General features: G+C 71.9%; 44 protein-coding genes (2 of these 44 cut by a window edge). 22 read left to right on the plus strand and 22 right to left on the minus strand.

The window, feature by feature from the left end:
- Together typA and ABZ842_RS01485 are read right to left on the minus strand one after the other, a co-directional pair.
- Window positions 1–1,194, minus strand: the 5' portion of a protein-coding gene (gene typA / locus ABZ842_RS01480) for a translational GTPase TypA (RefSeq protein WP_361529703.1). Its footprint begins 708 nt before the window's first position; the window shows 1,194 of its 1,902 coding nt (coding positions 1–1,194); it begins with the start codon at window positions 1,192–1,194; its stop codon lies beyond the left edge, outside the window.
- Between the two features lie 786 nt (window positions 1,195–1,980).
- Complete coding sequence (locus tag ABZ842_RS01485) at window positions 1,981–4,365, minus strand: ABC transporter family substrate-binding protein (protein ID WP_361529706.1); 2,385 nt, start codon at window positions 4,363–4,365, stop codon at window positions 1,981–1,983.
- A gap of 307 nt (window positions 4,366–4,672) precedes the next feature.
- Between ABZ842_RS01485 and ABZ842_RS01490 the strand changes: the two genes are divergently transcribed.
- The 4 genes from ABZ842_RS01490 to ABZ842_RS01505 all read left to right on the plus strand — a co-directional run bounded on the left by ABZ842_RS01490 (window position 4,673) and on the right by ABZ842_RS01505 (window position 8,504).
- Window positions 4,673–4,924 (plus strand): hypothetical protein, encoded by a 252-nt coding sequence (locus ABZ842_RS01490; RefSeq protein ID WP_361529709.1) that lies wholly within the window; start codon window positions 4,673–4,675, stop codon window positions 4,922–4,924.
- 85 nt (window positions 4,925–5,009) lie between these two features.
- Window positions 5,010–5,792, plus strand: a complete 783-nt coding sequence (locus ABZ842_RS01495) for a hypothetical protein (protein WP_361529712.1) — start codon at window positions 5,010–5,012, stop codon at window positions 5,790–5,792.
- Window position 5,793: 1 nt separating this feature from the next.
- Window positions 5,794–7,737, plus strand: coding sequence for a fumarate reductase/succinate dehydrogenase flavoprotein subunit (locus ABZ842_RS01500; RefSeq protein ID WP_361529715.1), 1,944 nt, complete (start codon window positions 5,794–5,796; stop codon window positions 7,735–7,737).
- Window positions 7,734–8,504 carry a succinate dehydrogenase/fumarate reductase iron-sulfur subunit gene (locus tag ABZ842_RS01505; protein ID WP_361529718.1) on the plus strand — a complete coding sequence of 257 codons (771 nt, stop codon included), beginning with the start codon at window positions 7,734–7,736 and terminating at the stop codon, window positions 8,502–8,504. The genes ABZ842_RS01500 and ABZ842_RS01505 overlap by 4 nt, the downstream gene beginning before the upstream one ends.
- 843 nt (window positions 8,505–9,347) lie before the next feature.
- Here ABZ842_RS01505 and ABZ842_RS01510 read toward each other — a convergent pair.
- The 7 genes from ABZ842_RS01510 to ABZ842_RS01540 form a co-directional block, all read right to left on the minus strand.
- Window positions 9,348–10,061, minus strand: a complete 714-nt coding sequence (locus ABZ842_RS01510) for a PspA/IM30 family protein (protein ID WP_361529721.1) — start codon at window positions 10,059–10,061, stop codon at window positions 9,348–9,350.
- A gap of 43 nt (window positions 10,062–10,104) precedes the next feature.
- Window positions 10,105–12,171: a TPM domain-containing protein gene (locus tag ABZ842_RS01515; protein ID WP_361529996.1), complete on the minus strand. Its 2,067-nt coding sequence runs from the start codon at window positions 12,169–12,171 to the stop codon at window positions 10,105–10,107.
- 971 nt (window positions 12,172–13,142) lie between these two features.
- Window positions 13,143–15,767, minus strand: a complete 2,625-nt coding sequence (locus ABZ842_RS01520; protein WP_361529724.1) for a SpoIIE family protein phosphatase — start codon at window positions 15,765–15,767, stop codon at window positions 13,143–13,145.
- Between the two features lie 147 nt (window positions 15,768–15,914).
- The gene (locus ABZ842_RS01525) at window positions 15,915–16,331 is read right to left on the minus strand and encodes an ATP-binding protein (protein WP_361529727.1); all 417 of its coding nucleotides are present in this window, start codon (window positions 16,329–16,331) and stop codon (window positions 15,915–15,917) included.
- A gap of 142 nt (window positions 16,332–16,473) precedes the next feature.
- On the minus strand, window positions 16,474–16,944 hold the full coding sequence (locus tag ABZ842_RS01530; RefSeq protein ID WP_361529730.1) for a (deoxy)nucleoside triphosphate pyrophosphohydrolase: 471 nt from the start codon (window positions 16,942–16,944) through the stop codon (window positions 16,474–16,476).
- A gap of 62 nt (window positions 16,945–17,006) precedes the next feature.
- Window positions 17,007–17,183 carry an SPOR domain-containing protein gene (locus ABZ842_RS01535; RefSeq protein ID WP_361529733.1) on the minus strand — a complete coding sequence of 59 codons (177 nt, stop codon included), beginning with the start codon at window positions 17,181–17,183 and terminating at the stop codon, window positions 17,007–17,009.
- Window positions 17,184–17,570: 387 nt separating this feature from the next.
- A complete protein-coding gene (locus ABZ842_RS01540; protein WP_361529736.1) occupies window positions 17,571–18,323 on the minus strand; it encodes a GntR family transcriptional regulator in 753 nt (250 codons plus the stop codon).
- A gap of 289 nt (window positions 18,324–18,612) precedes the next feature.
- Between ABZ842_RS01540 and ABZ842_RS01545 the strand changes: the two genes are divergently transcribed.
- Entirely contained in the window at window positions 18,613–19,965 is a 1,353-nt protein-coding gene (locus ABZ842_RS01545) for a glycoside hydrolase family 18 protein (protein WP_361529739.1), read from the plus strand.
- Between the two features lie 255 nt (window positions 19,966–20,220).
- Here the strand turns inward: ABZ842_RS01545 and ABZ842_RS01550 are convergent, their stop codons facing one another.
- A complete protein-coding gene (locus ABZ842_RS01550; protein ID WP_361529742.1) occupies window positions 20,221–21,444 on the minus strand; it encodes a DUF4190 domain-containing protein in 1,224 nt (407 codons plus the stop codon).
- Window positions 21,445–21,664: 220 nt separating this feature from the next.
- Here ABZ842_RS01550 and ABZ842_RS01555 point away from each other — a divergent pair, with 220 nt between their 5' ends.
- From ABZ842_RS01555 to ABZ842_RS01565, 3 genes are all read left to right on the plus strand, one after another.
- Window positions 21,665–21,994: a DUF4326 domain-containing protein gene (locus ABZ842_RS01555; RefSeq protein WP_361529745.1), complete on the plus strand. Its 330-nt coding sequence runs from the start codon at window positions 21,665–21,667 to the stop codon at window positions 21,992–21,994.
- Window positions 21,995–22,103: 109 nt separating this feature from the next.
- Entirely contained in the window at window positions 22,104–23,012 is a 909-nt protein-coding gene (locus ABZ842_RS01560) for a putative RNA methyltransferase (RefSeq protein ID WP_361529748.1), read from the plus strand.
- A 705-nt stretch (window positions 23,013–23,717) separates the two neighbouring features.
- Window positions 23,718–25,601 (plus strand): DUF2075 domain-containing protein, encoded by a 1,884-nt coding sequence (locus ABZ842_RS01565; protein ID WP_361529751.1) that lies wholly within the window; start codon window positions 23,718–23,720, stop codon window positions 25,599–25,601.
- 111 nt (window positions 25,602–25,712) lie between these two features.
- Here ABZ842_RS01565 and ychF read toward each other — a convergent pair whose 3' ends face one another.
- Window positions 25,713–26,801 carry a redox-regulated ATPase YchF gene (ychF, locus tag ABZ842_RS01570; RefSeq protein WP_361529754.1) on the minus strand — a complete coding sequence of 363 codons (1,089 nt, stop codon included), beginning with the start codon at window positions 26,799–26,801 and terminating at the stop codon, window positions 25,713–25,715.
- A 255-nt stretch (window positions 26,802–27,056) separates the two neighbouring features.
- Here ychF and ABZ842_RS01575 point away from each other — a divergent pair, with 255 nt between their 5' ends.
- The gene (locus ABZ842_RS01575) at window positions 27,057–27,641 is read left to right on the plus strand and encodes a DUF6542 domain-containing protein (protein WP_361529757.1); all 585 of its coding nucleotides are present in this window, start codon (window positions 27,057–27,059) and stop codon (window positions 27,639–27,641) included.
- 13 nt (window positions 27,642–27,654) lie between these two features.
- Here ABZ842_RS01575 and ppgK read toward each other — a convergent pair whose 3' ends face one another.
- A complete protein-coding gene (gene ppgK / locus ABZ842_RS01580; protein ID WP_361529760.1) occupies window positions 27,655–28,404 on the minus strand; it encodes a polyphosphate--glucose phosphotransferase in 750 nt (249 codons plus the stop codon).
- A gap of 54 nt (window positions 28,405–28,458) precedes the next feature.
- Complete coding sequence (locus tag ABZ842_RS01585; RefSeq protein WP_361529763.1) at window positions 28,459–29,463, minus strand: 4-hydroxy-3-methylbut-2-enyl diphosphate reductase; 1,005 nt, start codon at window positions 29,461–29,463, stop codon at window positions 28,459–28,461.
- A gap of 151 nt (window positions 29,464–29,614) precedes the next feature.
- On the opposite strand from ABZ842_RS01585, the gene ABZ842_RS01590 reads away from it, so the two are divergent.
- The 4 genes from ABZ842_RS01590 (at window position 29,615) to ABZ842_RS01605 (ending at window position 33,668) form a co-directional block, all read left to right on the plus strand.
- Window positions 29,615–31,030, plus strand: a complete 1,416-nt coding sequence (locus tag ABZ842_RS01590) for an APC family permease (RefSeq protein WP_361529766.1) — start codon at window positions 29,615–29,617, stop codon at window positions 31,028–31,030.
- 207 nt (window positions 31,031–31,237) lie between these two features.
- Entirely contained in the window at window positions 31,238–32,470 is a 1,233-nt protein-coding gene (gene xseA, locus ABZ842_RS01595; RefSeq protein WP_361529769.1) for an exodeoxyribonuclease VII large subunit, read from the plus strand.
- A gap of 116 nt (window positions 32,471–32,586) precedes the next feature.
- On the plus strand, window positions 32,587–32,883 hold the full coding sequence (locus ABZ842_RS01600) for an exodeoxyribonuclease VII small subunit (RefSeq protein ID WP_361529772.1): 297 nt from the start codon (window positions 32,587–32,589) through the stop codon (window positions 32,881–32,883).
- Window positions 32,884–33,080: 197 nt separating this feature from the next.
- Window positions 33,081–33,668 carry a malonic semialdehyde reductase gene (locus ABZ842_RS01605; protein ID WP_361529775.1) on the plus strand — a complete coding sequence of 196 codons (588 nt, stop codon included), beginning with the start codon at window positions 33,081–33,083 and terminating at the stop codon, window positions 33,666–33,668.
- Between the two features lie 101 nt (window positions 33,669–33,769).
- On the opposite strand, the gene ABZ842_RS01610 is transcribed toward ABZ842_RS01605, so the two are convergent.
- Entirely contained in the window at window positions 33,770–34,345 is a 576-nt protein-coding gene (locus ABZ842_RS01610) for a DUF4245 domain-containing protein (RefSeq protein WP_361529999.1), read from the minus strand.
- A 133-nt stretch (window positions 34,346–34,478) separates the two neighbouring features.
- Between ABZ842_RS01610 and glpX the strand changes: the two genes are divergently transcribed.
- Window positions 34,479–35,510, plus strand: a complete 1,032-nt coding sequence (gene glpX, locus ABZ842_RS01615; RefSeq protein WP_361529778.1) for a class II fructose-bisphosphatase — start codon at window positions 34,479–34,481, stop codon at window positions 35,508–35,510.
- Window positions 35,511–35,911: 401 nt separating this feature from the next.
- On the opposite strand, the gene ABZ842_RS01620 is transcribed toward glpX, so the two are convergent.
- Together ABZ842_RS01620 and ABZ842_RS01625 are read right to left on the minus strand one after the other, a co-directional pair.
- Window positions 35,912–36,256, minus strand: coding sequence for a WhiB family transcriptional regulator (locus ABZ842_RS01620; protein WP_361529781.1), 345 nt, complete (start codon window positions 36,254–36,256; stop codon window positions 35,912–35,914).
- Between the two features lie 165 nt (window positions 36,257–36,421).
- The gene (locus ABZ842_RS01625) at window positions 36,422–37,120 is read right to left on the minus strand and encodes a DUF1707 domain-containing protein (protein WP_361529784.1); all 699 of its coding nucleotides are present in this window, start codon (window positions 37,118–37,120) and stop codon (window positions 36,422–36,424) included.
- A 271-nt stretch (window positions 37,121–37,391) separates the two neighbouring features.
- Here ABZ842_RS01625 and ABZ842_RS01630 point away from each other — a divergent pair, with 271 nt between their 5' ends.
- Window positions 37,392–39,056, plus strand: a complete 1,665-nt coding sequence (locus ABZ842_RS01630; protein ID WP_361529787.1) for a fumarate hydratase — start codon at window positions 37,392–37,394, stop codon at window positions 39,054–39,056.
- Window positions 39,057–39,500: 444 nt separating this feature from the next.
- On the opposite strand, the gene ABZ842_RS01635 is transcribed toward ABZ842_RS01630, so the two are convergent.
- Window positions 39,501–41,069 carry a ricin-type beta-trefoil lectin domain protein gene (locus ABZ842_RS01635; RefSeq protein WP_361529790.1) on the minus strand — a complete coding sequence of 523 codons (1,569 nt, stop codon included), beginning with the start codon at window positions 41,067–41,069 and terminating at the stop codon, window positions 39,501–39,503.
- A 129-nt stretch (window positions 41,070–41,198) separates the two neighbouring features.
- Here ABZ842_RS01635 and ABZ842_RS01640 point away from each other — a divergent pair, with 129 nt between their 5' ends.
- From ABZ842_RS01640 to ABZ842_RS01655, 4 genes are all read left to right on the plus strand, one after another.
- Complete coding sequence (locus tag ABZ842_RS01640; RefSeq protein ID WP_361529793.1) at window positions 41,199–42,614, plus strand: class II fumarate hydratase; 1,416 nt, start codon at window positions 41,199–41,201, stop codon at window positions 42,612–42,614.
- Window positions 42,615–42,720: 106 nt separating this feature from the next.
- Entirely contained in the window at window positions 42,721–43,416 is a 696-nt protein-coding gene (locus ABZ842_RS01645) for a DUF402 domain-containing protein (RefSeq protein ID WP_361529796.1), read from the plus strand.
- Between the two features lie 508 nt (window positions 43,417–43,924).
- Window positions 43,925–45,874, plus strand: a complete 1,950-nt coding sequence (locus ABZ842_RS01650) for an ATP-binding SpoIIE family protein phosphatase (protein ID WP_361529799.1) — start codon at window positions 43,925–43,927, stop codon at window positions 45,872–45,874.
- 183 nt (window positions 45,875–46,057) lie between these two features.
- Window positions 46,058–47,509 (plus strand): catalase, encoded by a 1,452-nt coding sequence (locus ABZ842_RS01655; protein ID WP_361529802.1) that lies wholly within the window; start codon window positions 46,058–46,060, stop codon window positions 47,507–47,509.
- A gap of 62 nt (window positions 47,510–47,571) precedes the next feature.
- On the opposite strand, the gene ABZ842_RS01660 is transcribed toward ABZ842_RS01655, so the two are convergent.
- Window positions 47,572–49,776 (minus strand): transglycosylase domain-containing protein, encoded by a 2,205-nt coding sequence (locus ABZ842_RS01660; protein WP_361529805.1) that lies wholly within the window; start codon window positions 49,774–49,776, stop codon window positions 47,572–47,574.
- 292 nt (window positions 49,777–50,068) lie between these two features.
- Between ABZ842_RS01660 and ABZ842_RS01665 the strand changes: the two genes are divergently transcribed.
- The gene (locus tag ABZ842_RS01665) at window positions 50,069–50,809 is read left to right on the plus strand and encodes a 3-oxoacyl-ACP reductase family protein (RefSeq protein ID WP_361529808.1); all 741 of its coding nucleotides are present in this window, start codon (window positions 50,069–50,071) and stop codon (window positions 50,807–50,809) included.
- Between the two features lie 293 nt (window positions 50,810–51,102).
- On the opposite strand, the gene ABZ842_RS01670 is transcribed toward ABZ842_RS01665, so the two are convergent.
- On the minus strand, window positions 51,103–52,449 hold the full coding sequence (locus ABZ842_RS01670; RefSeq protein ID WP_361529811.1) for an alpha/beta hydrolase: 1,347 nt from the start codon (window positions 52,447–52,449) through the stop codon (window positions 51,103–51,105).
- Between the two features lie 137 nt (window positions 52,450–52,586).
- Here ABZ842_RS01670 and ABZ842_RS01675 point away from each other — a divergent pair, with 137 nt between their 5' ends.
- On the plus strand, window positions 52,587–53,477 hold the full coding sequence (locus tag ABZ842_RS01675) for a helix-turn-helix domain-containing protein (protein WP_361529814.1): 891 nt from the start codon (window positions 52,587–52,589) through the stop codon (window positions 53,475–53,477).
- Between the two features lie 85 nt (window positions 53,478–53,562).
- Here ABZ842_RS01675 and ABZ842_RS01680 read toward each other — a convergent pair whose 3' ends face one another.
- Window positions 53,563–54,063 carry a hypothetical protein gene (locus ABZ842_RS01680; RefSeq protein ID WP_361529817.1) on the minus strand — a complete coding sequence of 167 codons (501 nt, stop codon included), beginning with the start codon at window positions 54,061–54,063 and terminating at the stop codon, window positions 53,563–53,565.
- A 114-nt stretch (window positions 54,064–54,177) separates the two neighbouring features.
- Complete coding sequence (locus tag ABZ842_RS01685) at window positions 54,178–55,212, minus strand: RNA polymerase subunit sigma-70 (RefSeq protein WP_361529820.1); 1,035 nt, start codon at window positions 55,210–55,212, stop codon at window positions 54,178–54,180.
- A gap of 591 nt (window positions 55,213–55,803) precedes the next feature.
- Here ABZ842_RS01685 and ABZ842_RS01690 point away from each other — a divergent pair.
- The gene (locus tag ABZ842_RS01690) at window positions 55,804–56,883 is read left to right on the plus strand and encodes a LysR substrate-binding domain-containing protein (protein WP_361529823.1); all 1,080 of its coding nucleotides are present in this window, start codon (window positions 55,804–55,806) and stop codon (window positions 56,881–56,883) included.
- On the opposite strand, the gene ABZ842_RS01695 is transcribed toward ABZ842_RS01690, so the two are convergent.
- A protein-coding gene (locus tag ABZ842_RS01695) for an FtsX-like permease family protein (RefSeq protein WP_361529826.1) crosses the window boundary here: on the minus strand, window positions 56,828–57,671 show its 3' end. Its footprint extends 1,550 nt past the window's final position; 844 of the gene's 2,394 nt are visible here — the last part of the coding sequence; its start codon lies beyond the right edge, outside the window; the stop codon is at window positions 56,828–56,830. The two genes, ABZ842_RS01690 and ABZ842_RS01695, sit on opposite strands and share 56 nt — an antisense overlap.

Below are 57,671 nucleotides of genomic sequence, written 5' to 3' on the forward strand. Positions count from 1 at the left end.
CTCGACCAGGATGGCGAGTGCGAGCTCGCCGCGACCCTGCACCTCCCAGGCGTCCGGGCGCTCGGTCTCCAGCACGCGCAGCGACACGTTGCCGACCAGCTCGCGGTCCAGGCGGTCCTTGACCTGGCGGGCGGTGACCTTGCGGTCCTTGACCGCGGCCTTGTTGTCGGCGCCCTTGCCGGTGCCGCCCCGACCGACCAGCGGCGAGGTGTTGGTGCCGACGGTCATGGAGATCGCGGGCTCGTCGACCGTGATCAGCGGCAGCGCGACCGGGTTCTCCGGGTCGGCCAGGGTCTCGCCGATCATGATGTCCGGGATGCCGGCGACGGCGCAGATGTCACCGGGGCCGGCGACCTCGGCGGGCTTGCGGGTGAGCGCCTCGGTCATCATCAGCTCGCTGATGCGGACGTTGGAGACGGAGCCGTCGCGCTTGATCCAGGCGACGTTCTGGCCCTTGCGCAGCTCGCCCTGCTCGACGCGGAGGAGCGCGATGCGGCCGAGGAAGTTGTCCGCGTCCAGGTTGGTGACGTGGGCCTGGAGCGGGGCGGACTCGTCGAACTCGGGAGCCGGCACGTACTCCAGGAGCGTGGAGAAGAAGGGCTCCAGGCTGTCGCTGTCGGCGGGGACCGTGCCGTCGGCGGGCTTGGTGAGCGAGGCGACGCCGTCACGGGCGCACGCGTAGACGATCGGGAACTCGATCTGGTCCTCGTCGGCGTCCAGGTCGAGGAAGAGGTCGTACGTCTCGTTGACGACCTCGTCGATGCGGGAGTCCGGGCGGTCCGTCTTGTTGATGCACAGGATCACCGGCATCCGGGCCTGGAGGGCCTTGCGCAGGACGAACCGGGTCTGCGGGAGGGGGCCCTCGGAGGCGTCGACGAGCAGCACGACGGCGTCGACCATGGACAGGCCGCGCTCGACCTCGCCGCCGAAGTCGGCGTGGCCGGGGGTGTCGATGATGTTGATCGTGACGGGGGCGCCGCCGGCCTTCGGGTGGTACTTCACCGCCGTGTTCTTGGCGAGGATCGTGATGCCCTTCTCACGCTCCAGGTCGTTCGAGTCCATGACCCGGTCGTCGACCTGCTGGTGCGCGGCGAAGGCGCCGGCCTGCTTCAGCATGGCGTCGACGAGCGTGGTCTTGCCGTGGTCGACGTGGGCGACGATGGCGACGTTACGAATATCGGAGCGGGTGGGCATGCTGGCTGGCGCTTCTCTCGATCGTGGGATGCGGCGTTCGTGAAGGGCTGCGCTTCTTCTCTCTGACGCCCACCGGGGCGAACGCCCACGGCTCGTCCCATGGTACGGGCCCGCGGGATCCGGGGCCTCCCGGTCCGGAACGGGAGGGTTCGGGAGGGGTTCGGGAGGGTTGCGGGGCGGGGTTTGGGTGGGCTGTGGGGAGGCCGGATCCGATCCTGCCGCGCGGTGTCACGGCGAGCAAGCACTTTTGAGCGACATCTGAGCTTCTCCGAGGTCACACCCCGTTACCCCCGGTATCCCCAGGGTTCACCCAGCCCGCCTACGGGAGCATTGGTGCGCGCGGTTCCTCGCCCCCTGGACATCCCCGCCGTAACCCTGCGGGTCCGCTGACCTCTGCGGCCCGGTGGGTGGCTTGTCGCGCAGTTCCCCGCGCCCCTAAAGACCTCTGCCCCAGCCCGCAGACATACGGCGGGGGCAGCGAAGCAGGGGCGCGGGGAACTGCGCGACAAGCCCACCACCGGGCCGCGGTGAACAACGCTCCCGCAGGGGTACGGCGAGGACCTGTAGGGGTGCTGGGGGTCCCCCCATGCCCTCCGGGCATAGGGGGCGGAACTGCGCGAGAACCACCCACCGGGCCGCAGAGGTCAGCGGACCCGCAGGGGAACGGCGGGGGTCTCCAAGGTCGCGAGGAACCGGGCGACCAGCCCACCACCGGGGCCGCAGGGGGCAGCGCTCCGGGGAGCCACGGAGAGAGGTCCGGGCCGGGCCGCCCGGGCGGGCGGGGGGCTACTCGTCCGAGGAGGCGTCTTCGGCGTCCTCGGACTCCGCGCCCGCCTCCCCGCTCGGCGACGGCTTCGGCAGCACCGGCGGCGGCCCCGCCTTCTTCGCCGCCGCCGGCGTGAACCCGATGTCCTGGAACCTCGGCGTCGCGAAGCCGAACGCCCCCGCGTTCAGGACCGCCGGCCGCGTCGCCACCAGCTCCGGCCGCTGGTACAGGGGGATCGAGCCCGCCGCGGCCCAGATCCGCGAGTCCGTCCGGCGCACCAGGTCGCGCGCCTCCTCCTCGTCCAGTTCCCCCGCCGCCTGGTCGAAGAGCTGGTCGATGTAGTCCGTACCGACGCGGGTGTAGTTCTGCTCCACCAGCAGCGAGCCGTCGCTCGCCGGCTCGGGCTTGGCGTAGATCGGGCGGGCGTCCGTCGCGGGGTACGCGGTGGCCGGCCAGGAGTACAGCGCGAGGTCGTACTGGCCCGAGGCGATGTGGTCCCGGAAGTAGCTCTCGTCGGAGACCTTGGTGATCTGCGTCTGGACGCCGATCCGCTTCAGCATCTGGGCGATCCGCTCGCCCACCGCGCGCAGCGACTCCGACCCGGGCCCCGACGGCAGTACGAAGCGCAGCGAGAGCGCCTTGCCGTCCTTGCCGACGCGTCCGCCCGCAGCCACGGGCGCGGCGGTGCCGGCGGGGGCGTACGCACCGGCGGCGCCCTTGCCGCCCTTCTTCTCTTCCTGCCCGTCCTTCTCGTCCGCCGCGTCCTTCGCGTCGACCGCCATGACGCGGTGCTGCACGGACAGGTCCTCGTACGAGACGGGCGCGGGCGCCAGGACGCGCGTGCCGTCGCCGGTCCCCTCGTCGCCGACGATGTACAGGCCCTCGTGGGAGGGGCCGTCCTGGCGCTTCTTCACGGCGCCGGTGGCCGCCTCCCGTCCGGGGTTCTTCCCGTCGGAGGACTCCTCCGCGCCCTCGGAGGGGGACGCCGACGCGGATCCGCTGGGGCCCGCCTTCGCCGGTACGGGCTTCTTGACCGCGCCGCCGGGCGTCCAGCCGGCGTCCGCGAGCAGCGCCTGCGCCTCCTGCGTGTTCTGCTCGCCGAGCGCACCGCTGTTGTCGGTGTAGTCGCGCTGGCCCTCCAGCGCGAGGTGGCTGCCGGGCGGCTTCGCCGGCAGCCCCAGCGGGCGGAGAACGATCTCGGCCAATTCCTTGCGGTCCAGCGCCCGGGCCACCGCCCGTCGCACCCGGTCGTCGGCGAGCGGCCCGGACTCGCCGTTCAGGGCGAGCTGGGTGTACGCGGGCTCCAGGGTCTTGCGGACGGCGAAGCCGCGCAGCCCGGCCTGCTCGACCGCGTACCGCTCGATGGCCTCCGCGTTCTCCTCCCGCGCGGCCTGGGCGATCTCCGCGACCTCCTCGTCGGAGCCGTTGGCGAGCGCCCAGGACTTGAGCGCCTTGGAGGGGGTCTGGGCCGCGGCGGGGCCGTGCCCGGGCTGCTGACCGCCGGTGGACTTGTTCCGTACGGCCAGCGCGATGCGGTCCGCGGTGGCCCGGTCGACCTCGGCCACGTCGACCTTTCCGCTGGCCAGCGCGCCGGCCCGCTTGTCGCGCGGCACGGCGCTGAGCACCAGCGCGTCCAGCTTGGGCTGGTCGCCCCACCAGCGGGGGTTGCGGACCAGGGTGACGTCCTTCTTCTTGCGGTCCACCGCGCCCAGGATGAAGGGGCCGGCGGTGGCCTTGATGGTGTTGCGCGCCCCGTCGTTGAAGGCGTTCGGCGCGCCGGTGACGTCCTTGGGGTAGAGCGGGGTGAAGAGGGAGCGCCAGTCGGCGTACGGCTTCTTGAAGGTGACCCTGACCTCCAGGTCGTTGGCGCCCTTCTGGATCTCCTCGATCCGGTCGTACCCGGCGTTGCGCGCGGTCCAGAACGCGGTGTTCTGGCCGCTGAGCGCCCGCCACTGGGAGACGAAGTCGGGTGCGCCGATCTCCCGGCCGTCGCTCCACACGGCCTTCTGGTTGAGCTTGTAGAGCACCACCTGCTTGGGCTCGCGCTCGATGACCTCGGCGGACTCCAGGAAGTCGGGGTTGCGCTGGGGGCGGCCCTTGGGGTCCAGGGTGAACAGCGCGGGGAGCACGGCCTGGGCGACCCGGGCGGTGGCGGCGTCGGCGTCGGCCTGGAAGGCGTTCAGCGTGGTCGGCATGGAGTCGACGGCCCAGCGCAGGGTGCCGCCTTCGCCCACCTTCTGGCGCACGGTCTGCGCGATGTCCTGGGCCGCGGCCCGTCCCGTCAGCTCCTCCTCGTCGGCGCCGCACCCGGCGAGCGCCGGCACCGCGAGGACCGAGCCGGTCAGCAGGGCCACGGAGCGCAGCGTCCGGGACCGGAAGGTCTGGGAGGTCCGGGCCTGGGCCATGGGTCCACCTTTCACGATCATCACACCGATCACACCGACTCCGATCCACTGAAGTGGACGAAGCGCACACGGTGGCGTCGACACGGCGCTACCGGCGCACAAGGTCACCCAGCCGGCCCACCGATATACGTAACGAATCGCTCACCAAGGGACAAAATGGAGGGAGTGAGAACCAGACAACCAGGGGCGCACTCGTAGCCCGTACGCCAGCAATCCCCGCACGTCCCTTCACAAGCAGGGATGTGACGCGCAACACTCGCAGGCGCATGAGCGACGCCACCGCACCCTGCGGAAGTGAGGACACGTCATGTCCCAGCAGGAAGACCTGATCGCGATTTCGCGCCGTCTCGACGACCTCGTCCAGCGCGTCGGAGAGCTGGAACGCACCGTCGACCGACTGAGCGGCGTGGCCGGGCGGCCCCGCGGCACCCGCCTCACCACCGACCGGGCCGGGGACCGCCAGGAGCTGGTGACCATCCCGGACGCGCCGTACGACTCCGCGCTGTGGACGGACTCCGACGACGAGGGGCTGGGCGTCCGAGACCGCCGCGCTCCCTAGGAGACCTTCGTTGGCCACTGGTACCGAACCATCACAAGTCCATACGGACGGGCCCTCGGGCCCGAAGGCGGGCGCGCGGACGGGTGTGCACGACCCGTCGCGCGCCGCCATCGCCCCGCGCCACCTGCGGACCGACCGCTGGTGGCTGTCCCCCGCGGCGACCGCGGCGGGGCTGCTCGCCTTCGTCGTCTACTCGACCTGGCGGGCGTTCTCCGGCGCCGACTACTACTCCGCGCCGTACGTGTCGCCCTTCTACTCCCCCTGCCTGGCCGAGGACTGCGTCCCGATGAAGGCCGGCACGGACTGGGGGATCGTCGGCAGCTGGTGGGGCCTGTCGCCCGCGCTGCTGATCCTGATCTTCCCGCTGGGCTTCCGGCTGACCTGCTACTACTACCGCAAGGCGTACTACCGGGGCTTCTGGGCCTCGCCGCCCGCCTGCGCGGTGGCGGAGCCGCACCGCGCGTACTCCGGTGAGACCCGTTTCCCGCTGATCCTGCAGAACATCCACCGGTACTTCTTCTACGCGGCGCTGCTGGTCGCCGTGGTGCTCACCTACGACACCGTGCTGACCTTCCGCGACGAGGACTACGACTGGGGCCACATGGGCCTCGGCACCCTGATCTTCCTCGTCAACATCGGGCTGATCTGGGCGTACACCCTGTCCTGCCACTCCTGTCGGCACATCGTCGGCGGACGGCTCAAGCACTTCTCGAAGCATCCGGTCCGCTACCGCATGTGGGGCTGGGTCAGCCGGCTCAACGGCCGGCACATGCAGCTGGCGTGGGCCTCGCTGATCAGCGTCGCCGTCGCCGACTTCTACGTGTACCTACTCGCGTCCGGCGCCATCGACGATCCGAGGTTCTTCTGACATGACGCAACTCGAACGCCAGCAGTGGGACGTCGTGGTGGTCGGCGCGGGGGGCGCCGGCCTGCGCGCCGCCATCGAGGCGCGTCAGCAGGGCGCCCGTACCGCCGTGATCTGCAAGTCCCTCTTCGGCAAGGCCCACACCGTGATGGCGGAGGGCGGCATCGCCGCCTCCATGGGCAACGTGAACTCCGGCGACAACTGGCAGGTCCACTTCCGCGACACCATGCGCGGCGGGAAGTTCCTCAACCAGTGGCGGATGGCCGAACTGCACGCGCAGGAGGCCCCCGACCGGGTGTGGGAGCTGGAGACCTGGGGCGCGCTCTTCGACCGCACCGCCGACGGCAAGATCTCCCAACGCAACTTCGGCGGCCACGAGTACCCCCGCCTCGCGCACGTCGGCGACCGCACCGGCCTCGAACTGATCCGCACCCTCCAGCAGAAGGTCGTCTCCCTCCAGCAGGAGGACGCGGCCGAGACCGGTGACTACGAGTCCCGGCTGAAGGTCTTCCAGGAGTGCACCGTCACCCGCGTCCTCAAGGACGGCGACCGGGTCACCGGCGTCTTCTGCTACGAGCGGGAGTCCGGTCGCTTCTTCGTCCTGGAGGCGCCCGCGGTGGTGCTGGCCACCGGCGGCATCGGCAAGTCCTTCAAGGTCACCTCGAACTCCTGGGAGTACACCGGCGACGGCCACGCACTCGCCCTGCTCGCCGGCGCACCCCTGCTGAACATGGAGTTCGTGCAGTTCCACCCCACCGGGATGGTCTGGCCGCCGTCGGTGAAGGGCATCCTCGTCACCGAGTCGGTGCGCGGCGACGGCGGGGTGCTGCGCAACTCCGATGGCAAGCGGTTCATGTTCGACTACGTCCCCGACGTCTTCAAGGAGAAGTACGCGCAGACGGAGGAGGAGGGCGACCGCTGGTACGAGGACCCGGACCACAACCGGCGCCCGCCCGAACTGCTCCCCCGCGACGAGGTGGCCCGCGCCATCAACTCCGAGGTGAAGGCGGGCCGCGGCTCGCCGGCGGGCGGAGTCTTCCTCGACGTGTCCACGCGGATGCCGGCCGAGGTGATCCGGCGGCGACTGCCGTCGATGTACCACCAGTTCAAGGAGCTGGCGGACGTGGACATCACCGCGGAGGCGATGGAGGTCGGGCCGACCTGCCACTACGTGATGGGCGGCGTGGCCGTCGACTCCGACACCGCGTCGGCGGTGGGAGTGCCCGGGCTGTACGCGGCGGGTGAGGTCGCGGGCGGCATGCACGGCTCCAACCGGCTCGGCGGCAACTCCCTCTCCGACCTGCTCGTCTTCGGACGGCGGGCGGGGCTGCACGCCGCGCAGTACGCCCGGGAGGCGGGCGAACGGCGCGCCGTGGTGGACGAGGCGCAGATCGACACGGCGGCGCAGGAGGCGCTGCGGCCGTTCGGCGCCGGTGCCGACGCGGGCGAGGAGCCCTCCGGCGGCGGCGTGGAGAATCCGTACGCCGTCCACCAGGAACTCCAGCAGACGATGAACGACCTGGTAGGCATCATCCGCCGGGACGGCGAGATGCGGCAGGCGCTGGAGCGGCTGGCCGAGTTGCGGGTGCGCGCCCGCCGGGCCGTCGTCGAGGGCCACCGCCAGTTCAACCCCGGCTGGCACCTCGCCCTGGACCTGCGGAACATGCTGCTGGTCAGCGAGTGCGTGGCGCGCGCTGCCCTGGAACGCACCGAGAGCCGCGGCGGCCACACCCGCGAGGACCACCCCGAGATGGACCGCTCCTGGCGACGGGCGAACCTGCTGTGCCGACTGGTCGACCCGACCGGCGCCCGTACGGCCAGCGACCCCGGCGCCCCGCAGATCACCCTGGAACGCAGGACCACCGACCCCATCCGACCCGACCTGCTCGCCCTCTTCGAGAAGGAGGAGCTGGTCAAGTACCTCGCCGAAGAGGAGCTCTACGAGTGAGTGCGTACCAGGCCAGCTTCAGGGTGTGGCGGGGTGACCAGGACGGCGGCGAACTGCGGGACTTCTCCGTCGAGGTCCACGACGGCGAGGTCGTCCTGGACATCATCCACCGCCTCCAGGCGACCCAGGCGCCCGACCTCGCGGTGCGCTGGAACTGCAAGGCGGGCAAGTGCGGTTCGTGCAGCGCGGAGGTCAACGGCCGGCCGCGGCTGATGTGCATGACGCGGATGTCCGTCTTCTCCCGCGAGGAGACGATCACGGTGACCCCGCTACGGGCCTTCCCCGTCACCCGCGACCTGGTCACGGACGTGGGCTTCAACTACACCAAGGCGCGCGAGGTGCCCTCGTTCGTCCCCCCGCAGGGGGTTGCGGCGGGCGAGTACCGGATGCAGCAGGTCGACGTGGACCGGGCGCAGGAGTTCCGCAAGTGCATCGAGTGCTTCCTGTGCCAGGACACCTGCCACGTGGTGCGCGACCACGAGGAGAACAAGCCAGCGTTCGCCGGCCCGCGCTTCCTGATGCGGGTGGCGGAGCTGGACATGCATCCGCTGGACGCGGCGGCGGAGACCGGCCTCGACCGCAAGCGGACGGCGCAGGAGGAGCACGGCCTCGGCTACTGCAACATCACCAAGTGCTGTACGGAGGTCTGCCCCGAGGGCATCAAGATCACGGACAATGCGCTGATCCCGCTGAAGGAGCGGGCGGTGGACAGGAAGTACGACCCGCTGGTGTGGCTCGGCAACAAGATCCGTCGCCGCGGTGAGTAAAGGGGCCGTGGCCTCGGGCGCGGGGCGTGCCCCCGACTGCGCCCGGGGCCACGCCCCGTCTGCGCCGCCGAGCCGCGGGGCGGTTCCTCTGCCCCCGTGCCCCAACGGCCACTCGGGTTGTTCGCGGCCCGCGGCCCGGTGGGGCTTGTTCGCACAGTTCCGCCCCCTGTGCCCTGAGGGCGTGGGGGGAGCCCAGCACCCCCTGAAACCCTCGTTCGTCCGCCGCCCGGTGATGGGCTTGTCGCGCAGTTCCCCGCGCCCCTGGACAGCCCCGTCGTTTCCCCGTGGATACGTCGGTCTCCGCGGCCCGGTGGTGGGCTGCTCGCGCAGTTCCGCCCCCTGTGCCCTGCGGCACGGGGGCCCCAGCACCCCTGGAACCCTCGTTCGCCTGCGGCCCGGTGGTGGGCTGTTCGCGCAGTTCCCCGCGCCCCTGTTTCGCTCCTCCCGTCGGTCACCTGCGGATCGCGCCCCCGGGCAGTGGGTCTCGCCAACGCCCGAAGGGCGTGGCAATCAGGGGCGCGGGGAACTGCGCGAGCAACTACAGACGGGGCGCGGTCGGCGAGCAACGCATGGGCCTACGGCGAGTGGCCGTCAGGGGCGCTGGGCCCCCAGACGTAGGTGGGGGTCCCCCATGCCCGCAGGGCACAGGGGGAGGAACTGCACGAGCAACCAGACTCAGCCCGCAGACGAACGAGGGTTTCACGGGCGCTGGGGTCCCCCCGTGTCCGCAGGGCACAGGGGGAGGAACTGCGCGACAAGCCCACCACCGGGCCGCAGAGACCAGCGCGCCCGCAGGGGTACGGCGCAGGCGGGCGGGGCGTCAGCAAGCGCGGCCCGCATGCATCAGCCCGCAGACTTCAGCGCGGCGAAGCGTGATTCCACCTCCGCCGCGTCCCCCAACCCCTCCAGCCCCTCGAACTGCGCGTCCAAGGACGACGCCGCGAGCTCCTGGCGGCCCACCGCCCTCGCCTCCTCCCTGCGGACCTTGTCCTCGAAGCGGCCGAGTTCGCTCGTCGGGTCGAGCACGTCGATGCTCTTGACCGCGTCCACCATGCGGTTCTGCGCCTCCGCGGTCCGGGAACGGGCCACCAGTTCGTCCCGTTTGGCCTGGAGTTCGGAGAGCTTGCCCTTCATCCGGTCGAGCCCGCTCCGCAGCTGCGCCACCACCTCCGTCTGGGCGGCGATCACCGGCTGCGCCGTCTTCGCCTCCTTCTCCGACTGGAGTTGGCGTTGCAGCGCGACCTTGGTCAGCCCGTCGAAGCGGTCCGCCTCCGCGGCCTGCCCCGCCCCGCGCAGCTCGTCCGCCTTCTTGCTGGCCGCCAGCGCCTTCTCGCCCCACTCGCCCGCCGCCGCCACGTCCTCCGCGTGGTCCTGCTCCATCAGCCGCAGGTTGCCGATGGTGTCCGCGACGGCGCGTTCCGCCTCGCTGATGTTGTTCGCGTAGTCCCGGATCAGCTGGTCGATCATCTTCTGAGGGTCCTCGGCCTGGTCCAGCAGGGCGTTGATGTTGGCCTTCGCCAGTTGGGCGACCCGCCCGAGGATGGTCTGCTTGCTCATCGTGCTCCTCCTTGTGACGCCGTGCCGATCAGCGGCGTGACGGTCAGAAACGCCCCCCGCCCATCCGGCCGCGGGTGCCGCTGCCGCCGAAGCGGCCGGGCCGGCCGTCGTAACCCCCGCCGCCGAAGCCGCCTCCGCGCCCGCCTCCGCCTCCGCCGAACAGCCCGCCGAGGATGATCCCGCCGAGGACCGCGCCGCCCAGGCCGCCGCCCGCGCTGCCGGTGCCCAGGCCCGTACCGGCTGCGCCGCCGGGGCCGAAGCGGTTTCCGTACGCGCGTACGTCCTGCTCGGCGATCCGCTGCGCCTCCCGGGCGAGCGCGTCGGCACGCTGGGCTTCCGCCAGGGCTTGCCGCGCGTCCGTGCTGCCCGCGGCCGGCCGCTCGGCCAGCTCCAGGCGGCGCTGCGCCTCCGCCAGCCGGGTGCGCGCCTCGCTGCCGACGGCGCCGCGGTGCGTTGCGACGTAGTCCGCCGCCGCACCCACCGCGGCGCGCGCCCCCAGCGTGGCCTGTCCGAGCAGTCCCCGCGCCCGCCGCGCCTCCTCGTCGGCCGCCCGGGCGCCGGCGAGCGCTTCGTCCAGCGCGGCGTCGGCCTCGTCCAGCCGGCGCAGCGCGTCGATGGGGTCGTACCGCTCGGCCGCCATCTCGCGGCGCACCTCCGCGGCCACGGCCTCCGCGCGGGCGATGCGGCCCTGGAGCGACGCGGTGGACTCCTCGGGCGCGGTGCCCTTCAGTACGCCGCGGGCCTCGGCGAGGTCGCTGTCCGTCTCGGTGAGCGCGCCGGGGAGCGCGCCCACCGCTTCGGCGATCTCCTGCGCCCGCCGGTCCACGGCCTCCACCAGCCGGGTCGCCTGGGCCAGTGCGCCTTCGGCCGCGCGGATCTGTACGGCGGCGGTCGCGCTGTCGGCGCCGCCGAGCGCCGTACGGGCCCGGTCGACGGCGGTCTTCGCGAAGACGAGCCGGTCCCGGGCCTGGCCGGGGTCGGCCGCGACCGGCGCGGACGCGGAGGGCGCGTACCGCTGCTGCATCACCGCGAACGCGGCCTCCGTGCTGATCGCCCGCCCGTCCAGCTCCGCCCACGCGGCGCGCACCGCCTCCCACGCCTCGGGGGCGGTGCGCTCCAGGTCCCGCAGCCGGTCGAAGTCCTCCGCCTCCGCGTCGAGGCGGCGGTCGGCATCCGAGCAGCGCTCGACGATCTCGGTGAGCATGCGGCGGCGCGTGGCGTCGTCCTCCGGGAACGCGTCGTCGAGCTGTTGGCGCAGCCGGAACGCGGCGTTCAGCTGCTCGCGGGCGTGGGCGACGGCCTCGACGAAAGGTTTCGCCGCGGCTTCCCCGAACTGCGCCGTCGCAAAGCCCAGCTCCTCCTGGCTGGTGCGCAGCGCGTCGTCGGTGTCGACGAGCGCCTGCCGGGCGGTGGCGTCCAGCTCCTTGAGGGGCGGGCCTTCGGTGGCGTCGGCGCCGCTGCCCCAACCCGCCCGGCCGCCCTGCGGGGTGGTGCGGGTCGCGCTGCGCTGGCGGCGGCGCAGCGCGGCGTACGCGGCGGTGCCGGCGACCGCGATCGCCACGCCGACCGGCAGCACCAGGTCCCCCGCGCCCGTTCCCTCGGGCTCGGCGCCGGGGTCCGGGTCGCCGGGGGTGACGGCGGGCGCGGGCACCGGCTGCCCGGCGAGCGCCGCGGCGTAGCCGTCGGCTGCGCCGATCGCGGCGCCGGCCCAGTCGTGCTGCCGCAGCGGCGGCACGATCGCGGTCCGTGCGACGTCGGCGAGCTGGGCGTCGGTGAGCCGGGACGCGGCGGCCACCCAGTACGCGTACTGCCGCTCGTGCGTGGCGACGGCCAGCAGCACGTCGTCGGTGCCGAGCCCGTTGCGGCGCGCGGTGGCGTCGGCCCAGTCCTGGGCGGTGCGGTCGGAGAAGTCCCGTACGTAGACGACGAAGAGCTGGAGCCGCTGGGCGTCGTACAGCCGGTCGAGCGCGCGCGTGACGTCGCCCGTACGGGTGCCGAGGGCGCCGACGCGGTCGGTGATCTGCCCATCGCGGGCGAGGGTGACGGGGTCGTCGAGCGGCGCGAGGGTGGGGGCGGCCGTGGCGGTGGCGGGCGGGCCGGGACTGCCCAGCGCCCAGGCCGCCACCAGCGCGGTGGCGAGTAGCCGGGGGGCGATTCGCGTCACACGGGGAGGCTATGTCCGCGTTTCCCCTCCCGCGACTCGACCCCACCCTGCCTCCCGCGCCGCCGCGGCCCGTGACCCTGCCGCCCCTGCCGCACCGCTGCGGTCGCGCTGGCCTGCGCGGCCCGGTGACGGCCGGCTCGCGCGGTTCCTCCCCCTACGTGCGTGGGGGGACCCCCACCCGTGCCCCAGACACTCTCGCCGTGACCCTGCAGGCGCATTGGTCTCCGCGGCCCGGTGGGACTTGTTCGCGCAGTTCCGCCCCCTACGCCCCGGGGGCGTGGGGGGACCCCCACCTACGCCCCGGGGGGTGGGGGACCCCCACCTACGCCCCGGGGGGTGGGGGACCCCCACCTACGCCCTGGGAGGGGTGGGGGACCTCAAGCGCCCCTGACGGCCACTCGCCATGGGCGCACGCGTTGTTCGCCGACTGCGACCCGCTGGTGGGCTTGTCGCGCAGTTCCCCGCGCCCCTCACGGCCACTCGCCGTAGGCCCATGCGTTGCTCGCCGACCGCGCCCCGTCTCTAGTTGCTCGCGCAGTTCCCCGCGCCCCTGATTGCCACGCCCTTCGGGCGTTGGCGAGGCGCACCAGCGACGGGCGCAGACACGCCAGGGACCACCACCTGCAGGTGACCGACAAGGGAAGCCAAACAGGGGCGCGAGGAACTGCGCGAGCAACCAGACTCAGCCCGCAGACGAACCAAGGTTTCAGGGGCGCTGGCCGTACGCCGCAGGGGGCCGACCTGCGCGAGCAGCACACCGCCGGGCCGCACGCGGCCGACACGCCCGCAGGGCTGCGGCGAGCGGCCGTCAGGGGCGCCGAAGGTCCCCACCACTGGGCGAGGAACTGCGCGGCAAGCACACCACCGGGGCGCGGAGGCCAACGCGCCCCGCAAGGAGCGGCGCGGGGCGGCGCCGGTCAGAACATGCTGAGGAGTTGGTCCACCGTGGGCTCCGCCGGCGGGCCCCCGCCCGGGAGGGCGAGTTCGAACCAGACCGACTTGCCGCGCGGCGTACGGCGCGAGCCCCACGCCGCGCTCAGGAGGCCGACGAGTTGCAGACCGCGACCGCCCTCGTCGGTGTCCCGCGCCCGCCGCCTCCGCGGTTGGACCAGGCCCGAGTCCCAGACCTCGCACACGAGCGTGCGATCCCGCAGCAGTCGCAACCGGATCTCGCCCTCCCCGTACCGCAGCGCGTTCGTGACCAGCTCGCTGACCAGCAGTTCGACCGTGTCGACCAGCGGCTCCAGGTCCCAGGAGACCAGGAGGCCGCGGGACAGCTCGCGGGCCCGGCCCACCGAGCGGGGCTCCCGCGGCAGGGTCCAGTCCCCCACCGCGTCCGGCGGCAGGCCCCCCACCTGGGCCATCAGCAGCGCGATGTCGTCCTCGCCGTGCCGGGTGTCCAGGGTGGCGAGCACGTGGTCGCAGACGTCCTCCAAGGAACGCGACGCCGTCGGCGGCGACGACGAAGCCGACGCCGACTGCGACGGCAACTGAACCCGCGACTTCCACGGCGCGGCGATCGCGGCCCGCAACGCCCGCAGCCCCTCGTCCAGCGGATGGTCGCGGGACTCCACGAGCCCGTCCGTGTACAGCGCGAGGAGCGCGCCTTCCGGCAGTTCGACCTCGACCTCCTCGAACGGCTCCCCGCCCACGCCCAGCGGCATCCCCGGCGGCACGTCCAACAGCAGCGCCTCTTCGCCCGGCTCGACCAGGACGGGCGGCAGGTGGCCGGCGTTGGCGAAGGTGCAACGCCGGGTGACCGGGTCGTAGACGGCGTAGACGCAGGTCGCGAGGTACACCTCGGAGAGGTCGGCCTCGCGGGACTTGTGGGCGGCCCGGGCGCCCTGCTGGGCCCCGCTGGGGCCGCCCAGACCGCGGGCTATCTCGTCCAGCGCGGACAGCACCTCGGCCGGCTCCAGGTCGAGCAGCGCGAGGGTCCGCACCGCGGTGCGCAGCTCGCCCATGGCCACCGCGGACCGCAGCCCGCGGCCCATGACGTCGCCGACGACCAGCGCCGTGCGGTGCCCGGGCAGTTCGATGACGTCGAACCAGTCGCCGCCGACCTCGGTGGTGGTGTTGCCCGGCAGGTAGCGGCAGGCGATGTCGAGGCCCGCGGCCTCCGGGTCGCCCGGCGGGAGCAGGCTGCGCTGGAGGATGAGGGCGCGCTCGTGCTCCCTGCGGTACAGGCGGGCGTTGTCGATGCAGACCGCGGCGCGCGCGGCGAGTTCGACCGCGAGCGCCCGGTCCCGTTCGCCGAAGGGCTCGCTGCCCTTCGTACGGGAGAACTGCACCAGTCCCACCACGACCTCGTGCGCCACCAGGGGCACGGCGAGGGTGGACTGCACGAGCCCGCCGTCCTCGGCGGGGATGGCGTGCACCCGCGCGGTGCGCAGGGCCTGCGCGCAGGGCGAGTCGGCGCCGTAGCGGTGGACCTCGCCGACGGCGGTGGGGGTACGGCCACGGGAGCCGCAACCCGGGGTGGTGATCAGCGGCGCGTCGGACACGGCGCTGGCGAAGGCGACCCGGCGCAGGGCGGCGCTGCCCCGGCCCCCGCCGTCGGCGGTCGGGGCGGCCTGTCGCTCGGGCGGCGCCGCGTCGCCCGTGAGCAGCGCCTGGTACAGGTCGACGGAGGCGAGGTCGCAGAAGCCGGGGACGGCGACGTCGAGCAGCTCGCGGGCGGTGGCCTCCAGGTCGAGGGAGTTGCCGATGCGGGCGCTGGCCTCGTTCAGGAGGGCGAGGTTGCGCCGGGCGCTGGCGGCCTCGCGGGCGGCCACGTGGCGGCGCGTCACATCGGTGCCGATCCCGGCCACTCCGATGGTCCGGCCGGTGCCGCTGTGGACGCGGTAGAGGTTGACGGACCAGTGCCTGCGCTCGGCGGTGTCGGGACACGCACCGATGAGCTGGAGGTCGATCGCGGACTCGCCGGTCTCCAGGACGCGGCGCAGCGCGGCCGTCATCCGGTCGGCCTCGCCGCGGGTGAGGTAGTCGTGGACGGTGCGCCCGCGGTGGTCGTCCGCACTGCCGCCGAAGACGGTGGCGAAGCGTTCGTTGGCCCGCTTCACCTTCAGGTCGGTGCCGAACAGCACGAACCCGAAGGGCGATTGGCCGAAAATTGCTTGCGAGGCGGCGAGGTCGGTTTCGATCCTCCGCAGCGCCCGTACGTCCACGACGATGCAGAGCGCGGCCCGCTCGCCGCTCTCCGTCTCGGTCGGCATCACGTACACCTCGGCGAGGCCGTGGCTGCGGTCGGCGTCAGGGAGCCGGAAGGGCACGAGGCCCGTCCACTCCTTGCCGTCGAGGATCTCGCGCACCCGGTGCCGGCCGCGCGGGCGCAACTCCTCGGGCAGCAGCACCTCGATCGGGTCCCGGCCCCTGACCTCGGACGCCGTGATGCCGAAGAGGTCGACGGCCCGCCCGCTCCACTGGTCGACCAGCCCGTCGGGGCCTATCGAGAACGAGGCGACCTTGATGTAGTCGTAGATCGAGCCAGGTGGGCTGCTCTGCCACACGGCACCGCCCGTCGTCCCAGGTATCTCGCTCACGCGACCGTCCCCTCCAGCTCACCGCACCGGACCGGCCATGACCGCAGTATTCAGCACTACGGCCGCGCCGGACACGGCGTTCACGATCACAGCACGGTCTCGTTCATTTTGCGCCGTGTCAGCCGTGATCGTTGTCCCTTCACACTTTTAACCGGCGAGAGCCAGCTCGAACCACACTGTCTTGCCGGTTCGTCCACGTCGGGTACCCCAACGGCGGGCGGATCCTGCAACCAGTTGCAGTCCGCGTCCGTGCTCGTCGTCGGGGGCCGCGGTCCGCTCGACGGGCGGGTCGGGCAGCGGATCGGACACCTCGACGAGCAGGGAGGGGGTGGCGTCGACCTGTTCGCGGCGGACCAGGCGGACGCCGATGGGGCCGGAGGCGTACCGCAGGGAGTTGGTGACCAACTCGCTGACCAGCAGCACCGTCACGTCACCCACGCCGTGGTCCAGTCCCCAGGCGCTGAGGGTGTCCCTGACGGCGTGCCGGGCGGAGCGCACGGCGCCGGGCTCGGCGGGGAAGGTCCATTCGGCGCTCGTGCTGTCGGTGTCGATCACACCGCTCACTTCACTTCCCGGACCAGCAACAGATCTACGTCCCATTTCGGGCGGCTAATCACCACATACCCGAAATGCCCGTTGAGGTATCCCCCCATCCGGGCCCCGTTCGACGGGCCGCGACGACCGCGCAGAGATCACCGCGCAGAGATCACGGCGTGACGGACGGACCGTCCGATCCGTAGTCGACGGGCCGGGCAGCGTCCCCAGCGCCCTCGATGGTGCCATCGCGCAGCATCCGGGCGGCTTCGGCAACGGCGGGACGGTCCTGGTCGAGCCAGTCGACGGCGTCGATCTCGGCCGGCCCGAGCCAGCGCAGCGCGTCGTGGTCCTCCAGCGGTCGGGGTTCGCCGGAGAGCAGCCGTACCGTCCACACCCGCAGTACGTAGCCCGGCTTCAGCGGCCACTCGCCGGGGATCCGGGCGACGGGCTCCGCCTCCACGCCCAGCTCTTCGCGCAACTCCCGGACCAGCGCCTCTTCCGGCTGCTCGCCCGGCTCCTGCTTGCCGCCGGGCAGCTCCCAGCGGCCCGCGACCTCCGCGGGGGCGCTGCGGCGCGCTGCCAGCAGTCGTCCGCGGTCGTACACGGCTCCCGCCACCACCACGCGATCGTGATCACTCATGCGCCGGAGCGTACCCGCGCCCTGACGTCGACCCCCGGCCGCCGTCGGGCCCGGGCCCGGCCTCAGTGGCGGGACTGCCCCATGCGCTCCACGTGATAGAGCTGTCCGCGCCCCTTGACATGCAGGTCGGCCGCGATGCGTCGCGCCTCGTCCTCCGTGGCGTACTGGCCGACGCGATAGCGGTTGCCGTTGTCGTCCTGGCGTATGACGAGCCAGGTCAGGGCCGTACTGTCGCTCATCGCTCCCCTCCCCCGATGGGTCCGAGCAGGTATGAAGATCGCCGGGAAACCGCACTACGCATATGCCGGAGCCTACGCCTGACCTTCACTCAGCGGATACGGGTTTTCACAAAGAGATAGGAAACTGGGGGCGCGCACCTTCAAGTGCGCCCCCTGCGCCCCGCATGCCTCTCCCGTTACACCGCGTACGCCGCGATCGGCGCGGGCCGGCACGTCGCCGCGAGGGCGTGCCTTCACGAAGTCCGTACGACCCTCACGAGCCCCACGATAAGGGTCGGCACCGACAGTGCGGGCCGGCATCGGCGGTCCGGGCCCGCGTCGTCAATTCGGGCCTCCGCACAGCGGTCCGGGCCCGCGCCGAAGAACTCCCCGCCGGGCCCGAACGGCTCACTTCACCGGCAGGCGGTACGCGATCCGGAAACGATCCGCCAGCGCGACGATGTCCGCCGTCTCGACCGCCCGGTCGGACGCGAAGTACGTCCGGGAGACGACCATCACCACGTGCCCCGGCACCCCGCCGAGCGCCAGCAGCTCCTCGGCGAGCCCCGGCCGGGCGCCGACCTCCTCGGAGACGTTGTCCACGACGACGTCGATAGCCGCCATCCGCTCCACCACGCCGCAGCCGCCGAGGGGCCCCTCCTCCGGCAGCATGACCGGGGTCCGTCCGGTGAGCTCCAGCGGCTCCCAGGAGGTGGAGAGCATGATCGGTTCGGCGTTCTCCCGGAAGACGTAGCGGGTGCGCATCACCCGGTCGCCGACCGGGACGCCGAGCCGTCCCGCGATCTCCTCGTCCGCCTCCTCCTGGTCGCTGCGCGACTCCCAGGTGCCGTGCACCCCCTCGATCGCCTGCTCCTGCCGAAAGGGGTTCGCGCCCGACGGCGGGCGGAAGCCGGAGCGGGCGATGTGCCGGGGCACGGGCCGTTCGCGCACGTACGTACCGGACCCGGACCGCCCCTCGACCAGCCCCTCCGCCATCAGGACCTTGCGGGCCTCCAGGGCGACGGTGTCCGAGACCCCGTACTCCTCGCGGATCCGGGCCTGGGAGGGCAGCCGGGTGTGCGGCGGCAGCGAGCCACTGACGATCTTCTGGCGGAGGTCGCTCGCCACGCGCAGATACGCCGGCTGCTCACCGATGCCCACTGGCCACTCCCATCACATTGACAGACAGCAACAGCCTCGCAACCGTGGGTTGTTGACTGCAACCACCGGCCAAAGCATCGCGCATCGTGAGGAGTTCCGCCCCGACAGGGCATTACCGCGAGTACGAACGATCGTTGCGCAGCAAACCATTGACCTTAATGGTCCAGACCAATAGCGTCCTGTGCTGCACGACGCCCGTTCACGGAAGAGCCCGGCGCACGTGTGCGCGCCTGCGCCCCAAACACGCGCGCGCCGCCCCCGCCGGGACCACGCACAGGAATGAGCCCCCATGCGTCGAAGAAACCTCGTCCGGACCGCTGTTGCCGCCACCTCCCTGTCGCTCCTCGCCACCTTGGCCCCCGCCGCCGTGGCACACGGCGGGGACCGCCACGACGGCGACGACGACCGTCGCTCGTACAAGCGCATCGGCTACTTCACCCAGTGGGGCGTCTACGGACGCGACTTCCAGGTCAAGGACCTGGACACCAGCGGCCAGGCGGCCAAGCTCACGCACATCAACTACGCCTTCGGGAACGTCAGCCCCGACGGCAAGTGCATGATCCAGGGCCCGGCCGGCGAAGCGGACCCCTGGGCCGACTACCAGCGGCCCGTGCCCGCCGCCGACTCCGTGGACGGCGTCACGGACTCCCCCGACCAGCGGCTCGCCGGCAACTTCAACGAACTCGTCGAGCTCAAGGCCAAGCACCCGAATCTCAAGGTGATGATCTCGCTCGGCGGCTGGAGCTGGTCCACCCACTTCTCCGACGCGGTGCTCACCGAGGAGAAGCGGAAGGCGTTCGTCTCCTCCTGCATCGACCTCTACATCAAGGGCAACCTGCCGGTGGACGGCGCGCGCGGCGGGCAGGGCGCGGCGGCCGGCGTCTTCGACGGCATCGACCTCGACTGGGAGTGGCCGGGCTCGTCCGGCGAGGACGACACGGTCTACCGTCCCGAGGACAAGCAGAACTTCACCGCGGTGGTGCGCGAGTTCCGCAAGCAGCTCGACGCGTACGCGAAGAGCCGGCCCAAGCAGGAGGACGGCAAGCGCAAGCACTACGAGCTCTCCGCCTTCGTGCCGACGGCGCCCGCCAAGATCGACGCGGGCTTCGAGGTCCGTAAGATCATGAAGGACTTCGACTTCGTCAACCTCCAGGGCTACGACTTCCACGTCTCCGGCGAGAAGACCACGGCCCAGCAGTCGGCGCTGTACGCGAAGAACGACTTCAGCGTGGACCAGACCGTGAACGACTGGCTGCGCCGGGGGGCTCCCGCGCACAAGCTGGTGATGGGGATGCCGGCGTACGGCCAGGGCTGGACGGGCGTCAAGGGCGGCGGCGACGGCATGGGGCAGCCGGCCGAGAAGCCCGCGCCCGCGAAGTTCCAGCCGGGCTTCGAGGACTACAAGGAGCTGAAGAAGCTGGCCGCTTCGGGCCAGTACAAGGTGTACCGGAAGTACGGGCAGGCGTGGCTCTTCGACGGCAACACCCTGTGGACGTACGACGACCCGAAGGTGCTGCGCGCCAAGACGGAGTACATCCGCGACCGCGGGCTCGGCGGTGCGATGTTCTGGTCCCTCGACGGGGACACCGCGGACGGCGAGCTGATGCGCACCGTGGACCGGGGGCTGTCGCACGACGACTGACGGGCGGATGCGAAGCTGAGAGCACGAAGTCGGCCAGTAAGACAGGCCCTAGCTCTCAAGCTTCGGGGCGCGCGCTCTGACGTGCGCGCCCCGACGAGACGGGACGCGGCCCGGGCAGGGGCCGGGGCGCGTCCTTGGAAGAGGTCGGTGTCGTGGGCTGTCGGTGGCCCGGGCACCGGCCTCTTCCGCCTTTCCCGCCTTTCCCGCCCGTCCCGCGGGGAGACGGCGGGACGGGGACGGGACGGGGCGCTGGCCTCAGGCGCGTTCTTCCGGGGCCGGCGGCGGCGTGGTCTCCAGGCCCTTCAGCGCCGTGCGGAGGGCGACCTCGGTGTCGACCTTCAGCGCTTCGTCGGCCGAGTAGACGTGGTCCCAGAAGGCCTCTTCGCCGGTGGCCTTCGCAGCCTTGTCCCAGTGCGCGCGGGCCGCGTCGAACTGGTCGGCGCGCTGGAGCGCCGTCTTGCGCACGTCGCCCTGCCACGCGTGGCCGCGCAGGGCCTTCGCGGAGGCGGCGAGGTCGCCGGAGGTGCCCTTCGCCCAGGCGCGGTACAGATGGGCGGCGGCCGGGAAGTCGTCCTCGGGCAGCCGGAAGCCCGCGCGCAGGACGTCGTTCTCCGCCTTCAGATAGGCGATCTGGTCTTCGTTGAGGGTGCTGGCGTCCCGGCGCACGGAGCCGGTCGTCTTCACGTTCTTGCTGGTGGAGTAACCGCAGCTCACCCGGCGGTCGCCCTGCTTCCAGCTCTCGCTGGTGGGGAAGTAGTAGTACGGCTCCATCGAATCGGGGAGCGCCCACACGTCCATGGCGTACGCGAAGTCGATCTCCTCGCAGCGCAGTTCGGCCACGGGCACGAGGGTCTCCTCGCCCGGGTAGTCCTTGTACCCGGTGAGCTTGAAGCCGCCGGTGATCTCGGCCTCGTGCGGGCGGTCGCAGTCGATGATCTTGATCTCGGAGACCTCCGTGCCGTCCTTGTCGCCGGCGCCGGGCAGGTCGTAGCAGTCGCCCTTGTCCAGGTCCGCGACGGTCCGGTAGCTGGCGACCTCTTCGACCCCGTCTTTGAAGCCCTTCCAGAAGTCGTTGGCGGCGCCGGTGGCGAAGAAGAGGGTGACGAGGAGCGTGGAGACGGCGGAGAGCACGATGCCGGTGATCGCCAGCCCCCGGCCGCGCTGCCCGCGGCGGTTGATCTGCCGCAGCCCGATCAACCCGAAGACGAGGCCGAGGGGCGGCAGGCAGCAGACGATGCCGGAGATGAGGGAGGCGACGGAGAAGCCGTTGACCGTCGGGACGGCGGGGGGCGCGGGGTACCCGGGGAACTGCTGGTACGGGTGGTACGCCGGGTGCTGCCCGGACATCGGCGGGCCGGGCTGTCCGTACTGCGGCGCCTGATGTGCCTGGGGTGCCTGCGGCGGCTGACCGGGCTGCTGGCCAGGCTGTTGGCCGGGCTGCTGGGGCCCTGGCGGCTTGAAGGGGTCCAAGGGGTCCACGGGTGTCCTACTCCTCATCAGGGATGCGCCCGGTTGCCGAGTCGCGCCGGGGAGGGGGGCCGGGACCGTCGGGGTGCGGGGAATGCACGGGAATCAGTTCGGAATCGTATAAACAGCGCGCCGTTCGGAGTACGGCGGGGCGCGACGAATTTCCCGACCCGCCCGCCAAGAGGCCCCACCGCGGTGGCGCGCTGCGCGCCCCTCGCCGAGGATCCGTTCCATGGCACCAGCACGCCCGAAGACCACGGTGGTCAACCTGAAGGGCCACCGCGACGACCCCGCGTACGCCGACGTCGTCTACGTGGGCCGCGCGATGCACCGCGGCGGCTGGCACCTCGACGGCTCGCCGCTGTCCTGCCCGTGGCGCCCGGGCCCCGACGGCACCCGGGCCGAAGTCATGGCCCGCTACCGCGACTACCTGCTCGCCCGCCCCGACCTACTGGCCCACCTCCCCGCCCTGCGGGGCCGGCGGCTCGGCTGCTGGTGCGTCCCCGAGCAGTGCCACGCGGAGGTCATCGCGGAGCTGGCGGACGCGGGATACGGGCGGTGAGGCGCAGCCACCGCCCGGGCCTCAACCAGCCGAAGTGATGATCATTCCGGCAGTATCCTTGGGCCACGGCCGTACGGCTCGTACGACCCCCGCCCAGGAGCGACCAGCCATGCCAGCAGCACCGCCCACCGCGCTCGACCGGATGCTGTCCGTCCTGCTGTGTCCCGTGTGCTCGGCCCCCCTCGAAGCGGTCGAACGCACGCTGCGGTGCCCGGCGCGCCACACCTTCGACATCGCCCGCCAGGGCTACGTCGGGCTGCTCACCGGCCACCGCGCCCCGGCGACCGCGGACGCCCCCGCGATGGTCCGGGCCCGCACGGCCTTCCTGGACGCCGGCCACTACGCACCGCTCGCCGCCGCCCTCGCCGACCGCGCCACCGCACTCGCGCCCGCCCCCGACGCCACCGTCCTGGACGCCGGCGTCGGCACCGGCCACTACCTGGCAGCGGTCCTCGACGCCCTGCCCACGGCGACCGGCCTGGGCCTGGACACCTCCTCGTACGCCCTGCGCTCCGCCGCCCGCATCCACCCGCGCGCAGCAGCAGCCAGCTGGGACCTCTGGCGCTCCCTCCCGCTCCGCACCGACTCCGTCCACCTCCTCCTCAACGTCTTCGCCCCCCGCAACGGCGCCGAGTTCCACCGCGTCCTCCACCCCGCCGGCACCCTCCTCGTCGTCACCCCCACCCCCACCCACCTCCAAGAACTCCGCACCAGCCTCAACCTCCTGAACGTCGACCCGGCAAAGGAGGACCGCCTGCACCAAACGCTCTCCGCGACCTTCCGCCGCGAAGCCACCCAGACGCTGGAGTACGTCGCCCCCCTCGCCACTGCGGACGTCCTCAACCTGGTGACGATGACCCCCTCGGCCCACCACATCTCCCCCGACGCCCTCCGCACCCGGGCCGCCGCCCTGCCGAACCCGCAGCCGGTGACGTTCTCCTTCACGGTGTCGACGTTCCGACCGCTACCCGCGAGGCGGGTTGGAACCCCAACGCGGGAGCAGCAAAACCCAAATTGAACCTTCCGCAGGAAGATCCACTCCTGTAAAGTCGTACCCCATCTGGCAAACACCGGACTTCTGCCTGTGCAGACACGTCCTCAACAGCCAACGGAGCATTTCCATGCCTTTCCATGCTTTCAGCTGTTGTTCAGCAGCAATGGGCCCCTCCGCGCCGCACTGCGCAGCGCACAGGGACGCGGCAGTCTCCACGGCAACGTCGGCCAGTTCCGACCGCTCGGTCTAACACTCAGACCGCCTACCGACGGGTTGCGACGAGCCGGGGCCACGCATGACGCCGAGGTTCGGAGCATCGCCGAAAGGACTGCCTTGCTTTCCGACCCCATTTTCATTGCCGTTTCCGTCACCGCCGTCACGCTCGTCACGTGTTGCGTGGCAATCTGCGTCACCGCAAGTCGGATCGCCAGTGTCGCGCTTCGAAACAGCCGCTCCGTCGACCGTCCCGAAATCATCCGCGAACTCGCCAGGGTCTTCCGCCACCTCCTGGCATCGTGGTGGCGACGGAAGTAATTGCATGCCCTCCCTCTGCCTGCCGGGACGCGCCCGCCCCGGGAACTCGCCCCGGCAGGCAGAGGAGGCGGCATCTGCGGAGATAGGGTTGAGCAGTGCGCCGACGGCTTCGCCCGGGCGCACTCCCACTGAAGCGGGACCGCGTACAACCATCTGCATCAGCCCGAACGTCTTGATTCCGCCCGGGAGCATCCATTGCTGTTCCACGCACCGGCACACGAGGTCGCCGCGCTAGCTCACGATGGATCGCTCCCCGTGCTTCTGAGCGAGGAGTCCAGTCGCAGGTACGGCCACAGGCCGACCCCGTCTCAGGCACGCTTTTGGGAGCGGAGCCTCCCGGTGCTCGCGAACGTGCTCACCGAAGCGGGGCTCGGAGAGGTGGAGGTGCTTCTGGAGTACGAGTTGCCGCTGACCAGCAGGCAGGCCGACGCCGTACTGGCCGGCGTGCATCCGCAGACGGGGCTGCCGTCGTACGTCGTCGTGGAGCTGAAGCAGTGGAGCAGCGCCGAGCCGGACGACGACGATCCGTCGCTGTGCCTCGTTGATGGGTACCCCCGCCCCGTGCTGAACCCCATCGAGCAGGTGCGTCGCTACTGCGAGTACCTCATCTCCTTCAACGGAGCGCTGGCCGAGCACCCGGAACGCATCAGCGGCGCCGCGTATCTGCACAACGCCACCGAGTTCGGTGTCCGCGGACTCTTCGAGGCCGAGCAGGACCAGTACGGTCAGCTCTTCATCGGTGCGAGGCGCGGTGAGTTCATCGACTTCCTGCGGGCACGGCTCGGGGCCGGGTCCGGCGCTTCCGCCGCGGAAGAACTCATCGCCGGGAAGATCGGCCCTTCCAAGCAGCTCATGGCGGTGGCTGCCCAGGAGGTCCGCGAACGTGAACAGTTCGTCCTGCTGGACGAGCAACAGATCGCGTACCGCACGGTCCTCGACGCCGCCCACCGCGCCAAGCGGTCCGACCACAAGGAGGTCGTGATCATCACGGGCGGGCCCGGCACCGGCAAGAGCGTCATTGCCCTGTCCCTCCTCGGCGAACTCCTCCGGCAGGGCTTCACCGCGCTGCACGCGACCGGCTCCAGCGCGTTCACGACGACGATGAGAAAGGTCGTGGGCGCCCGCAGTCGCGAGGTACAGAGCCTCTTCAAGTACTTCAACAGCTTCATGACCGCCGAGCGCAACGGCCTCGACGTGCTGATCTGCGACGAGGCCCACCGCATGCGGGTGACGTCGGCCAACCGCTACACGCCGGCGGCGAACCGAACCGGCAAGGCCCAGATCGAGGAGCTCATCGACGTAGCACGCGTCCCCGTGTTCCTCCTGGACGAGCGCCACCAGGTCGTCCGCCCCGGCGAGATCGGCACGGTCGCGGAGATCCAAGCGGTTGCCGCGAGGAAGGGCCTTGCCTGTCAGGTGGTGGTGCTGGACGACCAGTTCCGCAGCGGTGGCAGCGAGGCGTACGTGCATTGGGTACTGCGCCTGCTGGAACTCGCGTCGGAAGGCCCCGTGGCCTGGGAGCCCGACGGCAAGATGCAGCTCATCGTCGTGGACAGTCCACAGGAGATGGAAGCTCTCCTGGAGGAACGCCGGTCGCAGGAACACAGCGCGCGTATCACCGCGGGCTACTGCTGGCCGTGGACGACGAAGGCGCGCCCCGGGGCGGCGCTACCCGCCGACGTCGTCATCGGGGAGTGGGAGCGCCCTTGGAACGTCTTTGGCGACCGTGGTGTCGGGGGCGCACCTCCGGCCGCCCTGTGGGCGACCGACCCGGCAGGTTTCGGTCAAGTGGGCCACGTCTACACGGCCCAGGGATTCGAGTACGACTGGAGCGGCGTCATCATCGGCCCCGACCTGGTGTGGCGCGGCGACCGCTGGGTCACCGACCGTACGGCGTCCAAGGACCCGGCGTTCAAGAGGTCGACGCCGGACGCGGACGTGGATCGGTTGATCCGCAACACGTACAAGGTGCTGCTGACGCGGGGAATGATCGGCACGGTGGTGTACTCGACGGACGCCGAGACCCGCGAGAAGCTGCGCGAGCTGGTCGGCACGGCGTCGAGCCTCGCCGTCGTGTGATCCGCGCCTCTCTGCTTCGACACGAGAACGGCAAGGGGGCCGGCTCCTGATGGAGCCGGCCCCTGCCGATCCGTCGCTGCGCGGATCAGGAAGCGCTGCTGGGCGACCCGCTCACACGTTGAAGCGGAACTCCACCACGTCCCCGTCCTGCATCACGTAGTCCTTGCCCTCCATGCGCGCCTTGCCCTTCGAGCGCGCCTCCGCCACCGAGCCGGTGGCGACGAGGTCGGCGAAGGAGATGACCTCCGCCTTGATGAAGCCCTTCTGGAAGTCGGTGTGGATGACACCGGCCGCCTCGGGGGCCGTCGCGCCCTTCTTGATGGTCCAGGCGCGGGATTCCTTGGGGCCGGCCGTGAGGTAGGTCTGGAGGCCGAGAGTGGCGAAGCCGACGCGGCCGAGGGTGGCGAGGCCGGGCTCTTCCTGGCCCATGGACTGGAGGAGTTCCAGGGCCTCGTCGTCGTCGAGTTCGATGAGCTCGGACTCGATCTTGGCGTTGAGGAAGATCGCCTCGGCGGGGGCGACCAGGGCGCGCTGCTCGTCCTTGAAGTCCTCGTCGACCAGCTCGTCCTCGTCGACGTTGAAGACGTACAGGAAGGGCTTCGTGGTCAGCAGGTGCAGCTCGTGCAGCAGGTCGCCCTGTTCGGTGCCCTTGGTGATGCCGGCGGAGAAGAGGGTCTGGCCGGACTCCAGGATCTTCTGGGCGGACTCGACCGCGGCGAGGACCGCGACCTTCTCCTTCTGGAGGCGGGACTCCTTCGTCAGGCGGGGGACGGCCTTCTCGACGGACTGGAGGTCGGCGAGGATCAGCTCGGTGTTGATCGTCTCGATGTCGTCCTTCGGCGAGACCTTGCCGTCGACGTGGACGACGTTCTCGTCCTTGAAGGCCCGGATGACCTGGCAGATCGCATCGGACTCGCGGATGTTCGCGAGGAACTTGTTGCCCAGGCCCTCGCCCTCGCTGGCGCCGCGGACGATGCCCGCGATGTCCACGAAGTCGACCGTCGCCGGGAGGATGCGCTCGGAGCCGAAGATCTCGGCGAGCTTGGCGAGGCGCGCGTCGGGGACGCCGACCACGCCGACGTTGGGCTCGATGGTGGCGAACGGGTAGTTGGCCGCCAGCACGTCGTTCTTGGTCAGGGCGTTGAACAGGGTCGACTTGCCGACGTTCGGCAGGCCGACGATTCCGATCGTGAGCGACACGGTGGCGACTTCCTGGGCTGGGAGGGGACTGCGTGGACGGAGGGTGCTTCGGCCGCACCGGGCCGATCCCCCAGTTTACGGTCCGCGCGAGGCTTTCACGGCCGGGGCTCGGAGCGCCACGGCGCCCGGCCCGGAGCCCCCGTCCTGGCGCGCAGCCGTCCGAAGGCGGCTGGTGGAGTCGAACTCTTCGCCAAGGTCGTCCAAAGGGCGTGTCCTGAGCCGGATTCCGCCCCTTCCGCAACCTACGTTGGTCGGGTGGAGCAGCCAAGGACGAGTAACCCCCAGCGCCGCCAGCGGCCCCAGACACCTCCCGCGCAGGGTCCGCTCTCCCCGCAGAGCGCCCTCGCGGACCGTCCCGTCGTGTACGGGGTGCGGCCCGCGCGGTCGCGGCGTCCGGTGCCGCCGCTGGTGCTCGTCCTGCGCAAGCTGCCGAGCCCGCGGCTCACCGGGCTGGGCGCGGGGCTGTTCGCGCTGGTCACCATGGTGCTGCTCGGCTGTCTGGACTGGCTGCTCTTCGACGGCTCCGCGGTGGTCTACGGCGTGCTGTTCCTGGTCGTCAGCGCCCTGACCGCGCTGTGGGTGCGCGAGGCCGACCTGGTCACCGCGCCGATCAGCGTGCCGATCGCGTTCGCCGCCGGGGTCGTGCCGATCTCCGGCGGCGAGGGCGGCATCGGCGGTCAGGTCATGGCCGTGGTGACCGCCCTGGCGGTGCAGGCGGGGTGGCTGTACGGCGGCACGCTCGTGGCGGGGCTGATCACCTGCGTGCGGAAGGTGCGGCAGATGGGGCGGCGCAAGCGCCGTGGCAGGCCTGCGGCGCCCCCGGTGGGCCGGGGGCGCTGAGCCACCGGGCCCGTCAGCGCTCGGCGGCGGCCAAGCAGGCCATCGCCGCGCCCACGATCCCCGCGTTGTTCTGGAGCTGCGCCGGCACCATCTCCGCCCGTACGCCTTCGATCAGCGGAAGGAACTTGTCCGCCTTCCGGCTCACGCCGCCACCGATGATGAACAGCTCCGGCGAGAACAGCATCTCCACGTGCGCCAGGTACTTCTGGACCCGGCGCGCCCAGTGCGCCCAGGACAGGTCCCCGTCCTCCTTGGCCTTGGTGGAGGCGTGGGTCTCGGCGTCCCGGCCGTGCAGCTCCAGGTGGCCCAGCTCGGTGTTCGGCACCAGTCGGCCGTCGACGAAGAGGGCGCTGCCGATGCCCGTGCCGAAGGTCAGCAGCATGACGGTGCCGCCGCGCCCGCGGCCCGCGCCGAAGGTCATCTCGGCGACGCCCGCGGCGTCGGCGTCGTTGAGGACGGTGACCGCGCTGCCGTCGAGCCGGGAGCTGAGCAGCTTGGCCGCGTCCACGTCGACCCAGCCGTCGTCGACGTTGGCGGCGGTACGGGTGATGCCGCCGGTGACCACGCCGGGGAAGGTGATGCCGACCGGCCCGGTCCAGCCGAAGTGCCGCACCACTTCGGCGACGCCGTCCGCGACCGCGTCGGGCGTCGCCGGGTGCGGGGTCAGGACCTTGTAGCGCTCCTGTGCCAGATCTCCGGCATCAAGGTCGACGGGAGCGCCCTTGATGCCGGATCCACCGATGTCCACTCCGAAGACGTTCATGGGCACCACGTTAAGGCCCCGGCGTCACGAGCACCCCGGGGAGCACCCGCGCGGTCACCCCGCGTTCGTACCGCCGGCCTTGGCCACCAGCTCGGCCGCCTCGGCGCGCAGGTCGCGGCGGAGCTCCTTCGGGAGCGAGAAGGTGATCGACTCCTCGGCGGACTTCACCAGCTCGACATCCTCGAAGCCGTGCTTCGTCAGCCACTCCAGCACGCCCTCGACCAGCACGTCGGGCACGGAGGCGCCGGAGGTGACGCCGACGGTCGACACGCCCTCAAGCCACGCCTCGTCGATCTCGTCGGCGAAGTCGACCAGGTGGGCGTCGCCCGCGCCGGCGCCGAGGGCGACCTCGACCAGCCGGACCGAGTTCGAGGAGTTCTTCGAGCCGACGACGATGACCAGGTCGGCTTCCTCGCCCATCTGCTTGACCGCGATCTGGCGGTTCTGCGTGGCGTAGCAGATGTCGTCGCTGGGGGGCGAGATGAGCTGGGGGAACTTCTCCTTCAGCTTGTCGACGGTCTCCATCGTCTCGTCGACGGAGAGGGTGGTCTGGGAGAGCCAGACGACCTTGGACTCGTCGCGCACCTCGACCTTCGCCACGTCGTCCGGGCCGTCGACCAGCGTGATGTGGTCGGGGGCCTCGCCTGAGGTGCCGATGACCTCTTCGTGGCCCTCGTGTCCGATGAGGAGGATGTCGTAGCCCTCCTTGGCGAACCGAACCGCTTCCTTGTGGACCTTGGTCACCAGCGGGCAGGTCGCGTCGATCGTGGCGAGCTTGCGCTGGGCGGCCTCTTCGTGGACGACGGGGGCGACCCCGTGCGCGGAGAACATCACGATGGAGCCTTCGGGGACCTCCGCCGTCGCGTCGACGAAGATCGCGCCCTTCTTCTCCAGGGTCTGCACGACGTACTTGTTGTGGACGATCTCGTGGCGGACGTAGATCGGCGACCCGTACTGCTCAAGGGCCTTCTCGACGGCGATCACGGCACGGTCCACGCCCGCGCAGTAGCCACGGGGAGCGGCGAGCAGGACGCGACGGGCTGGAGGCGTTGCAGTCATGCACCCCATCGTAAGGCCGAGCAGAAGAGGCGGGAGTTCGGCGCTTGGGGAAAGACTGTTTGGGTGTGCGCGGGGCGCCGTGGGCGTCCGCGGGCACGGTGACGACCGGGTGACGACCGGGTGACGGACGTACGGGCGGACGGAGGGCCGGATGACCGCGGGTGTTCCCGAGTCGGGCGGCGATGACGGCGGTACGGACCGGTCGGACGGTACGGACGGGTCGGTCAGGGCGGACGGGACGGGGGACGTCGGCGAGCTGCGGCGCACCCTCGGCTTCCGCGACCTGGTGGTCTACGGTCTGCTCTTCATCGCGCCCATGGCACCCGTCGGCGTGTACGGGACGCTGGACGCGAAGTCCCACGGCGCGGTCGCCCTGGTCTACGTCGTCGCCACGGTCGCGATGGCCTTCACGGCGGTGAGTTACGCGCAGATGGTGCGGGTCGCGCCGCGCGCGGGCTCCGTCTTCACGTACGCCTCGAAGGGCCTCGGTCAGGGGCCGGGCTTCATCGCCGGCTGGATGGCGATGCTGGACTACCTGCTGATCCCGGCCGTGGCGTACCTCTTCTCCGGGATCGCCATGGAGGCGCTGGTCCCGGCGGTCGACCGGTGGATCTGGACGTTGCTCGCGGTGGTGGTGACCACCGCGCTGAACCTGTGGGGGGTGCGGCCGGCGGCCCGCGTCGGCTTCGCGGTGCTGGTGATGGAGATCGTGGTGCTGCTGGTGTTCGTGGTGTCGGCGATCGTCGTCCTGGCGCAGCACGGGGCGCAGCGCGGCTGGCTGTCGCCGATCACGGGCGACGTGTCCTTCTCCCTGACGGCGGTGTTCGCCGCGGTGTCGGTGGCGGTGCTGTCGTACCTGGGCTTCGACGCCATCGCGTCGTTCGCGGAGGAGGTGACCGGGGGGTCGCGGCAGGTGGCGCGGGCAGTGCTGTTCTGTCTGGTGCTGGCGGGGCTGCTGTTCTTCGTGCAGACGTATTTGGTGGCGCTGCTGGAGCCGGTGTCGTCGGCGGAGTTGGCGGCGGCGCCCGAGAAGCAGGGGACGGCGTTCTACGACGCCGTGGACGCGGGCGTGGGGACCTGGCTGCACGATCTGATCGCGGTCAGCAAGGCGATCGGTGCGGCGTTCGCGGCGCTGGCGGCGCAGGCGGCGGCGGGGCGGTTGCTCTTCGCGATGGCCCGGGACCGACGGCTGCCGCGGGGGCTGGCCCGTACGAACGCGGGCGTGCCGCGGGTGGCGCTGCTGTCGGCGGCGGTGGTGACGCTGATCGCGGCGGTGTGGGCGGCGCGCCGGCCCAACGGGCTCGACCACCTCGTCTCGGTGGTGGACATCGGCGCGCTGACGGCGTTCGTGCTGCTGCACGCCAGCGTGGTGGGGTGGTTCGTGGTGCGCCGCATGGCGGGGCCGCCGGACTGGCTGCGGCACGTGGTGGTGCCGGTGGTGGGTGCGGCGATCTTGATCGCGGTGATGGTGGAGGCGGCGACGTCGGCGCAGGTGGTGGGCGTGGTGTGGCTGGGCGTGGGGCTGGTGGTGCTGGCGGTGCGCTGGGAGCGGCCGGGGGCGCTGTGAGCGGTGTGGGTGGAAGGGGCTGAGGCGCCGGGAGGGATCGGGGCGGCGGGTGGGGTCGGGGCGCCGGGTGGGATCGGGGTACCGGGTGAGGTCGGGGGACCGGGTAGGGGGCGAGGCGCAGGGTGGGGTCGGGGCCGTCCGGGCGGTGCGGCGCGCGTCCCTTCACTGCGCGTCGCGTTGTCACACCCGGCCGTTACGCTCCCCCGTATGGCTCTCAACACGTCCGCGGAAGCCCCGGTGCCCGTCGGGGAGGTCTCGCGGCTCATCGGGGGGTGGATCGACCGGCTCGGCGCGGTCTGGGTGGAGGGGCAGATCACCCAGATGTCGCGGCGGCCCGGTCAGGGCGTCGTGTTCATGACCCTGCGGGATCCCTCGTACGACATCTCCGTCAGCGTCACCTGCTTCCGGCAGGTCTTCGACGCGGTCGCGGACGTCGTGTCCGAGGGCGCGCACGTCGTGGTGCACGCCAAGCCGGAGTGGTACGCGCCGCGGGGGCAGCTCTCGCTGCGCGCTGCGGAGATACGGCCCGTGGGCGTGGGCCAGCTGCTGGTGCGGCTGGAGCAGCTGAAGCGGTCGCTGGCGGCCGAGGGCCTGTTCGCGCCGGGACGCAAGAAGGCGCTGCCCTTCCTGCCGCACCGGGTGGGGCTGGTCTGCGGCCGGGCGTCGGCGGCCGAGCGGGACGTGCTGGAGGTCGCGCGCCGGCGCTGGCCCGCCGTCCGCTTCGAGGTGCGCAACGTCGCCGTGCAGGGGGTGCACGCGGTGCCGCAGGTCGTCCAGGCGGTCAAGGAGCTGGACGCGCTCGCTGAGGTCGACGTGATCGTGGTGGCGCGCGGCGGCGGCAGCGTGGAGGACCTGTTGCCGTTCTCGGACGAGCAATTGGTGCGCACGGTCGCCGAGTGCCGTACGCCCGTGGTGTCGGCTATCGGCCACGAGCCGGACTCCCCGCTGCTGGACCTCGTCGCGGACCTGCGGGCGTCCACCCCCACGGACGCGGCGAAGAAGGTCGTGCCGGACGTCGGGGAGGAGTTGGAGCGGGTGCGTCAGCTCCGGGACCGCGCGTTGCGTACGGTCCGGGGGCTGCTGGAGCGCGAGGAGCGCGGGCTGGCGCACGCCCTGGCCCGCCCCGCGATGGAGCATCCGCAGCGGATGGTGGACGAGCGCGAGGCGGAGCTGACGGCGCTGGCGGCGCGCGGTCGGCGCGTCCTGGGCCATCTGCTGGACCGCGCCGACTCGGAGCTGTCGCACACCTGGGCCCGGGTGGTGTCGCTGTCGCCCGCGGCCACGCTGGAGCGGGGGTACGCGGTGCTCCAGCGCACCGACGGGGGCGTGGTGCGCTCGCCGGCGGACGTACGGGACGGGGACGCACTGCGCGCGCGGGTCTCGGAGGGCGAGTTCGCCGTACGGGTGGAGCCCGCGCAGGAGGGCGCCGAGGGCGCTTAGCTGACGCAGGGCGCGCGGCGGACGCAGGGCGCGCGGCGGACGCAGGGCGCGCGGGCGTACCCGCGTTCGCGGGCACGGGAACACAGGATCAGGACCGGGAGCAGGAAGAGGATCACATGGCTGCCAAGACGGACGACACGACGGCGGGCGACACCGCACCGGACGGTGCCGGACAGGGTGGGGCAGCGGCGGACGATCCGCAGCGCGCCGCCCTCGGCTACGAGCAGGCGCGGGACGAGCTGATCGACGTCGTGCGCCGGCTGGAGGCCGGTGGCACCACGCTGGAGGAGTCGCTGGCGCTCTGGGAGCGCGGCGAGGAGCTGGCGAAGGTCTGCCGTCACTGGCTGGAGGGGGCGCGGGCCCGGCTGGACGCGACGCTCGCGGCCGACGCGGGGGACGACAAGGGCGAGTAGCGGGTCGGGCGCGAAACCCGATGTTGGGCGTCGCCCCCCGCCTCTGACCTGCGCTTCGACCCGAGCCTCAGCACCCTGCCCCCACCTGGCGGGTATGAGGCTCCTCACACCCCGTTAATAGTTGAAACTTAACCTATTGCGTTACGGTTGGACCCTCCGATTCCGCATCGACGAACCATCGGAAGGGTTCCCCCAGCATGTCCCTCGCTCTCGACGCCGCAGCCCAGGACCTCCTCTTCCGCGAGGCCCGCACCGCGAACACGTTCACCGACGAGCCCGTGACCGACGAGCAGTTCCAGGCGATCTACGACCTGGTGAAGTTCGGTCCGACGGCCTTCAACCAGACGCCGCTGCGCGTCGTCCTGGTCCGCTCCGACGAGGCCCGCGGGCGGCTGCTCCCGTACATGTCCGAGGGCAACCGGGCCAAGACCTCGACGGCCCCGCTGGTGGCGATCCTCGCCGCGGACAACGAGTTCCACGAGGAACTGCCCCAACTGCTCCCGCACTTCCCGCAGGCCAAGGACCTCTTCGCCGAGCGCCCGGTCCGCGAGCAGAACGCGAGCGTGAACGCCGCGCTCCAGGCCGCGTACTTCATCGTCGGCATCCGCGCCGCCGGGCTGGCGGCCGGCCCCATGACGGGCTTCGACTTCGACGCGGTGCAGCGGGAGTTCCTGGACGGGGACCACACCCCGCTGATGATCATCAACATCGGTCGGCCGGGCCCGGACGCGACCTTCCCGCGCTCGCCGCGACTGGCGTACGACGCCGTCGTCAGCTCCGTCTGACGCTGCCGGCCCACAGCCGCCGGCACACCAGCTGCCGACACACAGAAGGGCCGCCGCATCCGATCCCCGGATGCTGCGGCCCTTCGTCACGGCTCGGGCGGTCAGGAGCCCTGTGCCGGCGCGGACGCGGCGGGGGCCGCGGGCGCGGACGGGGCGGCCGACGGCAGCGTGGCCCCGGCCTTCAGCGACTCGGCCATCTCCGTCAGCCGGGCGAGCGGGGCCGTGCCCGTGACGACCGTCGTCACGCCGTCGTGCTGGCGCACCAGGCCGTCGTACTTCGGGCCCGTCCAGTGCTCCCACGGCTCGCCGTTCACCATCTGCGTCTTGCCGGTGTTGGCCGCCTTCTCGGTGACCTTCGGGACGTACTTGCGGTACGGCTGGGACGACTGCTCGATCGCCACGTACTCCCGCTCCGGGTCGAGGAAGCCCAGGTGCCAGGCTTGCCCCGCCTGCCCGTCGTACCGGACCGAAGTCGGCTTCCAGCCCTTCGACAGCCCCTCCGGCGCCAGCACCGGATAGGACGCCGCGCGCTGCGCCGTCACCAGCTCGACCCGGTAGTCCACCGGCTTCATCTGATCGCTGTCGTCGTTCGGGAGGAAGAAGTAGATCACCGTGACGACGGCTCCGATGACCGCCATCGACAGGACCATGTCCCGCACCGTCTGTTTGCCTCGCATACCTGCCACGCCCCCCATCGTCGCATCCGCACCCCGCGCTCAAACGTGGGCCCCGCTGCTCATTCTGTCGCTCTGACGATAGAGTCGGATCACCCTCATTTACGGTCGTCGTCGTACAGAAAGGTGCGCTCCGATGTCCGAGCACAACCTGCCGTCCCAGTTGGAGGTCTCTCCGGAGGCCCCCGATCGCAACCTCGCCCTCGAACTGGTCAGGGTCACCGAAGCCGCCGCGATGGCCGCGGGTCGGTGGGTCGGGCGCGGTGACAAGAACGGCGCGGACGGCGCGGCCGTCAAAGCCATGCGGACCCTCGTCCACACCGTCTCGATGAACGGCGTCGTCGTCATCGGCGAGGGCGAGAAGGACGAGGCGCCCATGCTCTTCAACGGGGAGCGCATCGGCGACGGGACCGGCGCGGAGTGCGACATCGCCGTCGACCCGATCGACGGGACGACCCTGACCGCCAAGGGCATGCCGAACGCGATCGCGGTGCTGGCGGCGGCCGACCGGGGCACGATGTTCGACCCCTCCGCCGTCTTCTACATGGACAAGCTGGTCACCGGCCCCGAGGCGGCGGACTTCGTCGACATCAACGCGCCCGTCTCGGTCAACATCCGCCGGGTCGCCAGGGCGAAGAGCTCCTCCCCCGAGGACGTCACGGTCGTCGTGCTCGACCGGCCGCGGCACGACGGCATCGTCAAGGAGATCCGCGAGACCGGCGCCCGCATCAAGTTCATCTCGGACGGCGACGTCGCCGGCGCGATCATGGCGGTGCGGGAGGGCACGGGCGTCGACATGCTGATGGGCGTCGGGGGTACGCCCGAGGGCATCATCACCGCGTGCGCCATCAAGTGCCTGGGCGGCACGATCCAGGGCAAGCTGTGGCCGAAGGACGAGGCGGAGCGGCAGCGCGCACTGGACGCGGGCCACGACCTTGACCGCGTGCTGCTCACGGACGACCTGGTCAGCGGGGACAACGTGTTCTTCGTGGCGACGGGGATCACGGACGGGGAGCTGCTGCGGGGGGTTCGGTACCGGGCGGAGACGGCGACGACGCAGTCGTTGGTGATGCGGTCGAAGTCGGGGACGATTCGGCAGATCGACTCGACGCATCGGCTGTCGAAGCTCCGCGCGTACAGCGCGATCGACTTCGACCGCGCCCAATAGCCCGGGCGGCCCGCGCCTCCCCTGCGGGGGGCTCTGCGACTTCCCTTGCGGGGGGCTCTGCGCGTGACCTACCCGCCGTGACTCCGCGGGAGCGTTGGTCTCCGCGCCCCGGTGGGTGGCTGTTCGCGCAGTTCCGCCCCCTCGGCCCCAGAGGGCCTGGGGGGCGGAACTGCGCGACAAGCCCACCACCAGGCCGCAGGGAACGACGCTCCCCCAGAGTTACGGCGGATAGGTCCAGGGGCGCTGGGGGTCCCCCATGCCCGCAGGGCACAGGGGAAGCAACTGCGCGAACAGCCCGCCACCGGGCCGCAGGGAAACACGCTCCCGCAGAGGGACTGCGGGTATGCCCGGGGCTGAGGGCGACGCGGCGGGAGGGCTCTCGTGAGCGACCCCGCAGGGGGCTACGCCGCGTTCTTCTTGGTGGTGGCGCGGCGGCGACGGCGGGCCAGCATCACGCGGCGCTCCGCCGCAGTCAGGCCGCCCCACACCCCGTACGGCTCCGGCTGCAGCAGCGCGTGGTCGCGGCACTCCACCATGACCGGGCAGCGGGCGCACACCCGCTTCGCCGCGTCCTCGCGGGACAGTCGCGCCGCCGTCGGCTCCTTGGAGGGAGCGAAGAACAGTCCTGCCTCGTCCCGTCGGCACACTGCCTCCGCGTGCCAGGGTCCGTCCTGGTCTTCCCTCACGGGGGCCCGCTGAGTGGGTACGGCGGTCACCGGCAAGGACTGGTACGGCAGTTGCAGCACGGGTCTACTCCTGACGACGGCTTCGCGAGCGAGAGGCGATGCAGCTCTCCCTACCCGCTGTACGCACGCCTATGCACTGAGTGGCCCTCCCTTCCGGGGGCACTGCCAGCGCACGGAGGCTCATGGCCGGAAGCCGTCGCCGGCGACCCCGCGCGAGCGCCGTGGTCAGCTCAGGTATTTCCGCAGGCGGTTGTGGAGGTCGGCGACCCGTCGGCCGCGCTTCGGCCTGGCCTCGACGTGGCCGAAGACCGAGTATCCGCTGACGACGACGACCGGGGCGTCGGGGTTGTCCGCCTCCAGGGCGCGGATCTCGAAGTTGCCGAAGAGGCCGCTGCCGGTGCCGCGCAGGGTGATGTTCTCCGGGACGCGGACCTCGACGCTGCCGAAGATCGAAGTGGCGTTGATCACCGTGACGCGCTGCTGGAACAGCGCCTCGGTGAGGTCGATCTCGATGTTGCCGAAGATCGAGTACGCGTTGGTGCGCTGGCCGATGCTCCAGCGGCCCTTGCGGACCGTGCTGGAGAAGACCGCGACCAGGTTCTCCCCCGGGCCCGCGCCGACCTCGGGGCCGTACCCGTACGGAGCGGCCTGGCGCGGCTTGCCGGCGGGAGCGGGGGCGGGCAGGTCCTGCACTATGGGCTGGAGCTCGCCCAGGGTCTTCGCGCGGTACACCGCGTCGATGCGCTCGGAGTGCTCCTCGGCGTCCAGCCGCCCCTCGGCCAGCGCGTCCCGGAGGATGTCGGCGATCCGGTCCCGGTCGGCGTCGGACGCCCGCATGGCGTCCGACGGCCGGGAGGCGGCGCCGCTCTCCGCGCCGTTCTCCGCGGGGGCGACGGGCTTTTGCGGGTGCTTTTCGAGGTCCACGTCCCAAGCGTAGCGAAACGCGATAGATCGCAACTAGGGGCAACACCCTGAGGGGGATCCGGGATACCCCGGATCATCCCCTTACTGGACTGGACAGTTCGCCCCTTTTGCACCGTTCCCCCGGGATGGGATCCACACCCGGCGACCGCCCGCGCCCGTCTACTGAGCCTTACCTCACCATCCCGCCCGCCCGTACGCGTTCTACGCTGGGGGGCGCGCCGCCGCCCGTCGGTGTCGTATGCCAATGCCCGCCGTGTGAGGAATGGCCGTCATGCCGGAATTCCAGTACTCCGACCTGCTCCCCCTGGGAGAGGACACCACCCCCTACCGTCTGGTGACCTCCGAGGGCGTCTCCACCTTCGAGGCCGACGGGCGCACCTTCCTCAAGGTCGAGCCGGAGGCGCTGCGCAAGCTCGCCGCCGAGGCGATGCACGACATCTCGCACTACCTGCGCCCCGCGCACCTCGCGCAGCTGCGCCGCATCGTGGACGACCCCGAGGCGTCGTCGAACGACAAGTTCGTCGCCCTCGACCTGCTGAAGAACGCGAACATCGCCGCCGCGGGCGTCCTGCCCATGTGCCAGGACACCGGCACCGCGATCGTGATGGGCAAGCGCGGGCAGAACGTGCTGACCTCGGGCGGCGACGAGGAGGCCCTGTCGCGCGGCATCTACGACGCGTACACGAAGCTGAACCTCCGCTACTCCCAGATGGCGCCGCTGACCATGTGGGAGGAGAAGAACACCGGCTCCAACCTGCCGGCGCAGATCGAGCTATACGCGACCGACGGCGGCGCGTACAAGTTCCTCTTCATGGCCAAGGGCGGCGGCTCGGCGAACAAGTCCTTCCTCTACCAGGAGACGAAGGCGGTCCTCAACGAGGCCGCGATGATGAAGTTCCTGGAGGCGAAGATCCGTTCGCTGGGCACGGCGGCCTGTCCGCCGTACCACCTCGCGATCGTGGTCGGCGGCACGTCCGCCGAGTACGCCCTGAAGACCGCGAAGTACGCGTCGGCGCACTACCTCGACGAGCTGCCCGCCGAGGGCTCGGCCACCGGGCACGGCTTCCGCGACAAGGAGCTGGAGCAGAAGGTCTTCGAGCTCACCCAGCGCATCGGCATCGGCGCGCAGTTCGGCGGCAAGTACTTCTGCCACGACGTGCGCGTGGTGCGGCTGCCGCGGCACGGCGCCTCCCTGCCGGTGGCGATCGCGGTCTCCTGCTCCGCCGACCGTCAGGCCGTCGCGAAGATCACCGCCGAGGGCGTCTTCCTGGAGCAGTTGGAGAAGGACCCGGCGCGCTTCCTGCCGGACACCACGGACGAGCACCTCGACGAGGGCGACGTGGTCCGCATCGACCTCAACCGCCCCATGGACGAGGTGCTGGCCGAGCTGACCAAGTACCCGGTGAAGACCCGGCTCTCGCTGACCGGACCGCTCGTGGTGGCGCGCGACATCGCCCACGCGAAGATCAAGGAGCGGTTGGACGCGGGCGAGGAGTTGCCGGAGTACTTGAAGAACCACCCCGTGTACTACGCGGGCCCCGCGAAGACGCCCGAGGGGTACGCCTCCGGGTCCTTCGGGCCCACCACGGCCGGGCGCATGGACTCCTACGTCGAGCAGTTCCAGGCGGCCGGCGGCTCCAAGGTGATGCTCGCGAAGGGCAACCGCAGCCAGCAGGTCACGGACGCGTGCGCCGCGCACGGCGGCTTCTACCTGGGCTCGATCGGCGGCCCGGCGGCGCGGCTGGCGCAGGACTGCATCAAGAAGGTGGAGGTCGTGGAGTACGAGGAGCTGGGGATGGAGGCGGTGTGGCGGATCGAGGTGGAGGACTTCCCGGCGTTCGTCGTCGTGGACGACAAGGGCCACGACTTCTTCACCGAGCCTGCGCCCGCGCCCACCTTCACCTCCATCCCGGTCCGCGGCCCCGGCCTGGGCTGAGCGGATCCGGCTGCGCCGGCAGCGCGGTCTTCCTTGAGCCCAAGGGGCTCGCGCTCTCCTTGGAGCCGAAGGGGCTCCCGCTCTAACCGGCCGCGGACAGCGCACAATCAGCCTCGCCGGCGCCGCGGTCTTCCTTGCCCCGAAGAGGCTCGCGCTCTGACTGGCGACAGGCAGCGCAAATTCAGCCTCGCCGGCGTTTGAGGCGCGGGGTCCGGGGCAGAGCCCCGGCGGTGCGACCCGCGCCTCGACAAGCGCGGGTACCGGTCGGGGGCCAGCCCCCGAACCCCCGCGCCTCAAACGCCGGCGAGGCTGGTTTTCCCTCCGCCGCTGGCACGGTAAGACGCCCCGAATCGAGACGTCGACCGCGGCAGCCCCCGCCGGCGAGGCTGGTTTTGCCTCCGCCGGCGGGGGCTGGCTTTACCCCGCCGGCGAGGCGGGTTTCCCCTACGCGAACCGCTGGTTCGGCGCGCCCGTGCACGCGCGCAGGCGGATCGGGGAATTCGCCGCATCATGCGTCGCGCACAAGTTCTGCGCGGCGCTCGGGCGCAGGGTGCCGTCCTGCTGGACGAAGCGTTGGTTCGGTGCGCCCGAGCAGTCCCAGACGATCAGCTCGGCGCCCGCGCGGTACTGCGCGCCGGGGACGTCGAGGCAGCGGTCCTGGGACAGTTCGGTGTGCAGGGTGGCGGCCTTCGCGTCGTACCACCAGCCCTGGTTGCGGCCGTCGTGGCAGTCCCAGCCGACGACGGCGGTGCCGTTGCGCGTGACGGAGCCGGAGACGTCGAGACAGCCGCCGGTCGATTCGTTGCGCAGCGGTGCGTACGCGTCGTCCCAGGCGAAGGGGCGCAGTACGGGCTTGGCGTCGGAGCTGGTCTCGGCGCAGCTCGCCTCCCGCAGGGAGGAGCCGTACAGCTGGGTCAGGCAGGAGGCGAACGCCTGGTGGCCCCGGGCGTTGGGGTGGAAGGACTGGCGCGCGGTGTGCTCGCTCGGCGGGACCGGGTTGGACAGGTCCAGGTAGAGGCCGCGGACCCAGGTGTTCTGGGTGCAGACCTCGTGGCCGTGGAAGAGCCTTGAGTTGTCGAGGTAGGTCGCGCCGGTGGACGCGGCGGCCTGGCGCATGCCGCGCTGGAAGGCGGGCACGGCGGTGTTGCGGCCCCAGACGGTGTCGGAGTCGTAGCCCATGCCGCCGCAGATCAGCTTGCCCGGGAAGTTCGGGTTGTCGCGGAAGTCGGGGCCGATGGGGCTGGGGTAGCCCATGACGACGAGTTTGTAGTCGCCGTCGGCGTAACCGGCGTCGCGCATCACGGTGCGCAGGTCGCGCACGGTGGACTCGACCTTGGGGACGAGGGCGTCGACGCGGGCCTGCCAGCCGGCGGCGTACTTGGGCTCGCAGGGGCCCTGGAGGGTCACGTAGCGCACGACGCAGTCGGTCATGACCGGGCCGAACTGGAGGTCGTCGTTGGCCCCGGCGACCAGCAGCACCATCTTGATCCGGGTGTTGCGCGCCTTGACGGCGAGGTTGTCGCTCTGGACGAGTTCGTCGGCGTACTGCTTCGACCCGCCGATGCGGATGTTGCCGGTGTAGGCGCCGGAGCAGGAGACGTTGTACGTCACGTCCGCGGCGATGCCGGTGCGGTGGATGGCCGCGTCGGGCGAGCGGTGGCACCAGTTGGTGGGCCCGTCGGTGCCGGGCTCGTACGTGCCGACGCCCTCGCCCGAGATCTCGCTGTCGCCGAGCGAGATCAGCCCGGTCTTGCGCTGGGCGGCCGGCCGCACCTCGGGGCTGCCGTACAGCTTCACGGCCTCGGCGGCGCGGATCGCCTCCAGCTCCGGTGACAGCGGCGCGACGGCGCGCGTCGGTGCGGCGGCGGGTGCGCCGGGGGCCGTGCCGGGGTCCGCGGTCGCCGCTGGGGCGACCAGGCCGACGGCGCCGGCCGCCAGCGCGGCCACGGCCGCGACCGTACGACGGAGTCCGAGCCCGGCGGTCCGCCTCGGCGGGTGTTTCACGTGCGTCATGTGCGCCTCCCCTGCTCTTGGGTTACCCCGGGTTCTACTGGCAGGTAGCGCACAGGGGAATAGGCAGAACAAGACAAGTGCTCACCTTTTCAGGAGCCTTGCAGGAGTCCTTCAGGAGGTACACAGCCCATGTCCACCACCGGCGACCAGGCGCGCGACCACGGCGCGTACCGCATCGAGCACGACTCCATGGGCGAGGTCCGCGTCCCGGTCGAGGCGAAGTGGCGGGCCCAGACGCAGCGGGCGATCGAGAACTTCCCGGTGTCGGGACAGCGCCTGGAGCGCTCCCACATCGCGGCGCTGGCCCGGATCAAGGGCGCCGCCGCCCGGGTGAACGCCCGGCTGGGGGTGCTGGACGAGGACGTGGCAGAGGCGATCGCGGGCGCCGCGGCCGAGGTCGCCGAGGGGCGCTGGGACGACCAGTTCCCCGTCGACGTCTTCCAGACCGGCTCCGGCACGTCGTCGAACATGAACATGAACGAGGTGCTGGCCACGCTCGCCACGGAGCGGCTGGGCCGCCCGGTCCACCCCAACGACCAGGTGAACGCCTCCCAGTCGTCGAACGACGTCTTCCCCTCCTCCATCCACATCGCGGCCACCGCCGCCGTCACCGGCGACCTGGTCCCGGCCCTGGAGCACCTGGCGGAGGCCCTGGAGCGCAAGGCGACCGCGTTCGCCGACGTCGTGAAGTCGGGGCGCACGCATCTGATGGACGCCACGCCCGTCACGCTCGGCCAGGAGTTCGGCGGGTACGCGGCCCAGGTGCGGTACGGGGTGGAGCGGCTGCGCGCCGCGCTGCCGCGGCTGGCCGAACTCCCCCTCGGCGGCACCGCGGTCGGCACCGGCATCAACACCCCGCCCGGCTTCTCCGCCGACGTGATCGCCGAGGTGGCCTCCGCCACCGGCCTGCCGCTGACGGAGGCGCGCGACCACTTCGAGGCGCAGGGCGCGCGCGACGGCCTGGTGGAGACCTCCGGGCAGCTGCGCACGATCGCCGTCTCGCTGACGAAGGTCGCGAACGACCTGCGGTGGATGGCGAGCGGCCCGCGCACCGGGCTCGCCGAGATCGTCCTCCCGGACCTCCAGCCCGGCTCGTCGATCATGCCGGGCAAGGTCAACCCGGTCATCCCGGAGGCCGTCCTGATGGTCGCGGCCCAGGTGACGGGGAACGACACCACGGTCGCCGTGGCCGGCGCCGCCGGCAACTTCGAGCTGAACGTGATGCTGCCGGTGATGGCGAAGAACCTGCTGGAGTCGGTGCGGCTGCTGGCGTCCGCCGCCCGGCTGCTCGCGGACCGCACGGTCGACGGGATCACCGCGAACGTCGAGCGCGCGCGGGAGTACGCCGAGTCGTCGCCGTCGGTCGTCACCCCGCTGAACCGCTACATCGGGTACGAGGAGGCGGCCAAGGTCGCCAAGCGGTCGCTCGCGGAGCGCAAGACGATCCGCGAGGTGGTGTTGGAGTCGGGGTACGTGGAGCGCGGCGACCTGACGCTGGAACAGCTCGACGAGGCCCTGGACGTACTGCGGATGACCCGGCCCTGACCTTCTGTCCGCCCCGGTCCTGACCCGGCCTGACCGGCCCCCGGCGCATCGCCCGCCCGTCTCCGCCCGCCTCCGACCGGCTGCTGACCTCTCCTAAGATCTGGTCATGACAGGCACGGAACGCGTTGAACGCCGTTGGCGCCCCGGCGAGCACATCCTGTGGCGCTACCGCGACCACGGCAGCGCCGCCGTGGCGCGGCCGAACGGGGACGGCGGCTTTCTGATCTGCCGTCCGGCGACCGTCGTGGAGGACAGTGCGGACACGCTCGCGGTGTGGATCGCCCCCGGCACTCAGTGCATCAAGCCGGTCATCGCGGACGGCACCCCGCTGCACGAACAGCCCCTCGCCACCCGCTACACCGCCCCGCGCACGGTCGTGCGCGACCGCTGGTGGGGCACCGGCGTGCTGAAGCTGGCGCGGCCGGGCGAGCCGTGGTCGGTGTGGCTCTTCTGGGACGAGGACTGGACCTTCCGTAGTTGGTACGTCAACCTGGAAGAGCCTCGTACTCGATGGTGTGGAGGAATCGACTCTGAAGACCACTTTCTAGACATCTCAGTCTTCCCCGACCGCAGTTGGCTGTGGCGGGACGAGGACGAGTTCGCCGAGGCGCAGCGCGCGGGCCTGATGGGCGCGGAGCAGGCCGCGCGGGTCCGTCGAGCGGGTGCCGCCGCGGTGGAGGTCATCAAGGGCTGGGGGCCGCCGTTCTCGGACGGCTGGGAGCACTGGCGACCCGATCCGTCCTGGCACGTGCCGGAGCTTCCCGGCGACTGGGGGCGCACGCCCGCGCCCGCTGCGCCCTGAGGGCGCTGCCCCGACAAACGGCCGCGCCTCCCACCCGCAAAGCTCGGAGCACCCCGAGCACCGCGCCGCGCTTCGGTCAACCCGGCGCGCTGGGGCCGGGACCGGCCGAAAGAGGGGCGAACACCCCGACGGGAACGCAGATGTGCGGGTGACGGCCCAGATGTGAGGGTGTTCGGCGTCACAAGTTGTCCGACTCCGGTCCAAGAACGCACTCCGGCGTGAACGACGTCGTGAGACTCTTGATGCGCCCCCGGGGGGCAAACGTAGGATCGTCGTCCGCAAGGCTCACCGTCCTGCACTCGCTCGCCGTCCGTTCGGTCATCATTGAGCGCAGCGCAGGACCTGACCGTAAGTCACCGAAGAGTCGTCGCGAGTCACTAGAGTCACCACGAGGGGGTGGAGCCGTGCGGGGCCTCCGCCACCCTGTCGACGTCGCCCGCGGAGCGGGTATACCGCTTCTTGAGGCGTACGCATCGCACACCCGGCCCAGATGGACGGAAGCCCACGCGTGACGGAGCAGCCCACCTCCCATGAAGGCCGACAGCCCTTGGCTGCCCGGTCGCAGGAACGCACCCGGCCGCGGGCGGAGTCGGCCGGCGCCACGGCGATGTCCGCCACGGTCTCCCCGGTGCCGGCGCCCGGCGGCCCGGGCGCCGGCGGTCCCCCGCCGACGAACCCCACCACGGCCCCCGGCGGCGTCGGTGGCACCGGCGGACCCGGCGGGACCGCCCTCGATGCTGCCGGCGCGGCCCGGCGCGAGGGCGACCGGCTGCGCTTCGTGGGCGCCGCGACCCGTCGGATCGCCCGCGGGATAGACCTCGACGAGATCGTGCTGGGGCTGTGCCGGGCCACGGTGCCGACCTTCTCCGACGCGATCCTGGTCTATCTGCGCGATCCCCTGCCGGTGGGCGACGAGCGCCCCGTCTCGCCGTTCCTGCTGCGCCTGCGCCGCACGGACCGGCTGCGTTTAGCTGAGGACGGGTCCGACTTCGGCGGTACGGGCCTCTTCCCCGTCATCGACCAGCACAACGAGCTGGCGCCCGCGGCCGAGCAGTGCGAGGTCCGCTCCGGCGGCGCGCTCTCGGAGGTGCTGCGCGGGGTGCGGCCCGTCTTCGGCGACTCGGCCGCGGCCCGTGCCGCGCTGCCGGAGCTGCTCGGCGCCGGCCGGACCGTACCGAACGGACACCGCGCGATCCTGGCACCGCTGCGCGAGCGGCGCCGGGTGATCGGTGCCGCCGTCTTCCTGCGCCGTCCCGACCGGCCCGCGTTCGAGCCGAACGACCTGCTCGTGGCGGCCCAACTCGCCACGCACACGGCGCTGGGCATCGACAAGGCGGTGCTGTACGGGCGCGAGGCGTACATCGCGGACGAGCTCCAGCGCACGATGCTGCCGGACTCCCTGCCGCAGCCGACGGGCGTCAAGCTGGCCTCGCGCTATCTGCCCGCGGCCGAGACGGCGCGGGTCGGCGGCGACTGGTACGACGCGATCCCGCTGCCCGGCAGCCGCGTCGCCCTGGTCGTCGGCGACGTCATGGGCCACTCCATGACCTCCGCCGCGATCATGGGGCAGCTGCGCACCACGGCGCAGACCCTGGCGGGTCTGGACCTGCCGCCGCAGGAGGTCCTGCACCACCTGGACGAGCAGGCCCAGCGCCTGGGCACGGACCGGATGGCGACCTGCATGTACGCGGTGTACGACCCGGTCTCGCACCGGATCACCATCGCCAACGCCGGCCACCCGCCGCCCATCCTGCTCCACCTCGGCGGCCGGGCCGAGGTCCTGCGCGTACCGCCCGGCGCACCGATCGGCGTCGGCGGCGTGGACTTCGAGGCCGTCGAGCTCGACGCCCCGGCCGGCGCCACCCTGCTGCTCTACACGGACGGGCTCGTCGAGTCCCGGCTGCGGGACGTGTGGACCGGGATCGAGCAGCTGCGGGAGCGGCTGCACGCCACCGCCCAGCTCACCGGCCCGGACCACGCGCCGCCGCTGGAGGCGCTCTGCGACGACGTCCTCGACATGCTCGGCCCCGGCGACCGGGACGACGACATCGCACTGCTCGCGGCCCGCTTCGACGGGATCGCGCCCAGTGACGTCGCGTACTGGTTCCTGGACCCGGAGGACGCGGCTCCGGGCCGGGCCCGCCGCCTCGCGCGCCGGGCGCTCACCCGCTGGGGCCTGGAGGAGCTGTCCGACGCGGTGGAGCTGCTGGTCAGCGAGGTGGTGACCAATGCCGTGCGCTACGCGGAGCGCCCGGTGACGCTGCGGTTGCTCCGTACGGAGGTACTGCGCTGCGAGGTCGGCGACGACTCCCCGCAGCTGCCGCGCCAGCGCAAGGCGCGGGACACCGACGAGGGCGGGCGCGGGCTGTTCCTGGTGAACCGCCTGGCCAGGCGGTGGGGAGCGACCCGGCTCTCCAGCGGCAAGGTCGTCTGGTTCGAGCTGCCGACCCGCCCGTAGGCGTAGGGAGCAGGTCGCGGGGAGCAGGGCATAAGGCAACGGCCGGCCCGCTGCCGTCGCCGTCCGGGTACTCCGGGCGGCGGCAGCGGGCCCGCCAGATGTTGCCGACGACGTGTCGGCGGAGTTGACTGGGGTACACGGCGCCCGTAGCGACCCATCCATGCCCCACGACGGGAGGCGCTCGTGAGCGAGACCCCCTACACCACGAACAACGTCGGCATTCCGGTGGAGAGCGACGAGCACTCGCTCACCGTGAGCCCCGACGGTCCGATCCTGCTCCAGGACCACTACCTGATCGAGAAGATGGCCCAGTTCAACCGCGAACGGGTCCCCGAACGGGTGGTGCACGCCAAGGGCGCGGGTGCGTACGGCGTCTTCGAGGTCACGAACGACGTCAGCCAGTTCACCAAGGCGGACCTCTTCCAGCCGGGCAAGCGCACCGAGATGCTGGCGCGCTTCTCGACGGTCGCCGGCGAGCAGGGCTCCCCCGACACCTGGCGCGACCCGCGCGGCTTCGCGCTGAAGTTCTACACCGAGCACGGCAACTACGACATGGTCGGCAACAACACGCCGATCTTCTTCGTGCGCGACCCGCAGAAGTTCCAGGACTTCATCCGTTCGCAGAAGCGCCGGCCGGACTCCGGGCTGCGGGACAACGAGATGCAGTGGGACTTCTGGACCCTGTCCCCCGAGTCCGCGCACATGGTCACCTGGCTGATGGGCGACCGGGGCATCCCCAGGACGTACCGCCACATGAACGGCTACAGCTCGCACACCTACATGTGGGTCAACGGCGGCGGCGAGCGCTTCTGGGTGAAGTACCACTTCAAGACGGACCAGGGGATCGAGTACCTCACCCAGGCGGAGGCCGACGAGCTGGCCGGCTCCGACGCGGACAAGCACCGGCGCGACCTGCACGAGGCGATCGAGTCCGGGAACGCCCCGAGTTGGACGCTGTACATGCAGGTCATGCCGTTCGACGACGCGCCCGACTACCGCTTCAACCCCTTCGACCTGACCAAGGTGTGGCCGCACGGCGACTACCCGCTGATCGAGGTCGGCCGGATGACGCTGAACCAGAACCCGGAGGACTACTTCGTCCACATCGAGCAGGCCGCGTTCGAGCCGTCGAACCTGGTGCCGGGCATCGGGCCGTCGCCGGACAAGATGCTGCTGGGGCGGCTGTTCTCGTACCCCGACACCCATCGGTACCGGATCGGCCCCAACTACTCCCAGCTGCCGCCGAACCGTGCGCGGTCGCAGGTGAACTCGTACGCCAAGGACGGCCCGATGCGGTACGTCCCGGCGAACACGGCGATGCCGTACGCGCCGAACTCCTTCGGCGGGCCGGCGGCGGACACCGCGCGCTTCGGCGAGATCGCGGGCTGGGCGAGCGCGGGTGAGATGGTCCGGGAGGCGTACAAGCTGCACCGCGAGGACGACGACTGGGGCCAGGCGGGCACGCAGGTGCGGGAGGTGCTGGACGACGAGGCGCGGGACCGGTTGGTGTCGAACGTCTCGGGGCACCTGCTGCAAGGGGTGTCCCGGCCGATCCTCGACCGGGCGTTCCAGTACTGGCGCAACGTCGACAAGAAGCTCGGCGACCGCATCGCCACCAAGGTCAACGGCGGCTGACCTCCCGGGCGCCCCGCGCCCCTGGTGCCTAGGGGCGCGGGGCCCGCGCCCCTAGGCACTTGTTAGCGCGGTGCGCCCGAAGGGGACGTGGGGGGTTGTGAGGTGGAGGTGGACGGGGAAGGGCGGGACGCGCTCGGGGTCGGGGTCGGGTCGTTCGTCGAGGGACGGGTCGACGGCGACGACGGGGTCGTCGGCGGCTCCTCCTCCTCGCGACGCGACTCGCTCTCCGACGGCGACGGATCCGCCTCGCTCTGCGAGGGCGACGGATCGGGCTGCGCCCGCGCCGGCTCCTTGACCTCCAGGTCGAACTTGGCCTTCGCGTCCGCGGAGTTCAGCGCATCGGAGGTGTACGCCTTCCAGATCCGCGCCGGAACGCCACCGCCGTTGGCCCGACCCGGGTTGATCGTGTCGGTCAGCGTGACCTGGCCCGTACCGTCGGGCTCCTCGCCGAACAGGGCGACCGCGGTGACCAGCTTGGGCGTGTAGCCGACGAACCAGGCGGAACGGTTGTTCTCGGAGGTGCCGGTCTTGCCCGCGGCGTCGTAGTCGCCGCCGGCCTGCCGGCCGGAGCCCTCCTTCACGACGCCCTCCATCGCCGCGGTGACGGTGTCCGCGGTGCCGCGGGAGACGACCTGATCGCCGATCGGGTCCTTCTGCTCGGCCTTGCGGGCGCGGTGCTCCGCGGACTTCACGATCGTGGGGGTGACCTTCTTGCCGTGGTTGTCCAAGGTGGCGTACACCCCGGCCATGTCCACGGTGGAGGCGCCCATGGTGCCCAGCGACATCGCGGGGCGCTCCGGCCAGCCCTCGCCGTCCTTCATGCCCAGGTCGAGCGCGGTGTCCTTGGTGTCGCCGACGCCGACGTCCACGATCATCTGCGCGTACACCGAGTTCACCGAGCTGTTGGTGGCCTTCTGGACGGTGATCTCCTTGCCCCAGTCGCGGTCGTCCTCGTTCTCCGGGGCGAAGGGGGTGTCGCTGCCGACGACCGGGCGTTTGCTCGTGCCGTCGTAGACCGTGTTCAGGTTGATCGGCTGGCCGTCCTGCGTCTGGGACTCGTTCTCCAGCGCGGACGCGAGCACGATCGGCTTGAAGGTGGAGGCGGGCTGGTAGTCGCGGCGGGTGGCGTTGGAGAGCCAGTGCTCGGTGGCGCCGACGCCGCCGTACATGGCGACGATCCGCCCGGTGGACGCCTCGACGGAGGTCGCGCCGGCCTGGACCGTGGCGTCCTTCTTGTCCTTCTTGCGGTCGAGCTTGGCCTCCAGCTCCTTCTCGACCGCCTTCTCCAGCGCCTTCTGCCGCTTGGGGTCGATGTTCAGCGTGACGGTCCAGCCGCCGGCCTTGATGTCCTGCTCGCTGATGCCGGCGCGGGCGAGTTCGGCGTTGGCGGCCTCGACGAGGTAGCCGGCCTGGCCGCCCATGCCGGGGGCGGCCTTGGGCGGGTTGGGCTGCGGGAAGGTGAGGCCGGCGCGCTTGGACTGGTCGAGCTTGCCCATCTCGACCATGTTGTCCAGGACGTAGTTCCAGCGGTCGGTCACCAGCTTCTTGCCGGTCTCCGACGCGAGGGCCCAGTCGTACTGGTTCGGCGCCTGGAGCAGGGCCGCGAGGTAGGCCGCCTGCTGGACCGAGAGCTTCTCGGCGTCGACGCCGTAGTACGCCTGCGCCGCGGCCTGGACGCCGTAGGCGCCGCGGCCGTAGTAGCTGGTGTTGATGTACCCGGCGAGGATGTCGTCCTTGCTCTTCTCGCGGTCCACCTTGAGGGCGATCACCAGCTCCTTGAGCTTGCGGGTCGCCGTCTGGTCCTGGTTCAGGTAGTAGTTCTTGACGTATTGCTGCGTGATCGTCGAGCCGCCCTGCTTGCCCTTGCCCGACAGGGTGTTCAGCAGACCTCGGGTGGTGCCCTTGAAGTCGATGCCGTTGTCCTTGTAGAAGCTCTTGTTCTCCGCGGCGACGAAGGTGAACCTGACCTCCTCGCTGAGCTTCTCCAGGCCGATGATCTCGCGGTTGTACTCACCGGTGCGGGCCAGGATGGTGCCGTCGCTGTACTTGTAGACGTTGCTCTCCATCTCGGCGTGCGCATTGGCCGCCGGCACCGGCACCATCATGTACAGCACGAAGAACGCGCCGATGCCGAGCAGGCACACGCCGAGGAAGGTGCCCAGCATCTTCTTCCAGGTGAAGAAGCGGCGTATGCCCGTGGGCTTCGCCCCCTTCTTCGCCCGGCGCGCATCGCGCTGCCGGGCTCGTCGCTCCTCGGCTCGGCCCATGACCCGTCCCGCTCCGCTCTCGTTCAGCTCTTCGTCCCTGGTCGCAGCCCGACCGGAAGCAGCTAAGAAAGCTAACACCGCTCCCTGTGACAAAGGCCGACCGATCCACTCTTTCCGGACGTGAGAATCAGCACTCGCCCGCCGCGCGTTCCCCACGCGCTCCATGAGAGACGACTCATGGAGGCCGCTCAGGGTTGCCCTCGCGGCGCGGTTCGACCGACCTCGGGGCGGCGGCAGGTGGACGTCCGTTTACCGCCGGATCGAGACGGCCCGCCCGACCAGGATCGACGTCATGAACGACATGATCGGAAGTGCAGCACTGGTCACCGGCGGCAGCCGGGGCATCGGAGCGGCGGTGGCGTTGCGCCTCGCCGAGCGGGGCGCGGACGTCGCCCTCACGTACCAGCGGGGAGCCGACCGGGCCGCGGAGGTCGTCGAGCGGATCGAGGGCATGGGGCGCCGGGCGGTCGCCGTGCGCGCCGACGGCGCGGACCCCGAGCAGGTGCGGAACGCGGTGGAGCGGACGGTGGCCGCGTTCGGCAGGATCGACGTCCTGGTCAACAACGCGGCGTCGTTCGTCGTCGCCCCGCTGGACGAGCTGTCGCTCGCGGACGTCGACCGCACGCTGGCGGTCAACGTGCGCGCCCCGCTGGTCGCCGCGCAGGCCGCCGCGCGCCACATGACCGACGGCGGGCGGATCATCAGCGTCGGCAGCAACGTCGCGACCTACGTCCCCTTCCCCGGCTTCTCCCTGTACTCGATGAGCAAGAGCGCCCTGGTCGGCATGACGAAGGCGCTCGCCCGCGAGTTGGGCGGGCGGGGCATCACGGTGAACCTGGTCAGCCCGGGGCCGACGAACACCGAGATGAACCCGGCGGACGGTCCGATGGCGGAGACGATCCGCGGCTACACGGCGCTTGGCCGGTACGCCGAGCCGGTCGACGTGGCGTCCGTCGTCGCCCACCTCGCCGGCCCGGACGCCCGCTACGTCACGGGCGCCCAGGTCGCCGTGGACGGCGGCTTCACGTCCTAGGTCGTGTCCGCCAAGTCCCGCGAGGCCCCGTGCGGCAGTGCCGCGCCTTCGCTGGCGCGCTTGCGCCGTGGTGCGTGTGCGGTCATGGCGTCTGCAGCCCGTCTGCGGCCGTTCGCGCAGTTCCCCGCGCCCCTAAAACCCTCTCCCTCAGCCCGCAGGCGAATGACGAGGGCGGCAGAACAGGGGCGCTGGGGGTCCCCCCAGGCCCTCTGGGCCTGGGGGGCGGAACTGCGCGAACGGCCACGGACGGGCCGAGGTCGCCACGACCGCTTAGCCACCCACGGCGCCCCGACCTACTGCGCGGCGCGGGGCGGTGCGCGGAACTCTCGGGCGGCGACCGGGGCGTGCTCGGTGAAGAAGGACACCAGCCGGGCCTTGAGCAGGGGCAGGGAGACCTCCGGGACGACCGAGCCGACCATGCTGTCCCGGCCGCCCTTGGTCATCAGGCCGGCCCGCACCAACTGCGGCGCCAAGGTGGCGTAGTCGCTGAACACCAGGTGGTTCGCGCCGGCGATGCGCAGTTGGCTGGTCCGGTCGCCGGAGCGGGCGAGCAGCGGCGCCCAGGAGCGTTCCAGCTCGGCGCGGGCGGCGTAGCCGTCGGTCGCGAGCAGGTCCAGCGGGCGGTCGGTGCCGTGTCGGGCGACCGGGAGGGGGGTGCCGGGGCGGCCCGGGCGGCCGGGGACGTCCAGGTGGCCTTCCATGTTCACGGCCGCCCGGATGCGGGGGTCCTCGTACAGGGCCTGGGAGACGGCCGTGCCGCCCGCGCAGTGTCCGTACGCGGCCACCCGCCCCAGGTCGAAGATGGTGTGGAACCCCTTCGGCAGGGGCGGTCCGACGCCGTCCACGTCCTTCCCCGTGGTGAGCCGTTGCAGACAGTCCAGGACGAAGCGGACGTCGGCGACGCGGGCGGATATCAGCGCGTGATACAGGTCGGGGTCCTGGCGCGGGTCGCCGCGGAGTTCCGTGGTGACCAGCGTGGTGTGCCGGTGCGCGGTGGCTCCGGGGAAGTCGACTTCGGAGGCGTCGCCGGGGTGGTCGACGCTGACGACCACCCAGCCGTTGCTGGCGAGGTCCTGGGCCAGGTGCGTGCCGAGGGTGCGCGGCTCGCGCACGCCGGGGCTGTACAGGAGCACGGGGCGCCACCGCCCCCACGGTGCGGCGCCCGCGTACGCGTGCGTGGTGACGGCCGCCCAGTCGACGCCCGCGCCGGGCAGTTCGGGGTGGACCACCGGCGCCAGTTCGGCGAAGGACCGGGCCGCCGCCGGCGTCATCCGGGGGGCGACGGTCGCGTCCTCCGGGATCTCGTGGGCGGGGTAGTGCACGGAGACCATCAGTTCGCGCTCGGGGACGGCGAACCGCAGCGGGTCGCGTCGCGAACGGTCGACGAGGTGGAGGTCGACGACGCCGACGGCGTGGGGGCCGAGCGGTTTCGGCAGGCGTGGCACGACGGTCGGGGTGGTGGGCGGGGCGGGCCGGTCGGGCGGCAACGCCTCCGCCCGCCGCACGGCGCCGCCGGTCAACAGCGCCGTGCCCGCCAGGGCGGCGGAGGCGCTGATGACGGCACGGCGACCGGGTAACGCAGCCGCCGCCCGACCGCGAAATCCGCCACCGTGTCCGTGGAATGGGCTGGAAGTCGTCATATCTGCATGCTGGCCCCCTCGGTGGGCTGCGGGGAATACTTAAGGACCAGACCGAAAGGATGGCCCGGCCGGGCGATTGCGCCCCGTCACCCGCCCTCACGAGGGGCGGAGTGCGGAGCGATGGGGGAGGACGACCTTTGCTACGGATCTACTTCACCGCCGCCGACTTCGCCCGGGTCCGGTTCGCCGTCAGACCGGCGCCCTTGCAGGAGTTGAACGCGGCCCTCGCCACGATGGTGCTGACCCAGGACGACGATCCGCTGCTCGGCCGCTGGCGGCAGCGGCTGCTGCGGTCCCTGCCGGACGCCGCCCGGCCGTTGGCGGACCTGGTGCCGGCGGGCCGGGTGTCCGAGGACCGGACCGTCGAGGACGCGGCGGCCCGCCTGCCGGCCCCGTTCTGGGCGCGCGGGGGGTGCGACGGGGACCCGCGCGCCTGGGAGGTGATGCGGCGCGCCCAGTTCGCCGCCTTCGAGGCGGTCGTACGGCCCGTGTGGGCGCGCGTGGAGGACCTGCACCGCGCGGAGTTCACCCGGTTCGCGCTGACCGTCGCCGAGCAGGGGCTGGGCGCCGCGGTCAGCGGGCTCGTGCCCGGTGCCCGGCTGCGCGACGGCACGGTGTGGGAGTGCGACGCGTCCGGGGCGGACCGGGACCTCGAACTGGCGGGGCGCGGGCTGGTGCTCCAGCCCACCTTCCACTGGACCGCGGGACCGCTGGTCGCGGAGCCGTCGTCGGGCACTCCGGTGTTGACCTACCCGGCCGGCCCCGGGCTTCCGCTGGAGCCGGCCGACGACGCGCCCTGCGCGCTGGTCGCGGTCCTGGGCCGTACGCGCTGTTCGATGCTGTTGCTGCTCGCCGAGGAGCACACCACCGGCTCGCTGGCGCGCCGGTTGGGGTTGAGCGACGCCACGGTGTCGGCCCACACCGCGGCCCTGCGCGGTGCCGGGCTGATCACGACGGTACGGGCGGGGCGGACGGTGCTGCACCGGCGGACGCCGCTGGGCAGCCTGCTGATCCGGCGCACCCTGTGACCCGCGGCCGGCGCGGGCGCCGGCGCCCGTCGCGGCGGGCCTCCAGCGTCGGGCCCGGCGGGATGCGGGCCCGACGGACGCGGGCTCAACGGACGCGGGTCATGACGGAGTCGTAGCCGCCGCCGCCCGGGTACACCCAGGCGCCGGAGAGGGTGTCGCCGTCCGCGCTGAAGGTGCCGACGTAGTAGGCCGGGGAGCCCTTCTCGCCACCCCAGATGGTCAGGGTGTCGCCGTCCATCTCGTAGACGTAGTCGAAGGTGTTGCCCTGGCTGTCGTAGTAGCGGGACTTGATGTCCTCGCCGGGCGCCTCGGCGCCGAAGGGCTGCTCGCGGCCGATGACCTCAAGGCCGGTGACCGGCTGGCCGTACTGCTTCAGGTCGATGTCCTGGAGCAGGAAGAAGCCGCCGGGCAGCCAGCGGTAGGTGACGGTGCCGTCGACCCCGCCGCTGACGCGCCAGGTGCCGATCAGCCGGTCCAGCTTGCGGACCTCCGCGTCGGGCTGGGCGACGGCGACGATGACGGTGTCGTCGACGGTCGGCCCGGCGCCGGTCTCGACGGCGGCAGCGGTGTCCGTGTTGTTGCTCATGGGGTCTTCCTCCTGGTTCGCTGCGGTTCGTTGGTTCATGACCGCGTTGGTGCGTTGTTGCTCATATGACGAGCGGCCCGGGAGAAAGGAATCGACGAGCGGATGTGACCCCCGTCACACCTCCAGGGTGGGGGCGACGCCCGGCAGCAGATGGGGGTCGAAGGTGGTGATCTCGGCGATGAGACCGTCTTCGATGCGCAGCACGTCGACGTTGACCGCGGTGAAGACGGACTCGCCGGGGCGGCGGACGTAGTTGACCGCGGCGGGCTGGCGGTTGACCGCGAACGGGACCGAGCGCCACTCGCCCCACGCCCCGTCCCCCTCCAGCACCGGCCGCCACAGGTCGAGGATGGCCGCGCGCCCGTCGAAGACGAGGTGGTGCGGCGGCATGGCCTGCCGGGCGTCCTCGCGCAGCAGCGCGGCCAGCGCCGACAGGTCGGCGCCCCGGGACGCGGCCATGTAGCGCTGGAGGAGGGCGCGTTCGTCCGCGCTTGGGGTGGTGGCCACGGACCAGTCGGCGCGGCGCTCGGGCAGGTTCTCGCGCAGGGTGGCGCGGGCCCGCTGGAGCGCGCTCTTGACGGAGGCGACGGACATGTCCAGCGCGTCCGCGGTCTCCTGCGCCGGCCAGCCGGCGATGTCCCGCAGCACCAGCACCGCCCGCTGGCGCGGCGGCAGGTGCTGGATGACTGCCAGGAACGCCAGCTCGACGGTCTCCCGGGCGATGGCCACCGCGTCCGGCTCGCCGCTGTCGGGGGCGGCGAGGTCGAGCAGCTCGTCGGGGTACGGCTGGAGCCAGGTCACCTCCGCGAGCGCGGACGAGGCGGGCGCGCCGGCGCTGTCCACTGCCAGGGCGACCTCGCGGGAGCGGGCGGGCCCGGCGAGGAAGTCGAGCGCGGCGTTGGTCGCGATCCGGTAGAGCCAGGCGCGGAAGGTGGAGCGGCCCTCGAAGCTCTCGCGCTTGCGCCAGGCCCGCAGGAGGGTCTCCTGCACCAGGTCCTCGGCGTCCGTGAACGATCCGAGCATCCGGTAGACGTGCACGCGGAGTTCGTGGCGGTGGCGCTGGGCGAGCGCGGCGAAGACCGACTCGTCCGCGCGGATCGCCTCCGGCGACGGTTCACCGGCCGGTCGCGTGCGGTCGTGGCTGCTCATGCCCCCTTCGTATCACCCCGCTCCGTCATCACGGACCTCCCCTGGGCGGGCTGCGCCGCTGCGGTTCCGCCGTGCGGCGGGCTGTGCTGTGGCGTCTGCGGCCAGTCTGTGGCTTGTCGCGCAGTTCCCCGCGCCCCTGTTTCGCTCCCCTCAGTGGTGACCCGCGGGTCGCCTGTGGTTGTTCGCGCAGTTCCCCGCGCCCCTGACTCGCTCCCCCGGCGGTTACCTGCGGGTCGCCTGTGGCTGTTCGCGCAGTTCCGCCCCCTAAAAGCCCACGCCCTGCGGGCGTAGGGAGGGCCTGCGTGACAGCCCGCCACCAGGCTGAACGTAGCTGCCGGGGGGAGCGAGTCAGGGGCGCAGGGAACGGCGCGACAAGCCACAGGCGACCCGCAGGTCACCGACCAGGGGCGCTGGGGGTCCCCCAGGCCCTCTGGGGCCGAGGGGGCGGAACTGCGCGACAAGCCCACCACCGGGTCGCAGACGCCGCAGCGCAGCCCGGCGCACGGTGGGGCCGCGTCGTGGGGCGCGAGCCTGAGGGGGATTACCATCGAGGCGATCAAAGTCGAGGATCCCGATAGGGGGGACGCATCAATGGCCGGGGCGAACCGGGACACACACCCGCACAAGGGCACGCCGTCGAGTCGGGGCGCCCAGGTCGGCAAGGGCACGCCGTCGGGGCGGGGCCGGCAGCCCACCCTCGCGCAGCTCCGGGCCTTCGCGGCCGTCGCCGAGCACCTGCACTTCCGCGACGCCGCCGCCGCCATCGGCACCAGCCAGCCCGCGCTCTCCGGCGCGGTGTCCGCGCTGGAGGAGGCCCTGGGGGTGCAGCTGGTGGAGCGCACCACCCGCAAGGTGCTGCTCTCCCCCGCCGGCGAACGGCTCGCCGCCCGCGCCAAGGCGGTGCTGGACGCGGTCGGGGAGCTGCTGGAGGAGGCGGAGGCGGTACGGGCGCCGTTCACCGGCGTCCTGCGGCTCGGGGTGATCCCCACGGTCGCGCCCTATCTGCTGCCGAACGTCCTCAAGCTGGTCCAGGACGCCTATCCGGACCTCGACCTCCAGGTCCACGAGGAGCAGACGTCCTCGCTGCTGGACGGGTTGGCCGCGGGCCGGCTCGACCTGCTGCTGCTCGCGGTGCCGCTGGGGGTGCCCGGCGTCACCGAACTGCCTCTGTTCGACGAGGACTTCGTACTCGTCACCCCGGACGAGCACTGGCTCGGCGGACGCACCGACATCCCGCGCGAAGCGCTGCGCGAGCTGCCCCTGCTGCTGCTCGACGAGGGGCACTGCCTGCGCGACCAGGCCCTGGACGTGTGCCGGGAGGCGGGGCGGGGCCCGGACACCCCGGTGACCACGTCCGCCGCCGGCCTCGCCACCCTGGTCCAGCTCGTCGCGGGCGGCCTGGGGGTGACGCTGCTGCCGCGGACCGCCGTGGAGGTGGAGACCGGGCGCGGCGCGCTGCGCACGGGGTACTTCGCGGATCCCGCGCCCTCGCGCCGGATCGCCCTGGCGATGCGGGCCGGAGCCGCCCGCCAGGGCGAGTTCGAGGAGTTCGCGCGGGCGCTGCGGTCAGCGCTGGCCGGTTTGCCCGTACGGCTGCACGCACCCCCGGCCGCGGTCACTCGGTGCGCAGGCCCTCCGGGCGCATCATCCGGTACAGCGGGGGCGTGCTGAGCGCGGTCACCGCGAGCACCACCCCGAGACCGGCCCCCGCCACCGGCAGGAACACCCACCACTGGCCGACCTCGCGCCCCACCAGCCGCAGCATGGTCGCACCGAGGACGAGTCCGCCCGCGACCGCCAGTGCGGTGCCGAGGACGACGGGCACGGCGGTCTGCCACAGCACGGACCAGGCCATGGTGGACCGGCGGGTGCCGAAGGCGACCAGCACCGACAGCAGCCGTCGCCGCTCGCGCAGCTGCTCGATCTGGGAGACCAGCATGGACGCGGCGATCAGCAGCATCGTGGCGACCGAGCCGATCAGCAGCCCGGTGCGCACGTCGGCGTACTGGCTGTCGGTCTCGACACCCTGGATCGTCGTCACGCCGATGGCGGGGTCGATCCGGGCGGCGGTCGCGCGGACGTTCTCCCGGGCGTCGGCCACGGAGTCGTCGACCTGCACCAGTACCCGGGCGGAAGCGCGGGGCAGCGCGTCGACGTCGATGGCGCCGGGGGTGGCGTAGATGCCGAGGTTCTCGTTGCCCACCGGGTCGCGGCGGGCGGTGACCGTCTCGGTGTCCGCGGGCAGCGTCCAGCGCTGCGCCGGCGCCGCGCTGCGGCCTTCGCCGGCCGCCCCTTCGCCTTCGTTGTCGGGGTCCGCGAGGAGCAACTGTCCGCCCTTGGCGACGACGCCGTCGATGGTGCCCGCGCCACCCCGCTTCGGGTCGGCGCTGCGCACCTCGAAGGTGTCGCCGTCCGCGCAGGAGGTGATGGCGGCCAGTTCGCGCAGGTGTGCGCAGTCG

Source organism: Streptomyces sp. NPDC047315, from assembly GCF_040643215.1.
Taxonomy (GTDB): domain Bacteria; phylum Actinomycetota; class Actinomycetes; order Streptomycetales; family Streptomycetaceae; genus Streptomyces.

Excerpts from the sequence above, each read along its gene's own strand:
- glpX (WP_361529778.1), top strand. The coding sequence starts at position 34,479 with ATGTCCGAGCACAACCTGCCGTCCCAGTTGGAGGTCTCTCCGGAGGCC.
- ABZ842_RS01600 (WP_361529772.1), top strand. The coding sequence starts at position 32,587 with ATGGCTGCCAAGACGGACGACACGACGGCGGGCGACACCGCACCGGAC.
- ABZ842_RS01560 (WP_361529748.1), top strand. The coding sequence starts at position 22,104 with ATGCCAGCAGCACCGCCCACCGCGCTCGACCGGATGCTGTCCGTCCTG.
- xseA (WP_361529769.1), top strand. The coding sequence starts at position 31,238 with ATGGCTCTCAACACGTCCGCGGAAGCCCCGGTGCCCGTCGGGGAGGTC.
- ABZ842_RS01690 (WP_361529823.1), top strand. The coding sequence starts at position 55,804 with ATGGCCGGGGCGAACCGGGACACACACCCGCACAAGGGCACGCCGTCG.
- ABZ842_RS01585 (WP_361529763.1), bottom strand. The coding sequence starts at position 29,463 with ATGACTGCAACGCCTCCAGCCCGTCGCGTCCTGCTCGCCGCTCCCCGT.
- ABZ842_RS01630 (WP_361529787.1), top strand. The coding sequence starts at position 37,392 with ATGCCGGAATTCCAGTACTCCGACCTGCTCCCCCTGGGAGAGGACACC.
- ABZ842_RS01510 (WP_361529721.1), bottom strand. The coding sequence starts at position 10,061 with ATGAGCAAGCAGACCATCCTCGGGCGGGTCGCCCAACTGGCGAAGGCC.
- ABZ842_RS01530 (WP_361529730.1), bottom strand. The coding sequence starts at position 16,944 with ATGAGTGATCACGATCGCGTGGTGGTGGCGGGAGCCGTGTACGACCGC.
- ABZ842_RS01670 (WP_361529811.1), bottom strand. The coding sequence starts at position 52,449 with ATGACGACTTCCAGCCCATTCCACGGACACGGTGGCGGATTTCGCGGT.
- ppgK (WP_361529760.1), bottom strand. The coding sequence starts at position 28,404 with ATGAACGTCTTCGGAGTGGACATCGGTGGATCCGGCATCAAGGGCGCT.
- ABZ842_RS01555 (WP_361529745.1), top strand. The coding sequence starts at position 21,665 with ATGGCACCAGCACGCCCGAAGACCACGGTGGTCAACCTGAAGGGCCAC.
- ABZ842_RS01685 (WP_361529820.1), bottom strand. The coding sequence starts at position 55,212 with ATGAGCAGCCACGACCGCACGCGACCGGCCGGTGAACCGTCGCCGGAG.
- ABZ842_RS01605 (WP_361529775.1), top strand. The coding sequence starts at position 33,081 with ATGTCCCTCGCTCTCGACGCCGCAGCCCAGGACCTCCTCTTCCGCGAG.
- ABZ842_RS01635 (WP_361529790.1), bottom strand. The coding sequence starts at position 41,069 with ATGACGCACGTGAAACACCCGCCGAGGCGGACCGCCGGGCTCGGACTC.
- ABZ842_RS01660 (WP_361529805.1), bottom strand. The coding sequence starts at position 49,776 with ATGGGCCGAGCCGAGGAGCGACGAGCCCGGCAGCGCGATGCGCGCCGG.
- ABZ842_RS01545 (WP_361529739.1), top strand. The coding sequence starts at position 18,613 with ATGCGTCGAAGAAACCTCGTCCGGACCGCTGTTGCCGCCACCTCCCTG.
- ABZ842_RS01500 (WP_361529715.1), top strand. The coding sequence starts at position 5,794 with ATGACGCAACTCGAACGCCAGCAGTGGGACGTCGTGGTGGTCGGCGCG.
- ABZ842_RS01645 (WP_361529796.1), top strand. The coding sequence starts at position 42,721 with ATGACAGGCACGGAACGCGTTGAACGCCGTTGGCGCCCCGGCGAGCAC.
- ABZ842_RS01680 (WP_361529817.1), bottom strand. The coding sequence starts at position 54,063 with ATGAGCAACAACACGGACACCGCTGCCGCCGTCGAGACCGGCGCCGGG.
- ABZ842_RS01590 (WP_361529766.1), top strand. The coding sequence starts at position 29,615 with ATGACCGCGGGTGTTCCCGAGTCGGGCGGCGATGACGGCGGTACGGAC.
- ABZ842_RS01490 (WP_361529709.1), top strand. The coding sequence starts at position 4,673 with ATGTCCCAGCAGGAAGACCTGATCGCGATTTCGCGCCGTCTCGACGAC.
- ABZ842_RS01665 (WP_361529808.1), top strand. The coding sequence starts at position 50,069 with ATGAACGACATGATCGGAAGTGCAGCACTGGTCACCGGCGGCAGCCGG.
- ABZ842_RS01535 (WP_361529733.1), bottom strand. The coding sequence starts at position 17,183 with ATGAGCGACAGTACGGCCCTGACCTGGCTCGTCATACGCCAGGACGAC.
- ABZ842_RS01640 (WP_361529793.1), top strand. The coding sequence starts at position 41,199 with ATGTCCACCACCGGCGACCAGGCGCGCGACCACGGCGCGTACCGCATC.
- ABZ842_RS01485 (WP_361529706.1), bottom strand. The coding sequence starts at position 4,365 with ATGGCCCAGGCCCGGACCTCCCAGACCTTCCGGTCCCGGACGCTGCGC.
- ABZ842_RS01610 (WP_361529999.1), bottom strand. The coding sequence starts at position 34,345 with ATGCGAGGCAAACAGACGGTGCGGGACATGGTCCTGTCGATGGCGGTC.